This window comes from Serratia sp. Ag1 (genome assembly GCF_000743355.1).
Taxonomy (GTDB): domain Bacteria; phylum Pseudomonadota; class Gammaproteobacteria; order Enterobacterales; family Enterobacteriaceae; genus Chania.
Genome location: NZ_JQEI01000003.1, coordinates 115344 through 173014 on the forward strand (window position 1 = coordinate 115344; position 57671 = coordinate 173014).

Here is a 57671-nt window from a genome sequence, read left to right on the forward strand (position 1 = left end):
TAGGCTTAGGTTCACCCGCACTCCCCCAAAGAGTACGGATGAATAACCAAATGTTCAGACCACTATTTACTTAGAATTACTGCATTTATTGCATCAATTTTTCAGCCTGAGCCAAAATTTGTGCACCCGATCTCACCGTAGCATCATAATTGTAAATATCTGTACGGAACTGCGGTTTGCCATCATCGGCAACCCAAGCCGTCAGATAATAAAGCTGCACAGGGATATGCTGGCGGATATTCACATAGGTGGTATTGCCAGCTTTCAGCGTGGAGGAAACCCGAGCATTATTCCAACCCGCATCCTGCAACAGCATATTGGCCAGGTCAGAAGCTTTGTTCACGCGCACACAGCCCGAACTCAGCGCACGGATGTCTTTCTGGAACAACCCGTGGTTAGGGGTATCGTGCAGATAGATAGCATCTGAGCTTGGCATATTAAACTTGAAGCGCCCCAGTGAATTGCTGGCCCCCGGAGCCTGCTGAATGCGGTAAGGGAAGTTACGTGCTGAAGTCACGCTCCAATCAATCATTGAAGGATCAATGGCCTCGGATTCATTACTCCAACCAGAGAACACGCGATAACCGTGTTTCTGGAAGTAACCCGCATCATGCATTGCTTTAGGGACAATATCTTCACGTATCAGTTTAGTTGGCACGTTCCACGGTGGGTTGACCACCACATTGTTCAATGCACTGCTCATCAATGGGGTTTTACGGCTTGGACGGCCAACAATCACCCGCGATGAAAGCACTTCATTACCGTTGAGGTAATAGATCAGGGAATAATTCGGAATGTTGACCATAATTCCGGTATCAACATGGCTAGGTAAAATGCGTAAACGCTGGATATTTAACGCCAGCAAAGAGGCTCGCATTTGGGGTGACACGTTCAACCATTCACGCGTCCGGGCTCCGATAACCCCGTCTGGGGTCAATCCCTGCCATGCCTGAAAACGTTTAATACCTTCCACTAAATCGTCGGTGTAACGGTTATCCGTCACCGAGACAGGGCTGGCTTGTGGTTTTACCAACGGGGCTTCAGTCACGGGAACCAGATCTTTAATCGGTGCCGCCGCTGGACTGACTACCGCCCCAGCAGTATTACGATTTTTCTCTTCATCTACCGAAAGATCATCCTCAACTACCGGTGCCGTAGCGGCCGTCGGGGTGACTGCAAGCTCTTGCGAATGCGGCGTAGCTTCCGGCACCACCGTTAACATGCCAGTGCGCGTCAGGATTTCCCGTATTGCTGGCACATCATCGCTAAGCTGGCCTGGGCGCAAGCTCGCACCATTCGACACCAGTGGCCACGGGCGGCCATCCGCAAGCAGTTCACGCAGCGCCTGATGCATTTTTTCATACTGTGGATGCTGTGGTGCCAGTGAGTTGACATAAGCCAAGGTTTTGCCCTGCTGTAACGCCAACTGCCACTGATTAATCACCGTGTTCGCTGGCAGCACCAGCTTGTAAGGTACATTGCTATAGAGCCAATTGTTACCGTTTGCGCCAATTGACGAAACAAACTGCAGATAACCCAGCATCGCGTCCGATAGCACAATATCGCGCGCCATATCGGTGATTGCCGGATCGGTGAGCAATTTTACCCACTGTGTGAATTGCGGTTGCACACCTGAAATAGCCAGTTCAGCGAGCTGCTGCTGGAATTGCAACACCGCTTCCCGGTCCTGCCACATTGGCTGCATTTGCCTGGAAGCATACAGCTGAGCCAAAGTAGGGAGATAATTCGGGACCACGCCTTTAGGCAACGCCGTCAAGATTTCACTACGGCTTTGCGTAACGGACATGCCGGATGATGACACTGGTGGAAACGCTTGCACGGCTGCCCATGCGGGTACCGACGCGGCAAAACTACACGCAATTGTGCAACTCAATGCCAGACGCCGTACTGAGTTTCCTTTTTTAAGCAACATCCCTTGCCCCCTGTATGCTCACAAAAAATACAACAAAAATTGTTTATACCCGTAGCACTCCGAGCGCCACTTCCATGCAACTCGAATTATTCTGGGTAGATTAGTTTCATTATACAAACAGAACGGCCCATTTGCTCTCAGCGTCGCAGAATTACTGTTTGCTCTAATTAATCTTACTGATAAAAAAACCCGTCTATCATCCTCGCCAAACAAAAAAATAGCCACCCACAGGTGACTATTTTAAGGCTTTTAAAACAATCTAGTTCAAGACTGAGACGATTCTGCCAGCGTTGGAGCCAATGCAACCTGTTCTGCAGCAAAGCCGCGTAAGCCAACCACATGCACATGCTCATGATTTTGGAATACTTTACGCACTAATTTATAAGTAGTGCCTTTTTCCGGGCTGATATTTTCTGGGGCTGCAATAATCAACTGCATTTCCAGGCGATCGCACAGTTCAAACAGCGTAGCGATGGATTTGGCATCGAGACGCGCCGCTTCATCCAGGAACAGCAGGCGGCAAGGCGAGATATCTTTACCGCGCAGGCGGAGTGATTCCTCTTCCCAACTCTGCACCACCATCACCAGAATCGACATCCCCGTCCCGATCGCTTCCCCGGTAGACAAAGCACCACTTTCTGCACGTAACCAACCATCGGAACCACGGAATACTTCTACTTCAAGTTCCAGATAGTTACGGTAATCCAGCAGTTCTTCACCAATGGTCTGCGGCGTCCGCTGCCCCATATCAATCTGCGGATTCAGGCGCTGATACAGTTTCGCCAACGCCTCCGAGAAGGTCAGGCGGTTACTGTTGAACAGATCCTGATGTTGTTCCTGCTGCTCAGACAGCACGGTCAGCAAGGTGGCATGGGCTTCCCGCACGTTGACGTTCAGACGCACGCTCTTCACCTGGCCGAAGGATACCGCCTGCAGCCCCTGGTTAAGCATGCGAATACGGTTCTGTTCGCGCTGGATGGTTTTACGGATGATGTTCGCCACGCTCTTCGAGCTGATTGCCAGCTTCTGTTCACGGGCGGTCAGTTCTTCCGTCAGGCGACCCAATTCGATCTCCATCTGTTCGATGGCCTCAACCGGATCGTCAGTACGGATAATATCCTGCCGGATACGCTCGCGCAGATGCTGATAGACCGCAATGTAAAACTGGACCTTACGCTCGGGCCGTTTAGGATCTTCCGACAGGCGTAATACGTCGCGCAAGTGCTCGTTATCAGCCACCGCCAAACGCAACGCCCCCAGCGCTTTATCCGACATGGAGCGCAGTTCATCCGCATCCATATAAGCCAACTCACGGCGATGCAGACGGCGTTCAACCCCATTGTCTTTCACCAGGCGCATTACCGCACACCAGCCCGCTTTTGCGGTAACTACCTGCTCACGCAGTTGATAGTAATCACGCTCCAGCTTACGCAGTTTTTTCTGCAAGCCGTCCATTTCCGCTTCGCAGAAGGTCAGTTGTTTTTCCAACTGATTACGACGAGTACGATTAGTGCTCAAAGCCGCGTGCAGTTCGTCGCGGCGCTGACGTGCCCGAGCTTCAGCATTGGCATCCGCCTGTACGCCAATGTCCACCAACTCTTGGCTCAGCTCTTTCAGCATGTCGCGCTTGGCATCAAAGGAACTCTTTAGCGATGCCAACACTTGGCTGTACTGGGTAAACTGGGTCTGATACTGGCGCAACTGCTCACGGGCACGAGCCCGTTCCGCTTCCGCATGTTCCAAGCGCTGACGTAACTTATCGTTAAGATCATTGTTGGCATTCTGCATGCCCGCAGAGTCGGCATAGCTGAAATGCGCACGGCGCTGCACCACTTCCGTCAGCGCAAAGGCTTGCTGTTTGGCCTGGCGCTGCGTTGCCTGCGCCTGCGTGTAATCCAGTTGCAGTTGTTCATGCTGTTCAGGATCGCTTTGCAACACCGACAACAGCGGCTCCAGCTTGGTGAGCGAACCCCCATGCTGCTGAATATAACGCGCAGCATCTTGCGCTTCTTCCAACTCTTCACGGATCTCTTCGACACGATCCTGCAACGTATCGTCATTCAGCAGCGAAACCAGCGGCATCAGGCGGTTCAGCGCTGAGATGCCCTCTTTCGCCTGCTCGTATTGCTGACGCTGTTGCTGGTTCTGCGCTTCATGGTTGTTGAGCGCACGCTCAATCTCACCACGGCGGCTATTCATGATGCGGATTTCCGCTTCCGGATCGGCATCGAACGCCACCGCCAGATGGGAGCCAATAAAGCGGCTGAAAGCCTGGTGAGCACGTTGGGTTTTCTGCACGTCAAACGACAGCGTGGCGTAACGTTCAGCCAACGCATCGCGCTCGGCATGCAACACTTCCAGGCGGTTTTCACGCGCCGCACGGCCAAACAGCGGCACATCCGGGTAACGTGAATAACGCCATTGGCGATCGGCAATCTTCACCACCACCGCTTTTTCGTGTTCTTCAACGGCGAATACGCTGTCATCGAACGATTGCGGGTCCCCTTCGATCAGGTAGAGATCTTCCGGGCAATCGTCCAACCCTTGCAGCATGTCACGCACCAGCGACAGATCCGGCACTACGATCGCATGGCGTGACGGGCCATACAGCGCAGAGAAATACGGCGCATCGTCGATAGTGACATCATCATAAATCTCTGACAGCAGTACGCCGCCAAAGCGCTCGGCCAAGGTTACCAGCCGTTGATCTTCGGCACCGCTTGGCTGGCTGAGGCGTTCAATCTGCGTTTCAATCTCACGCTTACGCGCAGCCACTTCGTCGCGCTCAACGGTAGTTTCACGTTCGCGCTCCAGCAATTGCTGCATGTATTCGGTGACCTGCTGGCTATCCTCAAAGGTTTCACCACGTTGTTCACTGAGCTGGCTCAGCGCGTCCTGCGCGCCTAACCAAATTGGCGCACGCGCGGTCAACTCTTTGATGCGCTGTTGAATTTGCTCCAGCTCCTGGCGCATTTCCATCCGGCGTTCACCGGCTTCGCTAACGCTTTGTGACAACGATTCCAGGCGCTCTTCCAGCTCTTGCTGCAAGGTATCAAGTTCGTCCGGTTGATATTCCTGCCCATGGCGCTTACAGAATTCCTGCAACAAACGCTCGGCATCCTGCTGTGAACGCAGACGCTGTTCCAGCTCGCTCAAACGCATACGCAGCGGCTGCACGCGCTCGGCATGGTGCTGCTGTGAAGGCCAATCACGTAACAGTTCGCGAGCGGTTTGCCAGGCTTCACTGCGGCTCACTTCGCCAGCAATTTTACCCACCAGTTGATAGGCTTGTTCAAACTGGCTGTGAGCAGCATCCGCCACGCTCAATTTTTGCTCCAGCAGCAGCAGGGCTTCTGTGGCTTCCTGCTCACGTGCCTGGAATGTTTCTAACCACTCTTCCGCGTTCTCGGCGGTCAGTTCCGGCACCTGGCACAACGCACGGGCACGTTCAAGCGCCTGCAAAGCCTGTTGATATTGAATGGCACGGGTCTGCTGCACATCCAATGCCTGTTGATAATCGGCAAGCTGGCTTTTCAGTTCGTCCACTTCCAGTTCTGCAGCTTCGGCACGCGCTTCATTCTCCGCCTGCTGCTCACCCGCTTCGGCCACCACTTCATTCTGCTCTTCCAGACGGTAGGTCAGCTCTTCCAGATCGGCTTGATAGCGTTCGATCTTTTCCTGCTGGCGCATCGCCGTCTGTACCAGATTGAGGTGATCGCTGGCGGCTTGATAATCGGTTTCCAGATCCGATTCAGCGCCGCTTTGCTCGGCCAGCTCACGCGCCATTTCGACATGGCGGAACTGTTCGCTGGCCAGCTGTTTGCGGCTGCCCAACAAATCGCTGCGCAGCACCAACGCACCATCCAGATGGATGCGGCGCTCATTGGCATGGCGCATATAGTCAGCGGCAACATAGGAGGTCGCTTCGGAGATCAGATGTTTGAACAGGTCGCGGTCTGACTGAGTAACGCGGATCGCCTCCAACGTCATACGGTTCTCGCGCAACGCCGCTTCCATATCCTGGAACGCTTTGCGTACCCCGCTGTTTTCTGGCAACAGATAGTCGCGCAGCGAGCGGGTAATGGCGCTGGAGATCCCACCATACAGCGAAGCTTCGATCAGGCGGTAAAACTTGCTGCGATCGGCTGAAGAACGCAGGCGTTTCGGGATCACGCCAAGATCAAACATCAATGAGTGGTAATCGGTGATGGAGTTGAACTGCTTAAACTGTACCCCTTCCATCTCTTCGACGCGCTCTTTCAGCTCTTGCAATGAAAGCACGCGCGCCTGGCGTTCACCCACGGTCTGGGTCAGCAGTTCCGTCGGCTGCACCGCCGTTGGCAAACCTTGAATGGTAAAAGGCTTAATATCGACCTTACGATCGCGCCCCGCCACCTGCTGCAAGCGCACCCCCACCAGCACACGCTGATGGCGTGAGTTCACCACGTCCAGCGTGGCATAACAGACACCCGCGCGCAGCTTGCCGTGCAGACCTTTATCACGTGAACCGCTGGTGGCCCCAGCTTCAGTGGTGTTACGGAAGTGCAGCAACGTCAGATCGGGGATCAGCGCGGTAACGAACGCCGCCATGGTGGTGGATTTACCAGCCCCGTTGCCGCCGGACAGCGTAGTGACCAACTCATCCAGATCAAAAGTGCGAGCGAAGAAACCGTTCCAGTTGACCAGCGTCAGTGAGCGAAATTTACCGCGTTCAATCATTCCTGTTCATCCTCTGCACCGTCAATGGCGTTATCTGCCTGTGCATCTTCCGCCTCGCTCTCATCATTCAGCGACAGGCTGTTTTCAATCGGCATCGCTTCACCGTCACGGATCATCCGCAACTGGGCTTCACGCGGATCGTCACCGCTGCGCACATCGGCACCAAAGCGGAATACCGCTTCGGTGATGCGGAATTTGCTGCTGTCGTTGCCCATGAAGTACACCATACCCAAACGGCGCAGGCGGTTCAGCGAAGCACGCACTTTTTCATGCAGCTTTTGCCGATCCAGATCCGAACCGGTTGAACGCTGGTTAACAAACTTCAGCAGTTTGTTCTCATCCGCCAGGCTCAACAGTTCCTCATACAGCTCTTGCTGGCTGAAGATGCCTTCGTGCGCCAGGCGCTCAGGGCTAAGATAGAGATAACACAGGATCTTGCCGACCATCATGTCCAACTCGGAAAGCACCGAGCGCGGGATCAGCGTGGTGGAACGCGGGCGCAGGTAGAAGAATCCTTCTGGCGCGCGAATCAGCTCAACGCTATAACGGGCGTAAAACTGCTCCAGTTCATCCTGGAAATCCATTAAAAAGGCGTGGTTGTCCAGCTCATCGATACCGATGTGGCGCCCCGCACGCAGTTGGCTGTCGAGCGCCGGGAACAGCGTGTTCGACAGCGCTTTGGCCAGTTTGACTGGCATTACTTGTTCAATATTTGTCGATGACATGGGCCTGTACCTTGGCTCCGTAATCATTGATTGCCTGCCATTGTGCCGGCAACCCTGAAAAATCAGCTTCAGCCACACCAAGGCGCACTGCCTGGTCGACCACTATACGTGCTACGTCAAAGTGACGTGCACGCGGATATTGCGCCAGATAATCACGCATTACCGCCCCCAGATTGAGCGGCATTTTTTGTTCTTTATAGATCTGCAATGCTTCTTCGATCATCGCTGCCAGTTGCTCGCGAATTTCGCTGAACTCTTCATATTCCAGATCGGGCGGCAGTTCACCGGTCACTTCTTCACTGCGCAACGCCAATTCTTCATCACGCATATCGAACAGACGCTCGGCATTGGCATGCGTCAGCGTCCAAGGATTATCGAAGTAATTTTGCACCGACTGCCGCAAACGCTGGGCAAACACGCGGTTTTTATCCATATCGATCGCGGTGCGGATAAACTTGTGAACGTGGCGATCGTAACCAATCCACAGGTCGATCGCCTGCTGGCCCCAACTGATGATACGATCCAGTTTGTTTTGCAGATCCAATACCAGCTTGTCGACAAAGCCCAGTTCGCTCTCACCCAGCGTCGCATCCTGGATCCGCAGCAAATTGGCCTGCAGCTTATCCCCTGCGGCCTCTAGCGTGTCCTGCAGCTCACGCAAGGTTCCCGAGGTTTCCGACAGCAGCATCTCACAGCTGGAGATCGCCGCGCGCCAATCCTTGTTCAGCAGAGCGGCAATATCTTCTTTGACACTCTGCTGCTGCTCATCCATCAGGCGCTGGGTCAGGTCGATACTGTCAAAGATTTCAGCCACTGAATATTTCAACGGAGCAAAAACGTTACGATGCCAATGGAAATCATCGCCGCCTTCTTCAGCCGCGTCGGCGGCGCGCTTGAGCTCTTCCGCGACGATCGACAGTTGCATGGAAAGGCGCAGCGTCGAAAATTCGCGCTGGCGAATGTAATAGTCGGTTATCCCGATCCCCAGCGGCGTCAGGCGATAGATAGCATTACCATCCGCCAGTTCGCTGACAAAACGGTTTAGCAGGCGTTGGCGCACCATATCATTGATCGCATTGTTAGCCCGCATGGCGATGGTTTCATGTGTCTGTTCAAAACCTTTACTGACATGGCGAAATGCATCAACCAGCTCACCTTCACTCATCTCACCATCCAGCCGTTCACCATTTAACGTGGCGATAGCCAGCAAGAATGCAAGACGCTCGGTGGGGAGCGAAATAGAGAAATCATTTTTCCGTGCCCAGGCAACCAGTTCGGGTACTGTCTGGGAAAACTCACTCATAATTCGTCCTTCAGGTTTGGTTTATGCGCCATGACGTGAATATAGCGCCCCAAACTCACGTAAGGCTCCTGCCGGCAATAAAGCTGTTCAAGCGCCAGTAACTCTTCAAATTTCTGTGTCTGCAACTGTCTGCTTTGCAGATAATCATGGAAAACCCTCACGCCGGTTTTCCCTGAAATCTGCATCCCCAACTGTTCCAACCACGCGTATACCTGCGGTGGATTGTGCGGGTACTGTGGTGATAACGAACGCTTGCGGCGCCTGCGCACTTTAGGCTCCACCAATTGGAAGTTCCCCAGCACCACATTGCGCATCAACAGGCCGTTGGCATTAAAGAACATCAGCGATAGCGCGCCTCCCGGCAACAGGCAGTTGAACAACGCCGCCAATGCCGCCTGCGGTTCGGCGATCCATTCCAAAACAGCATGGAACAATATCAGATCAACCGGCTGTTCCAAATGTTGCCCGATGTCTTGCGCCGAACTTTGTATAAATTGCATGTTCTGGCTCACACCTTTCTGCTCTGCCAACAGAGCAGCGCGCTGGATCATCTCACCAGAAAGATCGCACAACAACACCTGATGTCCCAATTCGGCCAACTGGCAGGCCATATGGCCTTCGCCACCGCCGGCATCCAGAATGCGCAGTGGCCGCTGCGGCAATTGCGCCAGCAACCTGGTCAGATCCTGCCAAACCACCGCCTGGCGGATTTTCCCCTTGGTGGTGCCATAAATATTACGCGCAAACTTCTCCGCAATATCATCAAAATTGCGATCCTGCATGGGCAACGGCTCCGCTGATTTCATCTTGGTTTGAGGCAAAGCACCAACCCATTCAAATTTGCTATACCCTGCATAGTTCGAGTTGCAGGAAGGCCAACACGCATCTGCAACGTGGAAAATGACAGGTATATTTTGGCACAGACTGGCTTAGAATAAATCTTCTTGCGGCGTGATTGCGCCCAGATGTCGTTTTTTCACCCAAAAGGACCTGATTTTTGATGCTATTTAATCTGAAAAAACTCATCGGTAACCTGTTAATGCCGTTACCCGCCCTGCTTTTGCTGATGGGGCTGGCGTTACTGCTGCTGTGGTTTACCCACTGGCAAAAAAGCGGTAAGACAATTTTGAGCTTCAGTTGGCTATTTTTACTACTTTTAAGCCTGCAGCCAATCGCCGATCGTTTACTGCGGCCATTCGAATCCAACTATGCCACTTATCGTGGTGATGATCGGGTTGATTATATCGTGGTACTCGGCGGCGGTTACACCTTCAACCCTGACTGGGCACCGAGTTCCAACCTGATTGGTAACAGCCTGCCACGGGTCACAGAAGGGGTCAGGCTATACCTCTCTCACCCCGGTAGTAAGATGGTGTTTACCGGCGCACCAGGAGCCAATACCTTAAGCAATGCTGCGACGGCGGCGCACGTGGCTGAGAGCCTGGGAGTGCCGCGCAGCGATATTGTGATTTTGGATCGCCCGTTGGATACGGAAGAAGAAGCCGCGCAAGTAGCGGCACTGGTAGGGCAACAGCCTTTCCTGCTGGTCACTTCAGCCAATCATCTGCCGCGAGCGATGCGTTTCTTCGAAGCCCAAGGCTTGCACCCGATCCCAGCTCCCGCCAACCAAATGGCGATCAGTTCACCATTAAATATTTGGGATCGGGTTATGCCATCTTCAATGTTTCTAGGCCACAGTGAACGCGCGGTGTATGAAACCCTTGGCAGCCTGTGGCAAGGGTTGAAAGGGGAGCACGCGGCAACGCCAGCTGCCCAGTAATCAATCGGCAAGCCAGGGGAGCAACTGTTTGGCCGCCTGATCGAACAGCAAGCGATCCAGCTTGCCGGTATGAATCATTCGGCCAACCGCTTCCCACACCACATACAACCAACGGCGTACCAGAAACTGTTCCGCTACGGGTGCGCGTTGCAGATAGCGGAACAGTAATTGATCCGGCATCCCGGCCTCACATAGCCGGAACAACTCATACTCCCTTGGAGCCCACAGCATCATGCCGGGGTTGAGCATCGACAGAAGTTGATCGGTTTTAGCATCTTTCAACATGCTGCGCAGCGAAAGGTTGCCATGCACCAACACACAGGGATCGTCAAAATCGGCAAAGAAATGGGGCAATGCTTCCCGCGTCCGATAAAGCAGACGACGATCGGCCATGCTAAACAGTGATGAGTTGAGATTGCTAAGCGTTGACCACAGCACCTCGACACGCTGCTGATACCAGCAAAACCAGTCATTTTCTTGCGTACTGTCCACCGTACCAACACAGCCATGGCTGTCGATACGATGCCAGGCCAAAACACCCTCGATAATCTGGTCCATCAAGCTGCTCCAGCGATCGGGAGTACGCGTGGGGGCTTCAACCGAAACACCACGCAAACGCTCGATCAACAGAACTTCTTTGTAGGGGGATTGATGGCTGTAGACTATGCCATAAACCGTCGGCAGGCGAATATCCCCTTCACGTGCCAACATAGAGAGCTTATAGGCCTCTTGTTGCGCAATCCCTTCACAGACAAAGCTTTTCGCCATCAACGGAATCGCATGATTCTGCTGGTCATACAGCGAATACATATGTGCGTAAGGTTGCTCGCTAACACGCTCCAGGCGACTGATTGATTCACCCAGCACCACACTCAACTCAGCACGCAACTGCTCCATTGGGCAAAATCCTCCAGATTAAGGAAAGCGGCCTACATCATTGAACGCTGAACAGCGAAATTCCTCAACGCAGATCAATAAAATGGAGAGAAAGAAACAAGAAATGAAACGGCCAGAGTGATCTGGCCGACAAAATAATCAGTTTTTAATGCTGTCACGCACGCGCTGTAGATCTTCTGGCGTGTCCACCCCCACGCTCGGAACAGCCTTTGCTACCGCAACGTGAATTTTTTCGCCGTACCACAGCACGCGGAGCTGCTCCAGCAGTTCGATCTGCTCAAGCTGGCTCGGTTGCCAGCTCACATAACGGCGCACAAACCCGGCACGGTAGGCATAAATGCCAATGTGGCGCAGCAAGCTATCGCCGATGCTGGCTTTCGATTGGGCAAAACGCTCGCGATCCCATGGGATGGTCGCGCGCGAAAAATAGAGCGCGTAGCCCTGAGCATCCATCACCACTTTGACGGCGTTGGGGTTAAACGCCTCTTCGGCAGTTTCGATTGGCACCGCCAGCGTCGCCATTCCGGCCTCGCTGGCGGCCAGGTTTTCGGCTACCTGACGGACGATAACCGGTGGAATTAACGGCTCATCGCCCTGCACGTTGACAATGATTTGCTCATCAGTAAAACCACATTTCTCGATCACTTCCGCCAAACGCTCGGTCCCAGAATGGTGATCGGGGCTAGTCATACAGACCTCACCGCCCGCTGCTTCTACCGCTTTGGCAACTTCGGGATGATCGGTGGCAACAATCACACGGGCAGCCCCAGACTCACGGGCGCGCTCCATCACGTGCACCACCATCGGTTTACCATGAATATCAGCCAGCGGTTTACCCGGCAAACGGGTGGAGGCATAGCGAGCAGGAATAATTGCGATGAAACTCATGCGTGTTTCTCATCCAGTGACAGTGAACGCGCTTCGTTTTCCAGCAACACCGGAATACCATCACGCAATGGGTAGGCCAAGCCATCCACTTTGCAGACCAGTTCCTGATTTTCTTTATTGAAATAGAGCTTACCGTTGCAAACCGGGCAGGCAACGATTTCGAGTAAACGGTGATCCATGCTTCCTCCAAGGGATATAGGCATCAGGGAAATTGCGTGAGGATAGCATAACGCTATGCAGCAGGTTAATCACCGCCTGATTTACCGTTATTCCACCGGCCATCCAGCGCCCCACTCTGCAGCCAATTGCGCGGGTATATTCCCCAGACTCACCTGTTGCGCGCCATGCCACTGCGCCGTGCGGGTTATTGCCTGCCAGATATCCTGGCAACGCTGCGTGCTCAACCTGGTTTTTGGCTGCAGGTGCAAACTGATAATCTCAAAGATGCCCTGTTTGCGGTGCATTTTTGCATCAACCCGGCCAATCAGTTGCCCCCGTTGCAACAACGGTAACGTGAAATAACCATACTGGCGTTTTTCTTTCGGCGTGTAACATTCCAGCCGATAATCGAAGTTGAACAGTTCCAACGCCCGACGGCGATCCCACACCACCGGATCAAAAGGAGAAAGCAGGCTGGTCACGCTGGATTTGAGTTTCCCTTGCTCAGCCAATACCAGTTCGGCAGCCAACGACTGGTGCACATAAAACGTACCTTCCAGCTCGTTGATGGTCACTGGCAGAATCTCCCCTTGCTGCTTCAGCGTTTCCAGCAGTTTTTTAGGGGCCACGCGCTTTAAGCGATAGTAATCCGCCAGCCATTCGGCTTTGAAAATGCCCAGATAGCGGCAGCTACGGCGCAGCATTTCCTGTTGAGCCTCGGCCTGCGGCAATGCATGAATATTATCATCCCAATCAGGCAATAACCGTTGGGTAAGATCGTAGACGCGGTGGAAATTGCGGCGCTCAGCCACCATCAGTTTGCCGGTGGTGAACAGGATCTCAAGATGGCGCTTTTCTGGTTTCCAATCCCACCAGCCATTAGCGCCTCTCTTTTCAGCAGTAAAATCTGCCGATCGTACCGGGCCTTGAGTCTCAACGTGTCGCAACAGATCTTCGATGGCGGCATGGTGTTTGTTTACCCACTCTTGTGAGTGCTTCCACCCCATTCCCTGTGGATCCAGCATCCGGTGGCGCAGTAGTCCAAAATCATCAATGGGAAGGAAACAGGCCTCATGCGCCCAATATTCAAACAGTTGACGAGCAGCTAAGGCCTGCTCCAGCCATTCTGGCTGATAATCCCCCAATCGGCTGAACAGCACCAGATAAGGGCTACGCGCAACTATGCTGATCGTATCGATTTGCAGCAGCCCCATACGTTTGATGGCATTAATCACATCAGCAGGCCTGGCTTTGCGTTTAGTCGGGGACAGCAGCCCTTGAGCGGCAAGATGAAGCGCGCGGGCAGAAGAAAGCGAAATAACCGGGGTTGGCATTCTGATATCCCAAGTGATTGAACAATCGTCTGATAATAAGGGATATTGGGGAATTTTTCTTCGCCAGTGCATGGGGTGGCGGCACCGGCACTGGCGAGGAAGGGGTGGGTCAGAACGCGATAACGTCTGCCGCAGACAGCCCGTGAGAGCTACGATAGATCGAGAACTCGACGTTCTGACCTTCATTTAACGATTTATTTTTGGTATTGGCGATAGCACGGCGGCTAACATAAATTTCGTCACTACCATCGACCGGAGAAATAAAACCATAGCCTTCGCTCTGATTAAACCACTTAACTCGGCCCATTTTTAACATAGTATTCTTAAACATAATTTCATTCCTTTCACTTGAGCACCCTTAACAACATCATTGTTATTATTGTTTGGATGCTATCAGCCCATCCTAAAGTTTCTCGTATCAAACCTCTCGTGAGCAAAAAATAAAAAACCCGCACTCTGGCGGGCTTGGTGAACTTAATATCTTCCGCAATAACTCGGCATCAATGCGTCGTTATGGTTGTATCGAGTTCTCTAGACGTTATTCCCTGTATAATTACAGAGCAACAACGTTAGCGGCAGCCGGCCCACGCGGGCTGTCCTGAATGGTGTACTCAACACGCTGGCCTTCTGCCAGAGTCTTGAAACCATCGGTCATGATTGCGGAGAAGTGTACGAACACATCTTTACCGCCGTCTTGTTGTTCAATAAACCCAAAACCTTTGCTTTCGTTGAACCACTTAACCTGACCCATCTTCTTAGACATTACTATTAACCTTTTAAATATATTTACACAGCCTAACTTGAGGCAATCTGGCCGTTTTCAGAATCATTACTTATGGGAGGTACTTAGAAGGTTCGTCTTTGAAGCGGAATCAGATGATAACGTTTTGGGAGGAACTGCTTAACTCTAAACTCAAACATAAATAGCTCTGTATCACAGGCCGATGTGTATTTACTCATAAATCCCATACAAACACAAGCGTTTTATCACAACATTTTCCCCTCGGGAAGAAGATATTCTTGATATCCCTTTTCTTATCAACAAAACCAAATGAGAGCTAACGCATAAAATTCTAATATCATTCGCCAATCTATAACAAATCCTAAACGAGCTAGCTAAGCTTTAGTTGAAAGCGAGGTGGGTAACTTTGCTGGCCAGCATTATACCCCAGCAATTTTAAATATGCCGGGTATAGATTTTAATTAATCAAGGGAGCTATGTGCATGACTGCCCAGCAGTTTGTCTCACCGAATGAAATTCGTGCCCGGTTTTCCAAGGCGATGTCAGCCATGTATCAGAAGGAAGTACCGCTGTATGGCGCACTGGTCGAACTCGTGGCCCAGACCAATCGACAAGTTTTGAGTGAGAATGCCGAACTGGCCAACCAGTTACAAATTACTGGAGAAATTAGCCGGTTAAGCATGGAGCGCCATGGGGCCATCCGCGTAGGCACGGCAGAAGAATTGAACACATTGCGGCGTTTGTTTGATGTGATGGGGATGTCGCCCGTTGGCTACTATGATCTGGCCAGTGCCGGAGTGCCAGTGCACTCCACGGCATTCCGTGCCGTACATGAAAGCGCGCTGCAGCTAAGCCCGTTTCGGGTATTTACGTCTTTACTGCGGCTCGAACTAATCGAAAATACGCAGCTACGCGAGATGGCACAGCAACTGTTAGCTCGCCGCCGTATCTTTACTGAGCGAGCTCTGGAACTGATGACATTGCATGAAGCACAGGGCGGATTAGATGAAGGACAGGCTCAAGAATTTATCACGCAGGCACTGGAAACGTTCCGCTGGCACAGCCAGGCCACGGTGAGCGCCAGCGAATATCAGCAGTTGCACGATCAACACCGACTCATCGCTGATGTCGTGGCATTCAAAGGCCCACATATTAATCATCTGACGCCGCGCACGCTGGATATCGATCGGGTACAGCGGGCTATGCCGGGGTGCGGTATCACACCTAAAGCGGTGATTGAAGGCCCACCACCGCGTAATTGCCCGATCCTGTTGCGCCAGACCAGTTTCAAAGCTTTAGAAGAAGATGTCGCTTTTATTGAACATGATGGCAGCCAGATCGCCGGGCATCATACCGCACGATTCGGTGAGATAGAGCAGCGGGGAATTGCCCTGACGCACAAAGGGCGTGCGCTTTACGATCGCCTCTTGCAGGCCACCAACGATGCATTACAAGCTCCGGCCACGGAACAGAATGCTGAGCAATACAATCAGTTGCTGGTCGAACATTTTCAGGCGTTTCCAGATGATTACGCCACGCTGCGTGAGCAAGAGTTAGCCTGGTTCCGCTATTTTCCAACCGAATGTGGCCTGAACGCTAAAGAAGCCATGGATAAGCACAGTTCGCTGGAGCAGCTTATCGCTCTGGATTATGTGCGTTTCCAACCCTTGGTCTATGAGGATTTTCTACCGGTCAGCGCCGCTGGGATTTTTCAATCCAATCTCGGTGACAGCCGCCATGCACAATACGGTGCAGCGTCAAGCCGCCTCGCATTTGAACAGGCGCTAGGAGCCGAAGTGATTGATGAGCTGGAACTGTATCGACAAACGCAGCAGCGTTCGTTACAGGCCTGTGCGCAAGCCTTGGGGGTGAACACCCTGCAGGCCTGACTTATTTGATTAACTGCTCAATATCTTGTAACAAACGTTCAGCCTGATCGGCAGGGAGTACCGCATCAACCGGTAAATACCACCAGTCAGGCTGGGCAAAAGCGCGGCATTTCACCGCATCTTTTTCAGTCATTAACAGCATCTGACCCGGCTTGGTCAACGCGGCTAACTGTGCATGTTCGTAATTCTGGTGATCAGCAAACGGCACTTCACATTCCGCCTCAACCCCCAGTTTTTCCAAGGTCGCGAAAAAGCGCGGAGGATGGCCGATTCCTGCCATGGCAACAACATGTGGCAAATCGGTTGCAGAACGCCGCTCACCACTTATCAGATTCACCGCTTCCCGAGCCTGGAGCTTCATGGCGATCTCCCCCGGTTGCGCAACACCACCGTTAGCGACACGGGCATCCACCGTATTCAGGCGGGCGGCACGTTCACGCATTGGCCCAGCCGGTAACCACCAGCCATTGCCAAAACGGCGAACGCCGTCAATCACCACCAGCTCAAAATCACGCTGTAAAGCATAGTGTTGCAAGCCATCGTCGGTAATCACCAAGTCCAGCTCGCTATTTACCAACAAGGCCTGCACCGCTTCTATACGTTTAGGGGCGATGGCCACTGCTGCACCGGTACGCTGATAGATCAATACCGGTTCATCACCGGCCTGCTGCGTTGTAGTTTGGGCGTTCAATAACAGAGGATATACCGCTGATTTACCACCGTATCCTCTGGAAACCACACCCACACGGTAACCGCGCTGCTGAAGCTGCTCAACCAGCCAGATCACCATAGGTGTTTTGCCGTTACCGCCAGCCGTTAAATTCCCCACCACCACCACTGGCACAGGGGCTCGCCAACTTTTACGCAAACCTACACGATAACTGAACCGAATAAGGCCGCTCACCAAGCCATACAGCCAGGAAAACGGCAGCAACAGCAGATAAATCAGTGAGCTCCCAGACCAGATACGCTCTATCATTACTGACCAAACTGCATACGGTGAAGCTGTGCGTAAACACCGCGTTTATCAATCAGTTCAGCGTGCTGACCACGTTCAACGATCTGGCCATCCTCTACCACCAGGATTTCATCCGCTTTCTCAATGGTTGAGAGGCGGTGCGCAATAACCAACGAGGTGCGGTTTTTCTGCAACTCATCCAGTGCGGCCTGAATAGCGCGTTCAGATTCGGTATCCAGCGCTGAGGTGGCCTCATCGAGGATCAGAATCGGGCAATCACGCAGTAAGGCGCGCGCGATAGCGATACGCTGACGCTGCCCACCGGAAAGCATCACACCGTTTTCCCCGATAACCGTGTCGAGACCGTTCTCCATTTTGGCGATAAAGTCCATGGCATAGGCCATACGTGCCGCAGTCTCTATCTCTTCACGGCTATAACGTTCCTCACGGGCATAGGCAATATTGTTGGCAATGGTGTCATTGAACAAATGGACATTCTGCGATACCAACGCCACCTGATCGCGTAATGAGGCCAGGGTATACTCACGCAAGTCATGACCATCCATCAGGATTTCACCTTTCTGGACGTCATAAAAACGGGTCAACAGATTAGCAATGGTTGATTTGCCTGAACCAGAACGCCCAACCAACGCCACCGTTTTACCTTCAGCAATACTCAGGCTGATGTCACGCAGCGCCGGGATGTCACGCCCGGGATAGCAGAATGTCACGTTCCGGAATTTGATATTCCCTTTAGCACGTTCCACTTGGCGCGTACCGGTATCTTTTTCCTGCTCCATATCCAGAATCGAGAACAAAGTCTGGCAGGCCGCCATACCGCGCTGGAACTGCGCATTAACGTTAGTCAGTGATTTCAGCGGGCGCATCAAGGCGATCATCGAGGAGAACACTACGGTGATCGTACCGGCGGTCAGGGTCTCCATTACGCTAGGGAAACTGGCAGCAAACAGAACAAATGCCAATGCCAGCGAGGCGATCAACTGAATGATAGGATCAGAAATGGAAGAAGCAGAGACTAACTTCATACCCTGCTGACGCATGCGGTTACTCACGGAGTTAAAGCGCTCCGTCTCTACCTGCTGACCACCAAAAATCAGTACCTCTTTGTGCCCTTTCAGCATTTGCTCGGCACTGGTGGTCACCTGCCCCATCGTGTTTTGCATATTCTTGCTGATATTACGGAAGCGTTTAGACACCAACCGGATAGCAAAAGACACAATCGGTGCCAACACAATCAGAATGACCGAAAGCTGCCAACTGTAATAGAACATCATAATGAACAGGCCGATGATCGACGCCCCTTCACGCACAACGGTCACCAGCGCGCCAGAAGAGGAGGAAGCCACCTGCTCGGAATCATAGGTAATACGTGACAGCAAAGTCCCTGTTGATTGCTGATCAAAAAAGGACACTGGCATTCTCATCATATGGCCGAATAAGCGACGACGCATATGCATCACCACCATGCCGGACACCCAAGAAATGCAATAGCTGGAAATAAAGCTGGTCACACCGCGCATCAGCATCAGGCCGATCACCACTAGAGGCATCCAGACTAAAACACGGCTATCTGTTTTACCAAAACCATCGTCTAACAGCGGCTTGAGCAGGGATAACATGAGTGTATCCCCCGCCGCATTTAGCACCAACGCAATCGCGGCCACTGTCAGCCCGATTTTAAAAGGAGTGATCATCGGCCAGAGGCGACGGAACGTCTGCCACGTGGAGAGATCTTTATCATTCATCATGCAGATACCAGCATCGGAAGAAATAGCGGCCCATTCTACTCATTATCACCCTCAACGCCAAACCGCCGATGGTACCATCGGGGCATTAATTGTTCACGGAAGCCTTTAACCTGCCAGCTATTGTTGAAAAATAGCACACTCAGTTGCCCTGATTGTGCAGTATCTCGCCAGGTAATATTATTCTCACGGTAGCGTTTGATGATTTTTTCTGCGGGTAGCCGCCAAGTGTTGTACCGAGATGCCGATGCAACAGCCAGTTTTGGTGCCACTGCGCGCAAAAATGGTGGTGATGATGAGGTTTTGCTCCCATGATGCGGCACTTGTAAAAGGGTGGCAGACAATAGTGCACGCTGCTTGAGTAATTCCTGTTCCCCACGTTGTTCCAGATCGCCAGTCAGCAAAATACTGTGCCTGCCATCATCAACGCGAACAATACAGGAGTCGTTGTTATTGGCATGTTCTTTCTGCTGTGGCGGCCACAACACCTGAAAATGTAACCCGCTCCACTGCCAATGTTGCCCTTGAATACAGGAAAAATGGCCCTGATGGGTTAACGGAGAGCGGACACTCGCCTGCGGGAACAGCGCCTGTAATGCCGCTAACCCACCGATATGATCCCGATGACTATGGCTAATGATGATTTGCTCAACAACAACCTGCCGCCAGCGTAGATAAGGCATGATAAAGCGCTCTGCTGCGCTGCTTTTCTCCCAGGCATCCCCGCTGTCATAAATAACAGCTTTCCCTTTACGTTCAATAAGCACAGCCAAGCCATGGCCAACGTCAATCATATCTACCCGCCAGCGATAATCTTGCTGTCGTTCCCGCCACAGCAGGCAACAAAGTAATACAGCCAGGCAACCGACAGGGAAACTGTGCCACCAATAAAAACGCCAGCAAACCACCGCTAACCAGCCAAGAACACTGAATTGCATCACAGTAACGCCTACCTGTAGCCACCCGACCTCCAACCATGGCAAAGGCCAAAGTGCCCAAGCAACGGTGATATCAGCCAAGTACCATAAAAATGAACTCAGTACCGGGGCAAAGCTGAACATCAGCGCCAGTAAAATTAACGGCACCGAGAGTAACGAGATGATGGGCACAGCCCACAGGTTCGCCGGGAGTGACGTCCAGGTGATGCCATGGAACAGGCCGAACTGCAATGGCATCAGCAGCAGCGTCATACCCAATTGAATATGCAACCAGCGGAGTGGAGCCCAAAACCAGGATAGAGTGAACCGCTGGGGCAAAGGGACCCACTCGAACCAGAAAATCAACGCAGCAACCGCCAGTACAGAAAGCCAAAAACTGTCAGACAGTACGGCCAAAGGATCGCTTACCAGAATCAGGCACATGCACCACAGCAATATTTGCCACGAGGAGCAGGTGAACCCGCGCAAACGCAGCACTAACCACAAAGACAAAGCGATAGCGGTACGCAATGCCGGTGGTTGTGCGCCAGCTAGCCAGACATAGACCAACATGGCAAACCCACTGATCAATAGAGGTAAACGATGGCCGATATAACGGGCGGGCATCAAATACTGCATCAAACGCACCAATCCCCAAAGCAGAATGGCAGACATGGAAATATGCAGGCCCGAAATCGCCATCAAGTGCGCAATACCGGTTTTGATAAAAAGCTCACGTGTTTCATTGCTAATCAATGCTCGTTCGCCGAATGCCAAAGCCAGCAAAATATCGCGGTGAGGCAAAGTGCCAATTCGCTCATCTGCCCAACTGATAACCCATTGACGCCAGCCACAGCGCTTATCGATAAATTGTGCTGACTGAATATAGCCACTGAGCGGCTGCCGATTGGCAAAAGCCCAGCGTTGGCCATCAAAACCCCCCTCATTCAAGCTACTGTGTATTGGCCGAAATCGTACTTTCATTGCTAGCCGCTGGCCCGCACACAAAGCCTCTCCCCGCCAGTTGGCAGTAAAAAATATCGCAGGCAACAACCTATGCCCTTTAATCTGCTCAATGCGTAAAAGCGTTTTAGGTATCTCCAGGCCCTCGAGTTTTACACTGCTCACGGAGACAATAACCTCCGCATCATGACTACTCGCAAGCAGTGTCATTTGCTTTACCACATTGTTGGCACTTAGCACGGCAAAGACAAAGCTCATCAATAACCAAAAAAGCGGCTGACACCACTTCCGCCGCGTTTGCCGCCACAGCAGTAATGCCAAACCAACGAGCACAACCAGCAACAGCGGAGAAGGTAATTGCGCTAAAAAAAGCAGGGGCAGCATCCCTAACACCGTTGCCATTGCTGCAGTATCGATTGAAATTCTGATCGCCATGCCTGTCGCCCACCGTTTTGCTGGGCTCAAGATTAATTATCAGGAAAATAACTGCCAGTAGAGGATTTCAAAGCCTGGAGAAGGCACGCAAGTTATTACTGCTCTACCTGTGGTTTACGCCTTAATTGCGGGGCAGTTCGCATACGAACCGGTTATGCACCGGATTACTGAATAAAATAGAGCGGATCGCAAGAAGTAAACTGGAGAATGATCTGGCAAGAAGGGGGCGAATAACGCGACGGGTTTCCGCCGCGTTGAAGGTTAAATGCTTACTTCGAATCCCACTTCGGGAATTCCATTTCGCTGTACTTCACCACGCGGGTGCCGCGTGTCAGCTTGTAACCAAACCAAATGATCAGGAACAGCGGAATACCGATGTAAGTCGCGGTAACGCCGTACCAGTCAATTTTATCTTCCAAGAACGCCTGATAGTTCTGCCCTAACGTAATGATTAGACATAAAACGAAGGCAAATATCGGCCCCAACGGGAAGAACCCGGAGCGATAAGGCAGATCGTTCAGATCGCGCCCCTGCAGCATGTAGCCACGGCGGAACCGATAATGGCTGATGGCAATCCCCAGCCAGGCAATAAAGCCGGTCATACCGGAAGTATTCAGCAACCACAGATAAACCGACTGATTGCCAAACATTGAGGTGAGGAAACACAGCGCCGCCACTACGGTCGTGGCATACAACGCATTACGCGGCACACCGCCCTTTGACAGTTTGGCGAAAATACGCGGGGCTTTACCTTCCGAAGCCAACGTAAACAGCATACGCGTTGAAGCATACATCCCGGAGTTACCGGCAGACAGTACCGCCGTCAGGATCACCGCATTCATTACCGCCGCCGCAGACAACAGGCCAGCATGCTGGAATACCAAGGTAAACGGGCTGACGCTGATGTCTTTAACATCATTACGCAGCAGGCTTGGATCGGTATAAGGAATAATCAGGCTGATAATCAGAATCGCAAAGATATAGAACAACAGAATACGCCAGAATACCTGACGCACCGCACGCGGAATATTTTTGCCCGGATCTTCGGATTCACCCGCTGCGATACCAATCAGTTCGGTACCCTGGAAAGAGAAGCCGACAATCATTGCCACACCAATCATCGCCGAGAAGCCACCGGCAAATGGCGCATCGCCAATAGTCCAGTTTTGCCAGCCCGCATTCTCACCGCCCTTCAGGATACCGAAAATCATCAGTATGCCGAGGCCGATAAAGATAATCACCGTGGTGACTTTGATCAGAGAGAACCAGTATTCCGCTTCACCGAACCCTTTGACCGAAATATAGTTCAGCGTGAACATCAGGCCAAGGAACAGTGCGCTCCAGATCCAGCCCGGTGTGTCTGGGAACCAATAGTTCATCACCAGCTGCGATGCCACCAGATCGACCGCGATGGTGACCGCCCAGTTGTACCAGTAGTTCCACCCCAGCGCGAAGCCGAAACCTTCCTCAACGTATTTGGCACCGTAGGTCGAGAACGAGCCGGAAACCGGCATAAACGCCGCCAACTCGCCCAAGCTGGTCATTAGAAAGTAAACCATCAAGCCAATCAGTGCATAGGAAAGCAGTGCGCCGCCAGGGCCTGCCTGCGAAACGGTCGCACCAGAAGCGACAAACAGGCCAGTCCCAATAGAGCCGCCGATGGCGATCATGGTTAAATGTCGCGCTTTCAGTTCGCGACGCAGTCCGGGTGCTTGCTGCCCCGATGTTTTTATATCCTGGTGAGCCATTCTTACCCTATCTGCCCGTCAAAAAATGAGGCCGGATTGTAACAAATACCCGCCCACGCACTAGTGACATTGCGCTGATATAAGATAGCTTCATAATCCGGCGGTAATTATTAGCAACGGGCCTGATGGCGATGAAGACGCTCAAACCTCAACAGGCAGAGTGCAGTAGCTTAAAAAACGCTGTAGGGCATTGGAGATATGCTTTTGCCGATGGTGGATCAGATACAAAGTGCGGTTCAATGGCGGCAGCGGAGTTTTCAACGTTACCAGCACGCCGCTGGCTAGTTGCTCTTCCACGACACGCCGTGACAGGCAACTGATGCCGATGCCATGGCGCACCGCATGCTTGATCGCTTCAGAATTACCCAGCTCCATAACTAACTGGAAATTCGGCAAATGCGCCAACAACAGGTGATCCAGCACCTCTCGCGTCCCAGAACCACGCTCACGCAGGATCCACGGCGCACTCGCCAGCGCGGCCATCGTCAAAGGTTGCCGCGCCAAAGGGTTATCCGGTGCAGCAAACACCACCAGTTCGTCCTCCAGCCATGGTTGAGTAACCAATTCGGGCATATGACATGGCCCTTCAATCAGGCCGAGATCGACACGAAAATCCGCCACCGCACCGATCACATCCTGGCTATTTCCCACATTCAGTTCCAATGGCGTGGCCGGGAAATCTTTACGGTAGCGGGCGATCATCGCTGGCAGCATATAGTTGCCGATGGTGCTGCTGGCCGAGATGCGTAATGCACCGTTATCGCGCAGAAATAATTGCTCTATTTCTATGGCTTGTTCCAGGATCGCCAGCGCTTTCGGGTACAGCAAACGGCCATGTTCGTTAATAACCAATCGTTTGCCTACCCGATCAAATAACAACACATTCAGTTGCCCTTCCAGATCCGCCAATGCTGCGCTGACCGCCGATTGCGACAAGGCCAATACCACCGAAGCCTGCGTTGTTGAGCCACTTTTCAGCACTTCGGTAAAGACTTCCAGTTGACGCAAGGTGATATGCATAGCAGTCTCGGTATAAAAATGGGTCAGCCAAGTGTAATGCGCTGTTTAATGCTGACAATAATTGAAATTAAAAACAAAAATAATGCTTCATAATAGCAGAAACGACAGTCACGCTATTAAGATTATCACGTTTATAGAATTCGGCCTGCTTCCGGTGAGTTATTATCAGATTATATCGACCACTTATTTAGATAGGTTATAAACATATAATCAATTTCTCTTTTAGTTCGCGAAATTTTACCCTTGCGGTAAAGAATTAAGAAGAGGATTGAACAATGGCGAGCGATACCGCACATACCTACCCCGAGCAACGTTTCCCACTGCTAGGATTACCACGGCTGATACCGGGTTTACTGTTAACCGGCGCACTGACTGCATTGGCGATCTGGGCCAGCAATATCCCCTGGATTGCCGGGTTAGGATTAGGTGCGCTGACGCTGGCGATCCTATTCGGTATCGTCATCGGGAATACGCTTTATCCGTGGTTGCAGTCTCAATGCCACACTGGCGTACAGTTGGCCAAACAACGTCTGCTGCGCCTGGGGATTATTCTTTATGGCTTTCGTTTGACGTTTCAGCAAATCGCCGATGTGGGAGCCAGCGGTATCATCATCGATGCGCTCACCCTGACCAGCACCTTTCTGCTGGCTTGCTGGTTGGGTAAAAAAGTCTTCGGCCTCGACAGCCAAACCACCATGTTAATCGGTGCAGGCAGCAGTATCTGTGGCGCAGCCGCAGTAATGGCCACCGAACCGGTCCTGAAGGCAGACTCCAGCAAAGTGGCGGTAGCCGTCTCCACCGTGGTGGTATTCGGTACGCTGGCCATTTTCGCTTACCCCTGGTTGTATCACCTGAATGAACACTTCCAGTGGATGCCGTTTACCCAGGAAACTTTTGGTATTTATACCGGCTCGACGATCCACGAAGTCGCTCAAGTGGTCGCCGCAGGCCATGCCATCGGCCCAGATGCTGAGAATGCTGCGGTGATCGCCAAAATGATTCGCGTCATGATGTTGGCCCCCTTCCTACTGCTGTTATCCGGCTATATCAGCCGTGGTACCACGGCAAGTAAAAGTGAGAAGTCGGTCATTACCATCCCCTGGTTTGCCGTGCTGTTCATTGCCGTTGCCGGGCTGAATTCGTTCAACCTGCTCCCGGCGGCACTGGTGCAACATTTGATTACCGCCGACACCTGGATGCTGGCAATGGCCATGGCAGCGCTGGGCCTGACCACCCATATCAGCGCTGTGCGTCAGGCTGGGGTGAAACCAATTCTGCTGGCGACGCTGCTGTTTGTCTGGCTGGTTATCGGCGGTGCGGCGATAAACCAACTGGTTCAAGCCCTGTTGTAACCCCTCCCCTCGGGCCCCATCTTGCGGGCCCGCTTCTTTTGCCCTGCCATTCAATCCTGCCTGTATCAATGCCATAATGGCGGGGATAACACAGGAGAATGAAAATGAAGTTTGTCGGTGCTCATGTCAGTGCTTCAGGCGGCGTGGATCAGGCGGTGATCCGAGCGCACGAATTAGAGGCGACCGCATTCGCCCTGTTCACCAAAAATCAGCGTCAATGGAAAGCAGCTCCGCTGCCTGCCGACGTAATCGATAAGTTCAAACGTGCCTGCGCACAATATGCTTTCGGCCCAGGGCAGATCCTGCCACACGACAGTTATCTGATTAATCTTGGCCACCCCGTAGAAGATGCGCTGGAAAAATCCCGTGAAGCGTTTCTTGATGAAATGCAGCGCTGCGAACAATTAGGGTTAACGTTGTTGAACTTCCATCCAGGTAGCCATTTGCTGCAGATTGATGAGGATAAATGTCTGGCGCGGATCGCTGAATCCATCAATATCGTGCTGGATAAAACCCAGAGTGTGACTGCGGTGATTGAAAATACCGCCGGTCAGGGCAGCAATCTGGGGTTCAAGTTTGAACATCTGGCCGCCATCATCGACGGTGTGGAAGACAAAAGCCGCGTCGGGGTATGCATTGATACCTGTCACGCCTTTGCCGCCGGTTATGACTTGCGCACGGAAGAGGATTGCGAAAAAACCTTCCAGGAGTTGGAAGATGTGGTGGGCTTCAACTATCTGCGCGGTATGCACCTCAACGATGCCAAAAGCACGTTTAACAGCCGCGTTGATCGCCACCACAGCCTGGGTGAGGGTAATATCGGCAAGACGGTGTTCAGCTACATTATGCGCGACGCGCGTTTTGACAATATTCCACTGATTCTGGAAACGGTGAACCCGGATATCTGGGCAGAAGAAATTGCCTGGCTGAAGGCTCAGCAGTGAGCTTTCAACCAACACTTTCTCCATAATGCAAAAACCGGCACCTGAGCGCCGGTTTTTTATTGCTTACAACAGGTTAGGCCAGGTTAGTCGCCGTAGCATCGCTGCGTTTCAGCACCGCATAACCCACACCCGCCAGCAGCGTACCGGCAATGATCGCGACCAGATACAGCAACACCGGGGAGATAGCACCTGGGATCAGCAGCACGAACAGGCCACCGTGCGGAGCCATCAGTTTGGCGCCGAAAGCCATCGACAGCGCACCGGTCAATGCACCACCGGCAATACAACACGGTAATACACGCATCGGATCGCGGGCCGCAAACGGGATCGCCCCTTCGCTGATAAAGCACAACCCCAGCACCAATGCTGCTTTGCCGCCTTCCTGTTCGGATTTCTCGAACTTATTGCGCGCAATGATCGTCGCTAAGCCCATCGCCAACGGTGGCACCATCCCTGCCGCCATAATCGCCGCCATCGGGGCATATACCGAGGAACTCAGCAACGCCACGCCAAAGGCATAGGCCGCTTTATTCACCGGGCCCCCCATATCGGTACACATCATCGCACCAAGGATCGCGCCCAACAGCACCGCGTTAGCTGTCCCCATCGATTGCAGCCAGTGGGTCAAGCCCTCCATGATTTTCGCAACCGGCGTACCCACCACGTAAATCATGATCAGGCCGGTAGCCAAGCTCGCGAGCAACGGGATAATCAGGATCGGTTTCAGCGCCTCCATACTCTTCGGCAAATGCAGCTTATTGCTGATCGCTTTGGCGATATAACCGGCCAGAAAACCGGCGATAATCCCGCCGAGGAACCCTGCTCCTGTGCTCACCGCCAACATACCGCCGATTAAACCCGGCGTCAGGCCTGGGCGATCGGCAATCGAGAACGCGATATAACCCGCCAGAACCGGTACCATCAGCGCAAAGGCTGAACCCCCACCGATCTGCATCAATGCTGCGGCCAGAGTGCCTTTTTCTTTAAACGCTTCAATACCGAACACAAACGACAGCGCAATACACAACCCACCCGCCACCACCATCGGCAACATGTAGGAAACCCCGGTCAACAGGTGACGATACGGCCCGGCGCTCTCTTTTTTCTTACCTGCCGTTGGCGCACTGCTGGTTTTCTGCGGCTGGAAGATTTCAGCCTCAACCTGCGCCTTATCCAGCTCCTGCACGGTTTTCTTCAGGGCCAATCCGGTAGACGTGCGATACATCGGCTTACCGGCAAACTTGTCCAGATCCACTTCAATATCCGCCGCCACAATCACCAGATCGGCCAACGCAACCTCTTCGGGGGTGATTTCATTCCCCGCCCCTACGGAACCACGGGTTTCAACTTTTACCCACCAGCCACGTTTTTTGGCCTCGCTCTCAATGGCTTCGGCTGCCATAAAAGTATGCGCTACACCGGTCGGGCAAGCGGTAACCGCCACGATGCGTTTCTGCCCCGTGGCTTTCACTGGCGCAGTTTCTGCTACCTGATAAGGCTTGGCTTCGGCTTTTGCCTGTACCAAAAAGCCCTCGGGATCACGCACCGCGTGTTCCACATCACCTATATAAACCACTTTGCCGTTCAACTTGGCATCGGCAGGCACAGTTTGCCCTGCTACGATCACCACTTCGGCTTCATCCAACGACCCTACCAGCACCAAGCCAGCATTGGCCGCAGCGCCTTCAAGCATACGTTTCGCCAGGTGACCACGAGCCTGCCCGAGCGAACCGTCTATCATCAGCAGCGTTTTCATTCTGCCTCCTACTGTCAGTTAAAAGGTTTCAGATCGACACGCGCCATCATCGCGGCCAACTGCGGGCGATCGGTCACGCCAACGTTGCTCTGGCTGACGGCCAGGGCAGCCACGGCGGTGGCCAAACGTAAGGTATGCTCGCTGGATTCACGCATCAGCAAGCCGTAGATCAAACCGCCAACCATCGAATCACCGGCTCCCACCGTGCTAACCACCTCACAAGCTGGAGGTTTGGCGATCCAGGCTCCAGAAGCGTTTACCCACAGCGCACCTTCTGCGCCCAGTGAGATCACTACGTGCGCAATTCCCTGATCGCGCAGCGCGTGAGCCGCGTCAACCACCTCATCCAAAGTCGGTAATGGGCGACCAGCCCAGATCTCCAATTCACGTCGATTCGGTTTCACCAGCCAAGGTGCGGCTTTCAACCCCGCCACCAGTGCCTCTCGGCTGCTGTCGAAAATAATGCACGGGCACTGCGCACGTAGGCGGATCATCCACTCGGTGAAGGCTTCTGGTGGTACACCTTCCGGCAAGCTGCCGCTCACCGCCACCATGTCGAACTGGCCGAGCCAACTCAGAGAGTCGTTCACAAAGCGTTCCCAATCCGGCGGCGTGACTTCAAACCCAGAGAAGTTGAAATCGGTCACTTCGCCGTCTTTTTCCGTCAGTTTCACGTTGATACGGGTACGCCCCGACACCACTTGAAAACGGTTGGCAATACCCAGATCGCTGAACAGCAGTTGGAAACCATCCTGATTATCTTTCCCCAGGAAACCGCCGACGGTGACATCAATCCCTAAATCTTTCAGTACCTTGGCAACGTTAATGCCTTTACCGGCGGCGTGCAGCCCGGCAGTTTTTACCAAGTTAACCTCACCCCGTTCGATCTCCGGGCAGAAGCCCACCAGATCGTAAGCCGGGTTAAGGGTAATGGTTGCGACTCTTCTGCTCATGCCGCACCCTCGCCAAGACCTGTACTGATGGCTTCGCCGATGGCTTTCAGCGCCGCTTCAGCATCATCACCGCTGGCGGTAAAACGCAACTGATGACCTTTCTTCACTCCCAGCGCGACCACCTTCATCAGGCTGCGGCCATTAGCCGGTTTACCACTGCCGTTGAGGTTAGTGACGGTAATTTCACTGGAGAATTGCTTGATCACGTTGACCAGTGCCGTGCCTGGGCGGGCATGCAGGCCGTGTTCGTTACGAATGGTATATTCTGCGCTCAGCACCGTACTCTCTTCAGCCACATCGCTGGTGAGCAGTGCCAACAGGGTAGCAGCATCGGCGTTCAGCAAGCGTTCAGCTTGATTGCCTAACAGCAAATCGCTGAGATGGTTCAGCACCGTCAGCGGTTGCTGATCGGCAATGGCCACAGTCAGCAACAGCGCAACCTGCTCGCCTGCTTCGTCAAAAGCCTGTGCAGGGCGGCTGAGGGTAACCGCGCTAAGCAGATTGCCTTCAGCGCTGTCACTCAGCCAGATGCCCTGCCCCAGATTCAGCGGCTTGCGGGTGATCACATCGCTGACAAACCGGGCGTCAACTGCACCGATCTTTTGCAGGCGGCCCGCATTCAGGGCCTGCAACGTCATCAGAGAATCAGCCGCCACGTCCAGCGCGATCAGTGACACATCAAACTGCAACTCAGCCGTTTGCTTCTCGCCCATCAGCAAGCTGCGCAACTCTTCTGCTGAAGTGGTCGTTGCCAATTGTGTCGCTACGCTGTCATCGCTCAGCACGTGCGTCAGCTGACGCAGCAGCGCCAGGTGTTCATCTGAACGGGCAGCAATACCGATCACCACATAGGCAGTTTGCCCTTCTCCCCATTCAATCCCCTGTGGAAACTGGAAAACCTGCACCCCGGTGTTCAGCACCAGATCGCGGGTATCGGTAGTGCCGTGTGGAATGGCGATCCCGTTTCCCAGATAAGTCGAGGTTTGCAGCTCACGCTGCAGCATGCCGTCAACATAGGCGGCGCTGACGCACCCGGCGGAGGTGAGCGCAGCCGCGACCTGCCGGATAGCCTCCTGTTTACCGCTGGCGGCGGCTCCCAGGTGAATGTCTTGCTGTGACAATTGGAACATGATTCTCCTCTCTTGCTGAATTGAATCGTTTCAGCTCTATAGGGAAAAAGGAGCGTTACCAGAGTCGGATCAGTCCGTCCGATAACGCTGAAACGTTTCAATCAGTGTGGAATCAGGTATTATCGAAAGCAAGTTTTCTTCATACTGATATGATGTTTTTTTGACACTGCGCACATTTAGCCCATAGATAGCCGCAAAATGGCCTACTATGCTGAAGCACTGCTGAAGGAGAAAAGTATGATGGTAGCCACTGGCGTTGGCGTGATTATCGTAAACCCACAGGGCCACATTTTGCTGGGGAAACGCTGTGGTTCTCACGCTCCTTTCTGGTCGATTCCCGGTGGCCACCTGGATGCTGGAGAAACCTTTGAACAATGCGCCCAGCGCGAAGTTGCTGAAGAAACCGGGCTACTGATTGCTCCTCCGCAATTGATTGGTATCAGCAATAATTTGCAAACCTGGCGAGCGGAAGGCAAACATACCGTCTCCATCTGTATGCTGGTTCAGCACCCAGGTGGCAACCCAGAACTGAAAGAACCAGAAAAATGTGCCGAATGGCGTTGGTGCTCCCCCACCGCCCTGCCGGAACCGCATTTTGAAGCCAGCCGCACCGCGATCGCCTTATGGCTGAGTGGTAAAACCTATACCCCCACAATCTGCAGCGTATTTTCCGCAGAAAAGACTTTTTACCCCAATCCTGATTGAAACCGTTTTTTGTTTTTTTTAAAAACGCGTACTCTACGCGCGACTTTTTCTTTATTGGCTATTTGCTCACCACTATGCGTACTTCAACTGCGATAACTCGACGTTTGCCCGATCTCACTTCGCTGGCATTTATTGTTGTGGCTTTCCTCACTGGCATTGCTGGTGCCTTGCAAACCCCCACGTTAAGCCTGTTTCTTTCTACCGAAGTGAACGTCCGCCCAAGCATGGTCGGCTTATTCTTTACCGGCAGCGCCGTGATCGGCATTTTGGTCAGCCAGTTTCTTGCCCGCCGTTCAGACAGAAAAGGCGATCGCAAATCGCTGATTTTTCTCTGTTGCATGCTGGGTGCCTTGGCCTGCGCGCTATTCGCCTGGAACCGCAACTATTATCTGCTGCTGTTTGTCGGTGTGCTGCTGAGCAGCTTCGGTTCCACCGCCAACCCGCAGATGTTTGCGCTGGCACGTGAACACGCCGAACGCACTGGGCGGGAAGCGGTCATGTTCAGTTCGATCCTGCGCGCACAGGTGTCACTGGCCTGGGTGATTGGCCCGCCGATCGCCTTTGCTCTGGCATTAGGGTTTGGCTTTCAGGTGATGTATCTGGCCGCGGCGGCTACTTTTATCATCTGTGGTGCCCTGGTGTGGAAAACGCTGCCCTCGATGCCAAAAACCCCGGCAACCAAGGGCACCACGCTGGAAGCCCCGCGCCAAAACCGCCGCGATGCGCTACTGTTATTCGCCGCTTGCACTCTGATGTGGACTGCCAACGGTATGTACCTGATCAATATGCCGCTGTATGTGGTGCAAGAACTGCGCTTGCCAGAAAAACTGGCTGGGATCCTGATGGGCACCGCAGCCGGGCTGGAGATCCCAACCATGTTGTTAGCCGGAATGGTGGCCAAACGTTTCGGTAAACGCTGCCTGATGCGCAGCGCGGTGATCGCTGGCGTGCTGTTTTACACCGGGCTGTTGTTCATTACCGGAGCTTGGCAGTTGGTTGCCCTGCAATTGCTGAACGCGCTGTTTATTGGCGTGTTGGCAGGCATCGGCATGCTCTACTTTCAGGATCTGATGCCAGGTCAGGCTGGCGCGGCTACCACACTATTTACCAATACCACTCGCGTTGGCTGGATTATTGCTGGCTCGATTGCCGGTTCGGTTGCCGAAATCTGGAACTACCATGCGGTATTTTATTCCGCGCTGGCGATGGTGGTAGGTGCAGTGCTGTGTCTGTGGCGGCTCAAAAACGCCTAAGAGCCTAGGGCGCAGTATCAACCTCTAGCTTTGCCAGATAGATTAACGCTTCGTCACGGCGATCGTGGCACATCTCATGGCTGGCCTGTAGGCTGCCGCAAACGCGGGGCCGCAGGGGTGAATGAAACAGGCCACAACGCAGTTGCTGATCCAGGTGAATGCAGCGGGTGTTCGCCGGTTTACCATTGGGCATGCCGGGGATTGGGCTGGAAATTGACGGTGCTATACAGCAAGCGCCACAGTCGGGACGGCAATCCATCGGTGCATCTCCTGGTGGCTGGCGAATTGAAGCCGGACAATAGCAGCACACGGTGATTGCCGCCAGCACAATCCGGCTCACACCAGGATTTTCCTTCCCTTGAGTTTTGCTGCAACACATCCACAGATCTGCTCTCGCGTAGAAACAGCAAAAAACCCCTATTTACACACTTAATTAGCACATATTTCCCTTTACATGCACATATTGCGCAATGTACTATTAAGCTAGTACAAGAGAACTCAAACATCATCAGGTTATTCAGGAGCCACAATGTCCACGGACACCCCCCAGAAGCTTTCCCGCCCTTCCATTCTCGGTGGCGCAATGATTATTGCGGGTACCGCAGTCGGGGCCGGTATGTTCTCCATTCCGATTGTCACCTCTGGCGTGTGGTTTGGCGGCTCGATTGCATTGCTGATTTATACCTGGGCCTGCATGCTGATTTCTGGCCTGATGATCCTTGAAGCAACGCTCAACTACCCGACCGGTGCCAGCTTCCATACCATTGTCAAAGACCTGCTGGGTAAAGGCTGGAATACCCTCAACGGCCTGTCCATCACCTTTGTACTGTACATTCTGACCTATGCCTATATCTCGGCGGGGGGATCGATCATCGCCCATACGCTGGAAGGTATTGTGGGCACCAATCAGGCTGTTGCCGGATTGGTCTTTGCCGTTTTGGTGGCGTTTATCGTCTGGCTGTCAACCCGGGCGGTGGATCGCCTGAGCACCATTCTGATTGGCGGTATGGTGATCACTTTCGTGATGTCGGTTGGCGACATGTTTACCCACGTCCAACCTGCGGTGCTGTTCAACCGTGGCGACACCAGCGCCAGCTATCTGCCCTATGCCTTGGCGGCCCTGCCTTATCTGTTAACCTCATTCGGTTACCACGGCAACGTGCCGGGGTTGGTAAAGTATTATCACCAAGACAGCCGCGCCGTGGTGCGCAGCCTGGTTTATGGCACCCTGCTGGCGCTGGGGATTTACATCCTGTGGCAGTATGTGATTCAGGGCAATATCCCACGCGATGCGTTCAAACAGGTGATCGCCGAGGGCGGCAACATCGGCAGCCTGCTCAAGCAGATGGGGAGCGTTTCCAGCAGCCAGATGGTTGGCCAATTGCTCAGCGCCTTCTCTTATATGGCACTGGCCAGCTCTTTCCTTGGGGTTTCACTGGGATTGTTCGACTATCTGGCTGATTTCTTCAAGTTCAGTGATAACACCGCTGGCCGCACCCAATCGGCGCTGGTGACGTTTGTGCCCCCAACCCTGGCAGCCCTGCTGTTCCCGAACGGTTTCCTGTACGCCATCGGTTTTGCTGGCCTGGCAGCCACCATCTGGGCGGTGATCGTTCCTGCTATGATGGCCCGTGCCAGCCGCCGCCGCTTTCCGCAGGCAGCGTATCGTGCCCCCGGTGGCCATGGCATGATCCTGTTTATCATTCTGTTTGGCGCGATCAACGCCGTTGCTCACCTGCTCACGCTGCTGAATATGCTGCCAGTATTTAAATAAAAACCACTTACCGAGGGTGACGTTCGTCGCCCTCTGCGTTCTCTGTATTCCCCACTCTTTTTGCGCGCGGCTCTTGCCTGCAAAGCGTGGTACGAGTAACTTGTCGCAACATCTCAACACTCCTTATCGACAGGTTATTCCAATGGCAAGAGCTAACGAAATCAAGCGTGGCATGGCGATCAACTACAACGGCAAACTGCTGTTGGTGAAAGACATTGATGTCCAAAGCCCAACCGCACGTGGGGCCAACACCCTTTACAAAATGCGTTTCTCCGACGTGCGTACCGGACTCAAGGTGGAAGAACGTTTTAAAGGTGACGATATTCTGGACACCATTACCCTGTCGCGTCGCAAGGTGAATTTCTCCTACATCGATGGCGAAGAATATGTGTTTATGGATGACGAAGACTACACACCGTATATCTTCAAAAAAGATCAGATCGAAGACGAACTGCTGTTTATCCCTGAAGCAGGCTTGCCGGGCATGCAAGTATTAACGCTGGATGGCCAGGTGCTGGCGCTGGAACTGCCGCAAACCGTGGATATGGAAATTGTCGAAACCGCGCCGGGTATCAAAGGGGCTTCTGCCAGCGCCCGTAACAAACCGGCCACTATGACCACTGGCTTGACCATTCTGGTACCGGAATACCTCAGCCCTGGTGACAAAATCCGCATTCATATTGCCGAGCGCCGTTATATGGGCCGCGCTGACTAATTGTGCTTCAGGGCGCAGCGGTGCGCCCTGCCTTCACAACCTTACAAGAGTTCTGGGAAGAAACGCCGCTTCAGCGCCAGCTCCACGCCACGGATTTCCGCTAACCCCTTCAAACGACCAATCGCCGAATAGCCCGGGTTGGTTTTCTTTTTCAGATCGTCCAGCATCTGGTGACCATGATCGGGCCGCATCGGGATTGGCCGACGATCGCCAGCCTGCAAGCGGCGCTGCTCTTCGGCCAGAATGGCCTCGATCACTGACACCATATCCACATCCCCTTGCAGATGCGCACCTTCATGGAAGGTTTTCGGGTTCTGTTCGCGGCAGGTGGCACGCAGATGGGTAAAGTGAATACGATCGCCGAAGGTTTCAATCATCCGCACCAGATCGTTATCCGCACGCACGCCGTAGGAGCCAGTGCACATGGTGAAACCATTGTGAATGCTGTCAACGGTCTCTTTCAGCCACTGCATGTCTTCAATGGTGGAAACAATGCGCGGCAGACCGAGGATTGGGCGTGGCGGATCGTCTGGATGCACCGCTAGGCGTATACCCACTTCTTCTGCCACCGGCACAATCGCACGCAAAAACAGCGCCATGTTCTCACGCAGTTGGGCTTTATCGATATGATCATATTCGGCCAAGCGCGCGCGGAACTGTTCAAGCGTATAGCCCTCTTCCGCCCCCGGCAAACCTGCGATAATGTTACTGGTCAGCTTGGCAATCTCTGCCACACTCATCGCGTTGAAGTAAGCCTGCGCCTCGGTTTTTTCTTCAGCGGTATAGTCTTTTTCAGCCCCCGAACGCTGCAGGATATGCAGATCAAAAGCGGCAAAAGCAATTTGATCAAAACGCAGTGCTTTGGAACCATCCGGCAATAAATACTCCAGATCGGTGCGCGTCCAGTCGAGGATCGGCATAAAGTTGTAGCACACGGTATCAATGCCACAGGCCGCCAGATTACGCAGTGACTGCTGATAATTGGCGATATGACGCTGATAGTTGCCGCTGTGGGTTTTGATCTCCTCGTGTACCGGGATGCTTTCCACTACCGACCACACCAATCCTTTCTCCGCCAGCAAAGCCTGACGCGCTTTTATTTCCTCAACCGGCCACACTTCGCCGTTAGGAATATGATGCAACGCCGTGACCACACCCGTAGCCCCGGCCTGACGTACATCATCCAGCGAAACCGGATCGTTTGGCCCGTACCAACGCCATGTTTGTTCCATAGATTTATCCTTGTAAGAGTCGCTGAGTTATCTGCAATTTTGCCCCCGTAGTGAAGCCAATCGCAAAATCAGATCAATCTTGTTATACCACATTGAGATAGATATCATTTATCTTTAACCTTACTCTTTAGCCACATGCTGTCAAAGTAGAAACCTTGGTGGGTTGATCCAACTCACGCTTCTGGCTTATTTTGGCACAAGTCATTTTATTCACCCCGCTATCGCCCTAGAGTAGCGGCAGATGATAACACGTAGAAACCGGCGCATCGGCGACAGACTGCGCACGGCAAACTGGTCTGATAACTTTGTGCAAGCTACCGGCCAGGACTTTCTCTTGCAATGGAGCCATTCATGAAGACTATCGCCAACTCATCGCTGCCTGCCGAAGTGCAACAACCGCAGTACGATCGCCGCCTGCTGCGTAGCCGTATTGTGCATTTGGGCTTCGGGGCCTTTCATCGTGCTCATCAGGCGCTGCTGACGGATCGTGTGCTCAATCGCCAAGGTGGTGACTGGGGGATCTGTGAAATCAGCCTGTTCGGCGGCGATAAGCTGTTTCAAACCCTGCGTGCTCAGGAGCATCTTTACACTGTGCTGGAGAAAGGAGCGGCGGGTAATCAGGCGATCGTTATCGGTGCTGTTCACGAGAGTGTGCACCGTAAACTGGAAGGCATTGATGCCGTTTTGGAAAAGCTGGCCGAACCGCAGGTGGCGATCGTTTCAATGACTATTACGGAAAAGGGTTACTGTATCGAACCTGGCAGCGGTCAGTTAGACCTGCAGCACGATGGCATCAGGGCCGATCTGGCCGATCCAGCCCACCCCATCACGGTGCCGGGGATTCTGGTTGAAGCGCTGTATCGGCGGCGACAGCGTAATCTGCCTGCTTTTAGCGTTCTCTCTTGCGACAATATTCCAGAAAACGGCCACGTGGTGCGCAATGCAGTTATCGGTTTGGCACAGGCCCGCGATCGGCAACTGGCAGAATGGATCACCAACCACGTCACTTTCCCCAGCACCATGGTCGATCGTATCGTTCCCGCCAGCACGCCGGAAACGCTGGGTGAAATTGCCACCGCATTGGGCGGGGTGCGCGATGAATGCGCCATCGCCTGCGAGCCTTTTATCCAATGGGTAGTCGAGGATAACTTCGTGGCTGGCCGCCCAGAGTGGGAAGCCGCAGGCGTGCAACTGGTGGATGACGTCTTGCCGTTCGAGCAGATGAAATTGCGCATGCTGAACGGTAGCCACTCGTTTCTGGCTTATCTCGGCTATCTGGGGGGGTATCAGCACATCAATGACTGCATGGCGGACGAATATTACCGCCGCGCCGCTTACCACCTGATGCTGCACGAACAGGCCCCGACACTGCAAGTGAGCGGTATTGATCTGGCCGCCTATGCCGATCGGCTGATCGCACGTTACAGCAACCCGGCGCTGCAACACCGCACCTGGCAGATCGCGATGGACGGCACGCAGAAGCTGCCACAGCGTATGCTGGATTCCATCCGCTGGCATCTGCAGCATGGCGGCAGCTATGCCGGGCTGGCTCTGGGAGTGGCGGGCTGGATGCGCTACGTTGGCGGTATTGACGATGCCGGGCAGCCGATTGATATCCGCGATCCGATGCTGGCAACGCTGCAGCAAGTGGTCAGTGGTTCACCGGACGGTGAACAGCGCGTTGCTGCGTTGCTGGCGATCAAAGGCGTTTTCGGCGAACAATTACCTGCAGATGAGAAGTTTGTTGCAACCGTAACGAAAGCTTATCTTTCATTGCGCGATCGCGGTGCGCGTCAGACGGTGAAGGAATGGATTACGGCTCAAGTTTCCTGATTTTTAGGAGGTCATGCCGGGCAAAAGCCCGGCATGACACAAGCGACTTAACGATATGCCACAGTCATAATCGCAAGTTTCTGTTGCTCGTCCACCCACCGGATTGCTGTAGTACCTAAATTCAGTGGGAGCTCTTTACCACTAGCATTAAGACTTGCCAGAGCTTGCGTGCCTGTGTAGTTTTGCCCATTGCGGAAGCATTGGGTTTGTGCTGATGAGTTGACAACGTTAACGAGACAAGGGCCTTCAACGATCGAACCTACAAATCTGATGACCCCACCAGAAGTACCAGGGGTACTCGCATAACCTGCTGCCATCCATGAAAGTAATGCTCCAGCGATCAAAAATAACCGTAAGCTATTCATGGCAACCTCACTTTTTGTTAAGTCACTTTAAAGCATAGAGGTATTTTTTAGGAATAATCACAAGGTTACCGCGTGTTTTTGGCAGCTATTCGAGGTATTAGCGGCTTAATAACGCTTAATTGTGACAACGCCACTTTCTATAATTCCACGTTTTTTAATGAGATTTTTCTTAACCAAGAAGAGCTTTAATGGCTTAAAAAACGCATAAATCCAGATATAAAATTTGTGACGCCACACAGATAAAATTTTCAAATGGCATGCAATATGCATAAACTAAAAATTATTGTTTAAGTAAAATTATCAAAATCAGGAATGAGAAAATGACCAAAACCAACCTGATCACCGGTTTCCTGGGCAGCGGTAAAACCACCACGATTCGTCATCTACTCGCCAGCAAACCGCAAAACCAGCGTTGGGCCGTTCTGGTCAACGAGTTTGGTGAAATTGGCATTGATGGCGCTCTGCTGGCAAACAGTGGTGCAGTGCTTAAGGAGATCCCAGGGGGGTGTATGTGCTGCGTCAACGGCCTGCCCATGCAGGTCGGGCTGAATATGTTACTACAACAGGAAAAACCTGACCGGCTCCTGATCGAACCCACTGGCCTTGGGCACCCCAAGCAAATTCTGGAGTTGCTGACGCAGGAAACCTACGCAGGCTGGATCGATCTATTGGCCACGGTTTGCCTGCTGGATGCCCGCCAACTCAGCCAACCCCAGTATCGCGACAATGAAAACTTCCGCGATCAGTTGGCGGCAGCAGATATTATCCTCGCCAATAAAATGGATACCTGGCAGCCACAGGATAACTTGGCCCTGGAAGCCTGGCAGGCGCAATACGGCCTGCAACGGCCAGTTCACCACATCGAACAAGGGCGTATGGACGTTGCACTCCTTGATCTGCCGCGAACTAATCACACTGAACTGCCTGATGCGCATCATCATCACGCACAGGCCAAAACACAGGGGTTGGCGGCCTTGCGCCTGCCAGAGAATGCACGCTGGCGTCGAGCGCTGAATCAGGGCCAGGACTATACCAGCTGTGGTTGGATTTTTGATGGCGAAACCCTGTTCGACACCGTCGGTATGATGGAATGGATCAGGTTGGCACCGGTTGAACGGGCTAAAGCGGTAGTGCGCATTCCCGAAGGGAGCTTGCTGATTAACCGCCAAGGGCAAGATCTGAATATCGAAACACGCCCAGTAGCTCCACTGGACAGCCGCATTGAACTGATCCACAGCAGCGAAGCCGACTGGAATGCCTTGCAGACAGCCTTATTCAAAATTCGTTTAGGTTAAAGCAGGTTACTTTTCCTGGCGACTTGTGAACCAGCCGCCTACATGCAACACGAATTATTTAGAGTATACTCTGCGGATTCTGAATAACACATTGTACAAAAAATGGCTAAGATTGGATTTTTATCGTTAGGCTGCCCGAAGAACCTGGTCGATTCTGAACGGATCCTGACTGAACTGCGTAATGAAGGCTATCAGGTAGTACCACGTTATGACGACGCTGAACTGGTGATCGTCAACACCTGCGGCTTTATCGACAGCGCAGTACAAGAATCACTGGAAGCAATCGGTGAAGCACTAAACGAAAACGGCAAGGTGATAGTAACCGGTTGTCTGGGTGCAAAAGAAAACCAGATCCGTGAAGTACACCCGAAGGTGCTGGAAATTACCGGGCCGCACAGCTACGAGCAGGTGTTGAACCATGTTCACCATTATGTGCCAAAGCCGGAACATAACCCGTTTACCAGCCTGATCCCAGCACAGGGCGTCAAGCTGACGCCGAAACACTACGCTTACCTGAAGATTTCTGAAGGTTGTAACCACCGCTGTACTTTCTGCATCATCCCGTCAATGCGTGGCGATCTCGACAGCCGCCCGATCGGTTCAGTGCTGGATGAAGCCAAGCGCTTGGTGGAATCCGGGGTCAAAGAGCTGCTGGTGATCTCGCAGGATACGTCGGCTTACGGCGTTGACGTCAAACACCGTACCGGCTTCTGGAATGGCCAACCGGTGAAAACCAGCATGGTCAGCCTGTGCGAGCAACTCTCCAGCCTGGGTGCTTGGGTGCGCTTACACTACGTTTATCCTTATCCGCATGTGGACGATGTGATCCCACTGATGGCCGAAGGTAAGATCCTGCCGTATCTGGATATTCCACTCCAGCACGCCAGCCCGAAAATCCTCAAGCTGATGAAACGCCCTGGCGCAGTAGAACGCACGCTGGAGCGCATCAAACGCTGGCGGGAAATCTGCCCGGATCTGACGCTGCGTTCCACTTTCATCGTTGGTTTCCCAGGCGAAACCGAAGAAGACTTCCAGATGCTGCTCAACTTCCTGCAGGAAGCCAAGCTGGATCGCGTTGGTTGCTTCAAATACAGCCCGGTAGAAGGGGCTGCCGCCAACGAATTGGCGGATCAGGTACCAGAAGAGGTGAAAGAAGAACGTTATCACCGCTTTATGCAACTGCAGCAACAGATCTCTGCCCAGCGTTTGCAGGACAAGATTGGCCGCGAATTGCTGGTGCTGATCGACGAAGTGGACGAAGAAGGCGCAATTGGCCGCAGCATGGCCGATGCACCAGAGATCGACGGTGCGGTCTACCTGAACGGTGAAACCGGGGTGAAAGTGGGTGAGATCGTCAAAGTGAAGATCGAAAACGCCGACGAATATGACCTCTGGGGTTCACGGGTTTAATTGAGCCCATGACGGGAGAGCTGATGCTTTCCCGTCACCGCCACCAAGCCAGTTAAGCGGTTGCGACCATCCGTTGCTCAGGCGTGAGTAAACTGCCAACGATAAAAGCCAGCGCCCCTACCAGTAAACCGCTGTAGATCGGGCTGTTAGCCTGGATCCCGTGATAAAACATAAAACCCAACACGCACAAACTGCCCATCACCATGCTGGCTATCGCCCCCGTGCTGGTGGCTCGCTGCCAAAAAATCGCCCCTACCAACGGGATCAGCATCCCACCCACCAGCAGATTGTAAGCCAGCGTTAAAGCCGACAGCACGTCCCGCACCAGGAATGCCAGCCCCAGCATGATCGCCCCCATCACCAGCGTGGTTAAACGCCCGGCGGCCAAACCGCCCGATGGCCGCCGACGGATGGCAGGCAGCACATCCTCCAAAGCAATGGTTGAAGAGGCCAACAGACAGGCGCTAGCCGTTGACATCAGCGCCGCCAGTGCCGCTGCGGCCACCAATCCGCTGACCCCTGCGGGTAACACCGCCTGAGCGATGGCGGCAAATGCACCGTCGCTGCTTTCCAGCAACGGCAGCACAATTTTGCCCGCCATGCCGATCATCGCGCCGGTAACACCGTAAAGCACACAATAGATACCCGCCCCCAAACCGGCGTAACGCGCCACCGGCACGCTGCGTGCGGTGAATACCCGCTGCCAGATATCCTGCCCAATCAGGATGCCAAAGAAGTAAATCAGGAAGAACAGAATGATGGTATCGAAACCAATCGAGGAGAGTTGGTAGTAACTCGCCGGTAATTGGTGGGTAAAGATCGCCCAACCGCCCGCTTTGACAATGCTCATCGGCATCAACACCAGCATCATCCCTACCGTCATAATGATAAACTGGATGATGTCCGTCAGCGTCAGCGACCACATGCCCCCCAACGTTGAATAGAGCACCACCATCCCACCGCCAATCAGTATGGAAGTGGCAAACGGCAGCGCAAACATCACCTGCATTACGCTGCCGATGGCAATAATCGAAGTCACCGCCACCATCAGATCGTAAGCCAGCATGATGACACCACTGGTCACCCTGGCCGCCGGATGATAACGCTGTGCCAATACCTGGCTCACGGTATAGAGCTTTAACTTGAGCAAGGGTTTGGCCAGCACGGTACTCAACACCACAATGCCCATACCCAGCGCGAAACATAGCCACAGCCCGGATATGCCATAGGTATAACCCAATTTCACGCTGCCAATCGTTGAAGCCCCGCCGAGCACCACCGCTGACAACGTGCCTAAATACAACCCCGGCCCCAGATTACGGCCAGCAACCAGATAATTCTCCTTGGTAGTGGCCTTATGGACACCGAGCCAGCCTACTGCACCGATCACCAGGAAATACAGCACGACGACAAACAGATCGAGTTGCATAGAACACCTCCTATCATGTTGTTATTGCTACCGGTCAAGCCCGCTTACCCGGCAGCACACACAGCATTTCGAACAGCAGATTGGCCGCCAACAAGGCGGTATTGCCGGTACTGTCATAAGCCGGGGAAACCTCTACCAGATCCGCACCCACCAGGTTTAGCCCCTGGCACCCCCTGACGATCTCCAGCCCTTGCCAGACGGATAAGCCCCCCACTTCCGGGGTACCGGTGCCAGGGGCGAACGCCGGATCCAGCCCATCAATATCAAAGCTGAGATACACTGCACCTGCCCCCATTTGCTCACGCACTTCCGCCATCAGCGGAGCAAGCGAGCGATACCAGCAGGCTTCTGCCGGTACCACGCGAAACCCTTGTTGCCTCGACCAGTCAAAATCCTGCGCGGCATAACCACTACCGCGCAGGCCAATCTGCACCACCCGCTGCGGGGCCAAAAGACCTTCTTCATGAGCCCGACGGAAGGTTGTTCCGTGCGCCAGTTGTTCACCGAACATGTCGTCGTTGGTATCAGAATGGGCATCAATGTGAATCAGCCCGACCGGGCCATGCTGGCGGGCAACCGCACGCAGAATCGGCAGCGTCAAGGTATGATCGCCCCCGAGCGTGAGCGGGATACAGCCATGGCGCAGGATCGGGTCATACGCCAACTCAATACGCTGAACGCTGTCGGCCAGGTTATAGGGGTTGGTGGCAATATCGCCCAAGTCGGCAACCTGCAATCGCTCAAACGGTGCCGCGCCAGTTCCCATGTTGTAAGGGCGGAGCATCACCGACTCCTGGCGGATTTGCCGTGGCCCAAAACGCGTGCCGCTGCGATTGGAGGTGCCGATATCCAGCGGGATCCCCACGAAGGCGGCATCTAACCCCTGCGCACTCTCGGCAGCGGGTAAACGCATCATGGTCGGCAAGCCAGCAAAACGCGGCATTTGATTACCGCTTTGAGGTTGATTCAGCATAGATTTTCCTTGTCAGACGAATATTTTATTTCAACATTTTCATAACAATTACAGCCTATGCCCTAACCAACCCGCGTTACTATTCCTGGTTTTAAATGTAAACATTGAAAAAACCAATGTGTCATAACGTATTGACCTGTTGAATTTTATTTCATTCACAGACATAAAAGAGGGAGGATTCGCCAAGCGCTAGCGCCTATATCAGACATGTTGTCACAACGTTAAATAGTGATAATTCAGGGAGAGCGAAGATGATCACCAATCTCAGCGATGTCGATTTCAAACTGCTGCGGGTCTTTGTGGCAGTCGCGGAGGCTCAGGGAGTCAGCGCGGCGCAGGATGCTCTGATGATGAATCAATCCACCATCAGCACCCACTTGGGCACGCTGGAAACCCGGTTGGGGTTCAGGTTGTGCCAGCGTGGCCGCTCCGGCTTTCAGTTGACGCCTAAAGGGGAAAGAATGCTGAGCGCCTGCCGCACGCTGTTTAATGCAACGCGCGACTTTACGCGGGTCAGCCAGTCACTCAATGGCATGCTGAGCGGCGATCTGATAATCGGCCTGGTGGATAATCTGGTCTCTTTGCCGGGGATCCCTTTCAGCCAGGCCATCAGGCAATTTCGCCGCCGCCGTCAGGACGTGCAGTTTCAATGCCGTATCTGTTCACCTGCTGAAATTGAGCAGGGATTACTGAATCAGCAGTTGGATTTGGGGATTGGCTATTTCGGCCAACAATTGAACGAACTGGTTTATCACCCTTGGTGCCAAGAATCGCAGGCGATTTACTGCAGCAGCGAACATCCGCTATTTGCCGTTGAAACCCCAAGCCGTGAACAAATCGAAAATGCCCGCTGGGTAAAACGCGGTTACTTACTGGCACAACAGCTTTGCCCTGTGGCACCGCTGGAGTTGGGTGCCATGGCTTACCATATGGAAAGCGTGGCCCATCTGATCCTCAGCGGCGAATACCTGGGCTATCTGCCGACCCATTTTGCCAGCCGTTGGGTCGAACAGGGATTAATGAAGCAGTTAGGAGGGCAACCACTGACCTATCAGGCGCAGTTAAGCCTGGTTATCCGCCCCGGCCAGCCGAAAAAGCCGCTGGCGGCGCTGTTAGCCGATCTGACCAACAGCGTGCCACGTTAGAGAAAAAGTCGATTCAACTGATCGGCATCCGTACCGGATCGGGATATTGATATTCAAACCCCAGTTCTTTGCAGATCCGGCTGCCATCTACCAGCCGCCCTGCCTGTTCCGGTTCTTCGGCAAACTGCGGGGGTTGCAACTGCAACTGCGCCGCCAGTGCCGGATAGAATTCACGCTTGGTGGGATGACCTGGTGCACACAGGTTATAAACGCGCCCCCCAGTTGGCAATTGCAGCAGCAGTTGGATAGCGGCGATCACGTCATCCTGGTGGACCAGATTGACCCCGTGTGAACCGCCCTTAACGTCAACCTTGCCAGCCAGAAAACGGCCTGGATGACGATCGGCCCCCACCAGCCCAGCCAGGCGCAGAATATCTACCGAGGTGTTTGGCAATTCATGCAACCAGCGCTCCAGCTCTGCCAGCACTTTCCCTGACGGAGTCACCGGTTGCAGCGGCGAATCTTCCTCTACTGTGCCCGTAGTATCGCCATACACCGATGTCGAACTGGTAAAAATAATATGCGGCACGCCGAAGGCTATCGCGCTATCCACCAGCATCCGCACAGCACGAAAGTAACCTTCACTGCCCTCTACGGTACGCCGGGCTGGTAGCGTGACCACCAACGCGTCGGCGTACAGCAGTTGTTCCAGATCATGCGCCTCACAAATCAGTTCAGGCGTCAGTTCAAGCTGATAACATTCAATACCGCTCATCCGTGCGGCTTCTACGCCGTCTGGCGTGGTTTTACTGCCAACCACTTCAAACCCACGGCTCATCAACGATAACGCCAATGGCATGCCCAACCAGCCCAGGCCAATGATGGCAACTTTTTTCATTAACTTCTTCTCCTGAAGATGGTAGCGCTCGGTGATTAATAGCTAATTTTAATAGGCCTAATGGGGTAATAATTCAACCTGTTTCAATGAATTAAATTTATAATGGCAAAAAACAGTTGCGCGAGGCCATACGGATAGTTTAGGTTAATCAGCAACTCAGCATTGGCTGATTTAATTTAAAGAGAAAACACATGACTCGCGTTCAGTTCAACCACCATCATCACCATCACCCTGACTAGTCTTTCGGGCGATGTGTGCTGGAAGACAGTTTGAATCTTCCAGTGGCGCGTAGAACCTGACAAACGCAAGAAAAAGCCCTCGGAAGATACCTTCCGAGGGCTTTTTTTTGGTTCCGGACAGACAGAAAGATAATTTTTTATAATAAATTCATTAAATTACAGATTAATCAGAGGTTACCATGCTGGATAAAACACGTTTACGGATAGCAATGCAGAAATCAGGCCGCCTGAGTGAAGATTCTCAGGAACTGCTGGCCCGCTGCGGGATCAAAATCAACCTGCAACAGCAACGCCTGATTGCCTTCGCCGAGAATATGCCGATTGATATCCTGCGCGTGCGTGATGACGATATCCCGGGGCTGGTGATGGACGGCGTGGTCGATCTGGGCATTATCGGTGAAAACGTGCTGGAAGAAGAGCTGCTCAACCGCCGGGCGCAAGGCGAAGATCCGCGTTACATCACGCTGCGCCGCCTGGATTTTGGCTCCTGCCGCCTGTCGCTGGCTACCGCGCTGGACAGCCAATATACCGGCCCGCAAAGCCTGCAAGACTCCCGCATCGCCACCTCTTACCCACACCTGCTGAAGCAATACCTCGACAAACAGGGCGTTCGTTTTAAATCCTGCCTGCTGAACGGTTCGGTCGAAGTGGCACCGCGTGCTGGTTTGGCCGATGCCATCTGCGATCTGGTTTCCACCGGCGCAACGCTCGAGGCCAACGGCCTGCGCGAAGTCGAGGTGATCTACCGCTCCAAAGCCTGCCTGATCCAGCGCGACGGTGAAATGCCAGCGGCTAAGCAGCAGTTAATCGACCGCCTGATGACCCGTATTCAGGGGGTGATTCAGGCGCGTGAATCCAAATACATCATGCTGCACGCGCCAAGCGAGCGCCTGGAAGAGATTATCGCCCTGCTGCCGGGTGCCGAACGCCCAACCATCCTGCCGTTAGCCGGTGCGCAAAACCGCGTTGCGATGCACATGGTGAGCAGCGAAACCCTGTTCTGGGAAACCATGGAAAAGCTGAAAGCCCTGGGTGCCAGTTCTATTCTGGTGCTGCCGATTGAGAAGATGATGGAGTAACGCCATGTCGAACTTCAATACCGTCGTCAACTGGGCTACATGCAGCACGCAGCAACGTGCAGAACTGCTGATGCGCCCGGCGATCTCCGCATCAGACAGCATTACCCGCACGGTGCGTGAGATCCTCGACAACGTGAAGGCCAACGGTGACAGCGCGCTACGTGAATACAGCGCCAAGTTTGATAAAACCGCAGTGAGCGCGTTGCGTGTTACCGCCGAACAGATCGAACACGCCAGCGCCCGCTTGGGGGACGAAATCAAACAGGCGATGGCGATCGCCGTCACCAACGTGGAAACCTTCCACAATGCACAAAAACTGCCGCCGGTAGATATTGAAACCCAGCCTGGCGTGCGCTGCCAGCAGGTAACCCGCCCGATCGACTCGGTCGGCCTGTACATTCCCGGCGGTTCCGCACCGCTATTTTCTACGGTATTGATGCTGGCGACTCCGGCACGTATCGCCGGTTGCCGCCGCGTGGTGTTGTGCTCACCACCACCGATTGCCGATGAAATCCTCTATGCCGCCAAGCTGTGCGGCGTACAGGAAGTGTTTCAGGTCGGCGGAGCGCAGGCCATTGCTGCCATGGCGTTCGGCACCGATTCCGTGCCACAAGTGGATAAAATATTCGGGCCAGGCAACGCCTTTGTCACCGAAGCCAAGCGCCAGATCAGCCAGCGTTTGGACGGTGCGGCAATTGATATGCCCGCAGGCCCTTCCGAAGTGCTGGTGATTGCCGACAGCGGCGCGACCCCGGCGTTTGTCGCTTCCGATCTGTTGTCGCAAGCCGAGCACGGCCCTGATTCACAGGTGATCCTGCTGACGCCGGATGCTGCCATGGCGCAAGCAGTGGCACAAGCGGTTGAGCAGCAGTTGGCCGCCTTACCGCGCGCAGAAACCGCCCGCCAGGCGCTGGCCAGCAGCCGGTTGATCGTGGCACAGGATCTAGCCGAATGTATTGCCATCAGCAATCAGTACGGCCCGGAACATTTGATTATTCAAACCCGCAACGCGCGCGATCTGGTAGACAGCATTACCAGCGCCGGTTCGGTGTTCCTCGGTGACTGGTCACCGGAATCTGCCGGGGATTACGCTTCCGGCACCAACCATGTGTTGCCCACCTACGGCTATACCGCCACCTGTTCCAGCCTGGGGTTAGCGGACTTCCAAAAGCGCATGACGGTGCAGGAACTGACACCGCAGGGCTTTATGAATCTGGCTGCCACTATTGAAACGCTGGCGGCAGCCGAGCAGTTGATCGCCCACAAAAACGCCGTGACCTTACGCGTCGCCGCCTTGAAGGAGCAAGCATGAGCATTGAACAATTAGCACGTAAAAACGTGCGCGAGCTGACGCCTTATCAGTCGGCACGCCGTTTGGGCGGCAACGGTGACGTCTGGCTGAACGCCAACGAATACCCGGTCGCACCAGAGTTCCAGCTGACCGCACAAACTTTCAACCGCTACCCGGAATGCCAGCCGGCACTGGTGATCGAACGCTACGCCGCTTACGCCGGGGTGAATCAGGATCAGGTACTGGTTAGCCGTGGCGCTGATGAAGGTATCGAACTGCTGATCCGCGCCTTCTGCGAGCCGGGCAAAGACGCCATTCTGTTCTGCCCACCAACCTACGGCATGTACGCCGTCAGCGCCGAGACTTTCGGTGTCGAACGCCGCACTGTGGCCGCCAAAGCCGACTGGCAGCTCGATCTGCCCGCCATTGCTGCCAGCCTGGATAACGTCAAGCTGATCTACGCCTGCAGCCCGAACAACCCGACGGGTAACCTGCTGGATCCGAACGACCTGCGTGCACTGCTGGAGATGGCTGCTGGCAAAGCGATCGTCGCCATTGACGAAGCCTATATCGAATTCTGCCCACAGGCTTCAGTGGCTGGCTGGCTAAGCGATTATCCTAACCTGGTGATTCTTCGCACGCTGTCAAAAGCCTTCGCACTGGCTGGCCTGCGCTGCGGTTTCACCCTGGCTAATGCCGACGTCATCGCCCTGCTGCTGAAAGTGATCGCGCCCTACCCGCTCTCTACTCCGGTAGCCGATATCGCCGCACAGGCCTTGAGCACCGAAGGGTTGCGCCAGATGCGTCAGCGGGTGGCAGAAATCAGCGCCAACCGCAGTTGGCTGCAACAGGCGCTGCAAGAGTGCGCCTGCGTCGAACAGGTATTCACCAGCGACAGCAACTACCTGCTGTTGCGCTGCACGGCTGCCAGTAATGTATTTAAAACGCTGTGGGATCAGGGCATTATCTTACGAGATCAACATAAACAGCCTGGTCTTGCCAACTGCGTGCGCATCACCATCGGCACGCGTGAAGAATGCCAGCGCGTCATTGACGCCCTCAAACCCCTGCTTGGCGCAAAGGAGCCTATGTGAGCCAGAAATTCCTCTTTATCGATCGCGACGGCACGCTGATTGCTGAACCCCCGGAAGATTTCCAGGTTGACCGTTTGGATAAGCTGGCGCTGGAGCCAGACGTAATCCCTTCCCTGTTGGCATTGCAACAGGCGGGCTTTACGCTGGTGATGATCACCAATCAGGACGGCCTCGGCACCGCCAGTTTCCCACAGGAAACCTTCGATCCGCCGCACAACCTGATGATGCAGATCCTCAGTTCGCAGGGCGTGAAGTTCGACGATATCCTGATTTGCCCGCACAAACCGGAAGACAACTGCGAGTGCCGCAAGCCGAAAATTGCCATGGTGAAAGGTTACCTGCAGCCGGGCGTGATGGATATAGCCAACAGCTACGTGATCGGCGATCGCCAGACCGATGTCCAGTTGGCTAACAATATGGGCATTCAGGGGCTGTTGTACCAACGTGAAACCCTGGGCTGGAAAGCCATCACCCGCCAGTTGACCCAACGCGATCGTCATGGGCACGTTAACCGCGTCACTAAAGAGACGCAGATTGACGTGAACGTCTGGCTGGATCGCGAAGGCGGCAGCAAGATTAAGACCGGTGTTGGCTTCTTCGACCATATGCTGGATCAGATCGCTACCCACGGCGGCTTCCGCATGGATATTCAGGTGAATGGCGATCTGTACATCGACGATCACCACACGGTAGAAGACACCGCGCTGGCGCTGGGTGAAGCGCTGAACAAAGCGCTGGGCGACAAGCGCGGCATTGCACGCTTCGGCTTTGTGCTGCCAATGGATGAATGCCTGGCACGCTGTGCCATCGATCTCTCTGGCCGCCCTCACCTGGAATACCGCGCCGAGTTCAACTACCAGCGCGTGGGCGATCTCAGCACCGAGATGGTCGAGCACTTCTTCCGTTCGCTGTCTTACACCATGGCCTGCACCCTGCACCTGAAAACCAAGGGCAGAAACGATCATCATCGTGTCGAAAGCCTGTTCAAAGTGTTTGGCCGCACGCTGCGCCAGGCGATCCGCGTTGAGGGCAACACCCTGCCAAGTTCAAAAGGGGTACTGTGATGAACGTGGTGATTCTGGATACCGGTTGCGCCAACCTCTCTTCCGTTAACTACGCGGTACAGCGGTTGGGTTATCAACCTGAGGTCAGCCGCGATCCTGAGATCGTGCTGCGCGCTGATAAGCTGTTTCTACCGGGCGTCGGCACTGCGCAGGCGGCGATGGAGCAGTTGGTGCAGCGCGACCTGATCGCGCTGATCAAAGCCTGTACCCAGCCAGTGTTGGGTATTTGCCTCGGTATGCAATTGCTGGCAGCAAGCAGCGAAGAGAACGGTGGTATCAAAACGCTGGGGATTATCGATGCTCCAGTGAAACAGATGAACGATCTCGGCCTGCCGTTGCCGCACATGGGTTGGAATCAGGTGACATCTCAAGCAGGCAACCACCTGTTCCGTGGCATCGAGGACGGTGCTTACTTCTATTTTGTTCACAGTTATGCGATGCCGATATGCTCAAGCACCATCGCTCAGGCGAACTACGGCGAGGCGTTCACCGCCGCCGTACAAAAAGACAACTTCTTTGGCGTGCAGTTTCATCCCGAGCGGTCTGGCGCAGCTGGAGCTCAACTGTTGAAAAATTTTCTGGAGATGTAAGCAGCATGATTATTCCTGCTTTGGATTTGATCGACGGCAATGTAGTGCGCCTGCATCAGGGCGATTACGGCCAGCAGCGCGACTACGGCAACGATCCGCTGTTGCGCTTACAGGATTACCAGCGCCAGGGGGCGCAAGTGCTGCATCTGGTGGATCTGACTGGCGCTAAAGACCCGGCAGCCCGCCAGATCCCGCTGCTGCGCAAGCTGCTGGCTGGCGTCAACGTGCCGGTACAGGTCGGCGGCGGCATTCGCAATGAGCAAGATGTCGCCGCTTTATTGGAGGCTGGCGCAACACGCGTAGTGATTGGTTCCACCGCCGTGAAACAGCCGGAGATGGTGCAAGGTTGGTTTGAGCGCTACGGCGCTGACGCCATGGTGCTGGCGCTGGACGTGCGCATTGATGCCGCAGGCACCAAACGCGTGGCGATCAGCGGTTGGCAAGAAAACTCAGACGCTACGCTGGAGCAGGTCGTGGAACAATACCTGCCGTTCGGCCTGAAACACGTGCTGTGCACCGATATTTCACGTGACGGTACGTTGAAAGGTTCTAACGTGGCGTTGTATCAGGAAGTGTGCGAGCGCTATCCGCAGATCGCCTTCCAGGCTTCTGGCGGGATCGGCAATCTGGATGATATCGCCCAGTTGCGCGGCAGTGGTGTTGAAGGGGTGATCGTTGGGCGTGCCCTGCTGGAAGGTAAATTCAACGTCGAGGAGGCAATCGCATGCTGGCAAAACGGATAATCCCCTGCCTGGATGTTAAAGACGGGCAAGTGGTAAAAGGCGTGCAGTTCCGTAACCACGAAATCATTGGCGATATCGTGCCGCTGGCCCAACGCTATGCGCAGGAAGGGGCTGACGAACTGGTGTTTTATGATATTACCGCTTCCAGCGATGGCCGCGTGGTAGACAAAAGCTGGGTATCACGGGTGGCGGAAGTGATCGATATTCCGTTCTGCGTAGCCGGCGGCATTAAAAGCGCCGAAGACGCCAGCCAAATACTGTCGTTTGGTGCGGACAAGATCTCCATCAATTCACCGGCCTTGGCCGATCCAAGCCTGATCAGCCGCCTGGCAGATCGCTTTGGCGTGCAGTGCATTGTGGTCGGTATCGACACCTGGTATGAAGCCGCAACCGGCAAATATCACGTCAATCAATATACCGGCGACGAAAGCCGTACCCGGGTCACCGAATGGCAAACTCTCGATTGGGTGCAAGAAGTACAAAAACGCGGTGCTGGGGAGATCGTGCTTAACATGATGAACCAGGACGGCGTGCGCAATGGTTATGATTTGGAACAGTTGAAGAAAGTGCGTGAAGTGTGCAAAGTGCCGCTGATCGCCTCTGGCGGTGCGGGCACCATGGAGCACTTTCTGGCGGCCTTCTGCGATGCCAATGTCGACGGGGCGCTGGCCGCTTCGGTATTCCATAAGCAGATTATTAATATCGGCGAACTGAAAAAGTTCCTGGCGGAACGTGGCGTGGAGATGCGTTTGTGTTAACAGAACAACAAAGAAATCAGCTGGATTGGGTAAAAACCGACAACTTGCTGCCGGTGATCGTTCAACACGCCGTCTCCGGTGAAGTATTGATGCTGGGTTATATGAATCAGGAAGCGCTGGCGGTAACCGAGCAGAGCGGCAAAGTCACGTTCTTCTCGCGCACCAAACAGCGGCTGTGGACCAAAGGCGAAAGCTCTGGCCACTTCCTCAACGTGGTCAGCATGACGCCAGACTGCGATAACGATACCCTGCTGATCCTGGCAAACCCGATTGGCCCGACCTGCCATTTAGGCCACAATAGCTGCTTCCACCCGGCAACCAGCGATTGGGGATTCCTCTATCAGCTTGAACAATTGCTGGCCGAACGCAAAACCGCCAGCCCAGAAAGCTCGTATACCGCCAAGCTGTACGCCAGCGGCACCAAGCGTATCGCGCAGAAAGTCGGTGAGGAAGGAGTAGAAACCGCTCTGGCTGCCACGGTGAACGACCGTGAAGAGCTGACCAACGAGGCTTCGGACCTGATTTATCACCTGCTGGTGTTGCTGCAGGATCAGGATCTGGATTTGAGCAAGGTGATTGGCCGCTTACGGGAACGGCATCAGAAATAGTTTTTTCCTTGTAAGAGTCTATTTTCCGATAGGCTCTTACAACATATCACCGTGCTTGTTTCACCAAGAGAATGATAGGTTATTGGCATATAATAATATATGATTAAACTTCTTTTAAGCAGGTATGAAAAAGGAGTTATCAATGCTAGTTCGGCCCTTATCATTTTTATCATTACTTTTTCTCATTACATCAAGCCAAGCATATGCTTTTTCTGCAGATGACCTAGGGGAAAAAATCAATGCCGAAGTAATGGCTGCCGATGGTAAACAAATCACTATCAAAGTCTCTGAGCCAGGTGAAATAAAGTCAACGATAAAATTGGGTGCAGGACAAGTTCTTGAGTTCTCCCCAGGTATTTGGACCTGCACTGCATCTCCCTGTATTATAATTGATAACGCCTCTCAGGTTATTGGCTCTGGAATTTATAGAACTCAACTGAGGTTAACGGGAGATTCCGCGGGACCAGTTATCCAAAGTGCCGACTATGAAAAATTATCAAAGTTAAGTGAAAAAGAAGCTCTAAAACTCAATTCAAGCCTAGATGGCGACCGTAAAAGCCTTCCTGGCGTGAAATATATTAAAATCAAAGATGTCACAATAGATGGTGGTGATGGTAAAAAACCAGGAGTTAATGGCATTGAAATATATGGCCTGTGGTTTTGGTTAGAGGACGTATCAGTAGAACGATTCTCTGGTGACGCGTTAGTTACTCAATTTATTCCCAGCGGCTCTGTGCATCCTGATGAAAATGATGCGATGGAATCTTATTTTACCAGAGTCAAACTTATTAGTAATAAAGGTAATGGCTGGACCATGCGCGGCCCACATGACTCAATTGTTTCCGGAATGATTGTTGCAAACAATGATGGCTGGGGAATAGATGTATTGCATAAAGAAGACTACTATAGCGGTGGAGGATTAATGTTAACTAACACACATCTATACGCGAATGGTAACGGAATGAGGACAGAATCGGGAGCAAATATTCTTGCTTATGGCATTGAGAGTGAAGCAAATAAAGGAGTTGGCTTACTGCTACGCTCAAATGACTCCATTATACAGGGCACATTCTACGCTAACAAAACCTATGGTATACAAATAGGTGATGAAAGCTTTTTCTCTGGTGCTAATAATTTGAATGTGCAATTACATAATAATAAAATCGCTCAACTTAAATGGGGTAACAGTGCTGGTTACAACATGGTTAATGCTGTTATATTTCCAAATGATCCAAGCCAAGCATTCTTTGAGAATAAACCATCCAACTCTGATTACGTTGCAACTTCGGGCCCAAATGCCATACAACAATTCCCAGGTGGGATTCTGATGGACAGCAGCAGAAATCTCTATGGTGTTAATAATACATCGAAGTAAACCAAGTACAGTACTGAATCACATCTCAGCATTATAACCATAGAAAAAAGCCGCCAGGCGTTAACCTCGGCGGCTTTTTTATCGTCCAATATCCGGAATTATTCCATCCATTCGGTATGGAACACGCCTTCTTTGTCGGTACGTTTGTAAGTGTGAGCACCGAAGTAGTCACGCTGTGCCTGAATCAGATTGGCAGGCAGCACCGCTGAGCGATAGCTGTCGTAGTAGGCGATCGCCGCAGAGAAGGTTGGCGTCGGAATACCATTCTGCACCGCGTAGGAAACCACATCACGCAACGCCTGCTGATATTCGTCAGCAATCTGCTTGAAGTAAGGAGCCAGCAGCAGGTTAGCGATGTCGGCATTTTCCGCATACGCATCGGTGATCTTCTGCAGGAACTGGGCGCGGATGATACAGCCAGCGCGGAAGATCTTGGCGATTTCGCCGTAGTTCAGATCCCAGTTATTTTCTTTGGAAGCGGCTTTGAGCTGCGAGAAACCCTGTGCATAGGAAACGATTTTGCCCAGATACAGTGCGCGACGCACTTTTTCCACGAACTCGGCTTTATCACCGCTGAACGCAGCCACTTTAGGGCCGGTCAGCACTTTGGAGGCTGCAACGCGCTGGTCTTTCAGCGAGGACAGGTAACGCGCAAACACGGACTCGGTGATCAGCGACAGCGGTTCACCCAGATCCAGTGAACTCTGGCTGGTCCACTTGCCAGTGCCTTTGTTAGCGGCCTCGTCCAGGATCACATCAACCAGGTATTTACCTTCTTCGTCTTTCTTGGTGAAGATGTCTTTGGTGATGTCGATCAGGTAGCTGTTCAGTTCGCCTTTGTTCCAGTCGGCAAAGGTTTCAGCCAGTTGTTCGTTGCTCAGATTCAGCGCCTGCTTCAGCAAAGAGTAGGCTTCGGCAATCAGTTGCATATCGCCATATTCGATGCCGTTATGCACCATTTTCACATAGTGACCGGCACCATCAGCACCGATATAGGCCACACAAGGTTCACCTTCGGCTACCGCAGCGATTTTCTTCAGGATCGGCGCTACCAGTTCGTAAGCTTCTTTTTGGCCACCCGGCATGATAGAAGGCCCTTTCAGCGCGCCCTCTTCACCACCAGAAACACCAGTGCCGATAAAGTTGAAGCCTTGTGCCGACAGTTCACGGTTGCGACGAATGGTATCCTGATAATAGGTGTTACCGCCATCGATCAGGATATCGCCTTTTTCCAGATGTGGCGTCAGAGAGGCAATGGTTTTGTCCGTTGCTTCGCCCGCTTTTACCATCAGCAGAATGCGGCGCGGCTTTTCCAGCGATGCGACAAACTCTTCGACGGTATAGTAAGGGGCCAGGTTTTTACCCGGATTCTCAGCAATAACTTCGTCAGTTTTGTCACCTGAACGGTTAAAGATAGAAACGGTGTAACCACGGCTTTCGATGTTCAATGCCAGATTGCGGCCCATCACCGCCATGCCGACAACGCCGATTTGCTGTTTGGACATTAGGAACTCCTGTCTGAAGATGACACCTGTATCACGGCTCGCGGCCAACAGGTTTTTTTGATGTGGCGCACATGTTAACTCAGGATTGAGGGCGGTGGGTAGTGATTGGTGTGATAGGTCACAGAATTGACGACTCGCTCAATAGTGCCAAAGCAACCAAAGCACCGAAGTGCCTTGGTTGTAAAGCTAGTGCTTCAAGATCAGATTACACAACCTGGGCAGCTTTTGACGCTTTAAAAGCGTCGACTTTTTCCTGCAATAAACGCTCACTTTCACTGATCATATCCAAGTACTGCGTATTCACAAACCCCCAGAGCGTAGAGGTTTGGTCTTCTGCATGCCCCACCAAGAAAGGCAATGTAGTCACTACAACCAGATTTGGCACTGACTCCAAATAACGATCTATGGTGTTGGTTTGAGCATCAACATTACGTTCATCCCAATGGCTAACAGCGTCTATTCCACGGCGCGAATAAATATTCATAACCGTACTTGTCATACGGTTGATGTAGATATATTCAATACCATCAACCTCCTCAACGGCCAGAATCTCTGTGTCCTCATTAAGATGTGCAATAATGCCAGAGAATATATGCCAATCCCAACCACTGTGCTCAAGATAGCTCACGATCTTTTCTAACTTAAGCTCGAAATCTTCTGGGAAAAGAGCATCATCCTCACATATCATGGCAATTTCAGCATTCCGATCGGCCAGCACAGACAGCATATATTTATAACTCATACCACAGCCAATCCAGCCAATTCGATGACGAACACCTTCAATAACCTGGAAACCATGCGTTGGCTTACTGAGGAAGTCCTGCTTGCGCGTTGGTGTTTCAGTCAATGACAAACACAGTTTAGGAATATCAGCGTCGACTCTAGGAATAAAATCGACACTCTGCTTGTAAACATCGAAACCAATTAAGTCATTTGCCAGTAAGTAGCGTTTAAAGTAAGCATCAAACATGACGTTACTACGCGTAAAATTAGCGATATCCTGCTTGCGAATTGTGTAGTAATCACTCTCATTCAGCAAACGCTCAATTTTCTCCGCCATAGCATCAATATCACCAATAGGTGCGAAATCTATTAAATCAAAGAGATGTGAGTGTTCGCTAATGTCTACACTTTCTTCACTAACAATAGGCGTTCCTAACGAAAGCACTTCATAAATACGGGTCGTCTCAAGTAGTGCATTTTCATAGTAATGCAGATTGATAACCAACTTTGCACTCTTTACCAGACACGTCAGTTCATCACCAAAGACACCTGATGCCACATGAATCCTGAAACGCTTACCTAATTGTTCCAAATAACCACGGCGGCGCTCGCAATTTGTATCGCCGTAGAACAACACATCCACCGATGTCTCGTTACTCGTTAACTGATGCCCCTTAGCGATGAGTTGCTCTTCATAACCGGCATACGGGCCTATCGGCAGATAAAAGAGTTTCTGATAAGGAATCCCTTTCTCCAACAGATATGAAATATTGGTCAATGAATAATCAAAAATCGCCATCGCACGTTCCAGAATTGCAAAATACTCTGGTGTGAACCAACGAGGATTAATAGATTGTTCCATTTGGAAAGCAACGAAGTTTTGCGGCAGTTCAGAGAAAATCTGCGGGCAAATAACGATATGTAATTGCCCATTATCAGCAGCCGCTGAATAAGCCTCAATGATCGTCACGCCACGCCCAACTTCACTCAACGTTTTCTCCAGTAGATGAGCAACAAAGAGTGTATGACGAGTTGTCAAAATAACAACGTGATCGGTATCAATACTCGTTAATGGCATAGGTGTATTGGTGGTATTCTTGGCGACACGCAACAAGCTCTGCCTAAACTCACCGAAGCGCCCAGTTAACAAAAGCTTTCCTGCCGCTTTAGATTTCTGTAACAATACACGGTACGGATGAGGATGCGCACGAAATGCTTGCCAGCTTTTGCCTATCAACGAATGCGATTTTGACGCAGCACGTTGTCTTAAATAGCTTCTAAAGATGTCTCTAATCACGGTAAACTCGCCACGAACTAATCTACC

The 57671-nt window shown here is 53.0% G+C and carries 48 protein-coding genes and 1 other annotated feature (1 of these 49 only partly in view); of the genes, 22 read left to right on the plus strand and 26 right to left on the minus strand.

Features of this window, described 5'->3' with window-relative positions:
- Nucleotides 1-85: 85 nt before the first annotated feature.
- From ldtD to cmoM, 5 genes are all read right to left on the minus strand, one after another.
- Nucleotides 86-1933 (minus strand): L,D-transpeptidase, encoded by a 1848-nt coding sequence (ldtD, locus tag IV04_RS01855; RefSeq protein ID WP_072010808.1) that lies wholly within the window; start codon nt 1931-1933, stop codon nt 86-88.
- Nucleotides 1934-2197: 264 nt separating this feature from the next.
- On the minus strand, nt 2198-6652 hold the full coding sequence (mukB, locus tag IV04_RS01860) for a chromosome partition protein MukB (RefSeq protein WP_037393978.1): 4455 nt from the start codon (nt 6650-6652) through the stop codon (nt 2198-2200).
- The gene (gene mukE, locus IV04_RS01865) at nt 6649-7377 is read right to left on the minus strand and encodes a chromosome partition protein MukE (protein WP_037393981.1); all 729 of its coding nucleotides are present in this window, start codon (nt 7375-7377) and stop codon (nt 6649-6651) included. Before mukE ends, mukB begins: the two co-directional genes overlap by 4 nt.
- Nucleotides 7358-8680, minus strand: a complete 1323-nt coding sequence (gene mukF / locus IV04_RS01870) for a chromosome partition protein MukF (RefSeq protein WP_037393985.1) — start codon at nt 8678-8680, stop codon at nt 7358-7360. The genes mukE and mukF overlap by 20 nt, the downstream gene beginning before the upstream one ends.
- Entirely contained in the window at nt 8677-9462 is a 786-nt protein-coding gene (cmoM, locus tag IV04_RS01875; RefSeq protein WP_037393986.1) for a tRNA uridine 5-oxyacetic acid(34) methyltransferase CmoM, read from the minus strand. The genes mukF and cmoM overlap by 4 nt, the downstream gene beginning before the upstream one ends.
- A 218-nt stretch (nt 9463-9680) precedes the next feature.
- Between cmoM and elyC the strand changes: the two genes are divergently transcribed.
- Complete coding sequence (gene elyC / locus IV04_RS01880) at nt 9681-10460, plus strand: envelope biogenesis factor ElyC (RefSeq protein WP_037393987.1); 780 nt, start codon at nt 9681-9683, stop codon at nt 10458-10460.
- On the opposite strand, the gene IV04_RS01885 is transcribed toward elyC, so the two are convergent.
- From IV04_RS01885 to IV04_RS01910, 6 genes are all read right to left on the minus strand, one after another.
- The gene (locus IV04_RS01885) at nt 10461-11357 is read right to left on the minus strand and encodes a YcbJ family phosphotransferase (protein ID WP_037393988.1); all 897 of its coding nucleotides are present in this window, start codon (nt 11355-11357) and stop codon (nt 10461-10463) included. It lies immediately after the preceding gene.
- A gap of 138 nt (nt 11358-11495) precedes the next feature.
- Nucleotides 11496-12245, minus strand: coding sequence for a 3-deoxy-manno-octulosonate cytidylyltransferase (gene kdsB / locus IV04_RS01890; RefSeq protein ID WP_037393989.1), 750 nt, complete (start codon nt 12243-12245; stop codon nt 11496-11498).
- Complete coding sequence (locus tag IV04_RS01895; protein ID WP_004942667.1) at nt 12242-12424, minus strand: Trm112 family protein; 183 nt, start codon at nt 12422-12424, stop codon at nt 12242-12244. Before IV04_RS01895 ends, kdsB begins: the two co-directional genes overlap by 4 nt.
- Before the next feature lie 87 nt (nt 12425-12511).
- Nucleotides 12512-13738, minus strand: coding sequence for a winged helix-turn-helix domain-containing protein (locus tag IV04_RS01900; RefSeq protein WP_037393991.1), 1227 nt, complete (start codon nt 13736-13738; stop codon nt 12512-12514).
- 109 nt (nt 13739-13847) lie between these two features.
- On the minus strand, nt 13848-14069 hold the full coding sequence (locus tag IV04_RS01905) for a cold-shock protein (RefSeq protein WP_037393994.1): 222 nt from the start codon (nt 14067-14069) through the stop codon (nt 13848-13850).
- Between the two features lie 222 nt (nt 14070-14291).
- Nucleotides 14292-14501, minus strand: coding sequence for a cold shock domain-containing protein (locus tag IV04_RS01910; RefSeq protein WP_037393997.1), 210 nt, complete (start codon nt 14499-14501; stop codon nt 14292-14294).
- A gap of 461 nt (nt 14502-14962) precedes the next feature.
- Here IV04_RS01910 and IV04_RS01915 point away from each other — a divergent pair, with 461 nt between their 5' ends.
- Nucleotides 14963-16369, plus strand: a complete 1407-nt coding sequence (locus IV04_RS01915; protein ID WP_037393999.1) for a VOC family protein — start codon at nt 14963-14965, stop codon at nt 16367-16369.
- Nucleotide 16370: 1 nt separating this feature from the next.
- On the opposite strand, the gene lpxK is transcribed toward IV04_RS01915, so the two are convergent.
- The 5 genes from lpxK to yieE all read right to left on the minus strand — a co-directional run bounded on the left by lpxK (nt 16371) and on the right by yieE (nt 24176).
- Nucleotides 16371-17348, minus strand: coding sequence for a tetraacyldisaccharide 4'-kinase (gene lpxK / locus IV04_RS01920; RefSeq protein ID WP_037394003.1), 978 nt, complete (start codon nt 17346-17348; stop codon nt 16371-16373).
- A complete protein-coding gene (gene msbA / locus IV04_RS01925) occupies nt 17348-19096 on the minus strand; it encodes a lipid A ABC transporter ATP-binding protein/permease MsbA (RefSeq protein ID WP_037394005.1) in 1749 nt (582 codons plus the stop codon). Before msbA ends, lpxK begins: the two co-directional genes overlap by 1 nt.
- Before the next feature lie 35 nt (nt 19097-19131).
- The gene (locus IV04_RS01930) at nt 19132-21408 is read right to left on the minus strand and encodes a ComEC family protein (RefSeq protein WP_051916586.1); all 2277 of its coding nucleotides are present in this window, start codon (nt 21406-21408) and stop codon (nt 19132-19134) included.
- 269 nt (nt 21409-21677) lie between these two features.
- Nucleotides 21678-23156 carry an amino acid permease gene (locus tag IV04_RS01935; RefSeq protein ID WP_037394010.1) on the minus strand — a complete coding sequence of 493 codons (1479 nt, stop codon included), beginning with the start codon at nt 23154-23156 and terminating at the stop codon, nt 21678-21680.
- 141 nt (nt 23157-23297) lie between these two features.
- Nucleotides 23298-24176: a DNA-binding transcriptional regulator YeiE gene (gene yieE / locus IV04_RS01940; protein WP_037394012.1), complete on the minus strand. Its 879-nt coding sequence runs from the start codon at nt 24174-24176 to the stop codon at nt 23298-23300.
- Between the two features lie 275 nt (nt 24177-24451).
- Between yieE and IV04_RS01945 the strand changes: the two genes are divergently transcribed.
- The gene (locus IV04_RS01945; RefSeq protein WP_037394015.1) at nt 24452-25528 is read left to right on the plus strand and encodes a YeiH family putative sulfate export transporter; all 1077 of its coding nucleotides are present in this window, start codon (nt 24452-24454) and stop codon (nt 25526-25528) included.
- A gap of 104 nt (nt 25529-25632) precedes the next feature.
- Complete coding sequence (gene nfo / locus IV04_RS01950; protein WP_037394018.1) at nt 25633-26472, plus strand: deoxyribonuclease IV; 840 nt, start codon at nt 25633-25635, stop codon at nt 26470-26472.
- A gap of 73 nt (nt 26473-26545) precedes the next feature.
- On the opposite strand, the gene fruA is transcribed toward nfo, so the two are convergent.
- From fruA to fruB, 3 genes are read right to left on the minus strand one after another with little or no spacing between them, the layout of a single operon-like run.
- Nucleotides 26546-28228, minus strand: coding sequence for a PTS fructose transporter subunit IIBC (gene fruA, locus IV04_RS01955; RefSeq protein WP_037394021.1), 1683 nt, complete (start codon nt 28226-28228; stop codon nt 26546-26548).
- A gap of 14 nt (nt 28229-28242) precedes the next feature.
- Entirely contained in the window at nt 28243-29181 is a 939-nt protein-coding gene (gene fruK / locus IV04_RS01960; RefSeq protein WP_037394024.1) for a 1-phosphofructokinase, read from the minus strand.
- Entirely contained in the window at nt 29178-30311 is a 1134-nt protein-coding gene (fruB, locus tag IV04_RS01965; RefSeq protein ID WP_037394028.1) for a fused PTS fructose transporter subunit IIA/HPr protein, read from the minus strand. Before fruB ends, fruK begins: the two co-directional genes overlap by 4 nt.
- A gap of 237 nt (nt 30312-30548) precedes the next feature.
- On the opposite strand from fruB, the gene IV04_RS01970 reads away from it, so the two are divergent.
- Both IV04_RS01970 and IV04_RS01975 read left to right on the plus strand, forming a co-directional pair.
- Entirely contained in the window at nt 30549-31016 is a 468-nt protein-coding gene (locus tag IV04_RS01970; RefSeq protein WP_051916628.1) for an NUDIX hydrolase, read from the plus strand.
- Nucleotides 31017-31090: 74 nt separating this feature from the next.
- Complete coding sequence (locus IV04_RS01975; RefSeq protein ID WP_037394324.1) at nt 31091-32269, plus strand: sugar efflux transporter; 1179 nt, start codon at nt 31091-31093, stop codon at nt 32267-32269.
- Nucleotides 32270-32273: 4 nt separating this feature from the next.
- Here IV04_RS01975 and IV04_RS01980 read toward each other — a convergent pair whose 3' ends face one another.
- Nucleotides 32274-32528, minus strand: coding sequence for a YkgJ family cysteine cluster protein (locus IV04_RS01980; RefSeq protein ID WP_037394031.1), 255 nt, complete (start codon nt 32526-32528; stop codon nt 32274-32276).
- Nucleotides 32529-32798: 270 nt separating this feature from the next.
- On the opposite strand from IV04_RS01980, the gene mtr reads away from it, so the two are divergent.
- Nucleotides 32799-34043 (plus strand): tryptophan permease, encoded by a 1245-nt coding sequence (mtr, locus tag IV04_RS01985; RefSeq protein WP_037394034.1) that lies wholly within the window; start codon nt 32799-32801, stop codon nt 34041-34043.
- A gap of 142 nt (nt 34044-34185) precedes the next feature.
- Nucleotides 34186-34758 carry an elongation factor P-like protein YeiP gene (gene yeiP, locus IV04_RS01990; RefSeq protein WP_037394037.1) on the plus strand — a complete coding sequence of 191 codons (573 nt, stop codon included), beginning with the start codon at nt 34186-34188 and terminating at the stop codon, nt 34756-34758.
- Nucleotides 34759-34799: 41 nt separating this feature from the next.
- On the opposite strand, the gene uxuA is transcribed toward yeiP, so the two are convergent.
- The gene (gene uxuA / locus IV04_RS01995) at nt 34800-35990 is read right to left on the minus strand and encodes a mannonate dehydratase (RefSeq protein ID WP_037394040.1); all 1191 of its coding nucleotides are present in this window, start codon (nt 35988-35990) and stop codon (nt 34800-34802) included.
- 351 nt (nt 35991-36341) lie between these two features.
- On the opposite strand from uxuA, the gene IV04_RS02000 reads away from it, so the two are divergent.
- From IV04_RS02000 to rimO, 3 genes are all read left to right on the plus strand, one after another.
- The gene (locus IV04_RS02000) at nt 36342-37823 is read left to right on the plus strand and encodes a mannitol dehydrogenase family protein (RefSeq protein WP_037394043.1); all 1482 of its coding nucleotides are present in this window, start codon (nt 36342-36344) and stop codon (nt 37821-37823) included.
- Nucleotides 37824-38508: 685 nt separating this feature from the next.
- On the plus strand, nt 38509-39483 hold the full coding sequence (locus IV04_RS02005; RefSeq protein WP_037394046.1) for a GTP-binding protein: 975 nt from the start codon (nt 38509-38511) through the stop codon (nt 39481-39483).
- 102 nt (nt 39484-39585) lie between these two features.
- On the plus strand, nt 39586-40893 hold the full coding sequence (gene rimO / locus IV04_RS02010) for a 30S ribosomal protein S12 methylthiotransferase RimO (protein ID WP_037394051.1): 1308 nt from the start codon (nt 39586-39588) through the stop codon (nt 40891-40893).
- Nucleotides 40894-40945: 52 nt separating this feature from the next.
- On the opposite strand, the gene IV04_RS02015 is transcribed toward rimO, so the two are convergent.
- Together IV04_RS02015 and speB are read right to left on the minus strand one after the other, a co-directional pair.
- Nucleotides 40946-42322, minus strand: coding sequence for a sodium:solute symporter (locus IV04_RS02015; protein WP_037394054.1), 1377 nt, complete (start codon nt 42320-42322; stop codon nt 40946-40948).
- A 34-nt stretch (nt 42323-42356) separates the two neighbouring features.
- Nucleotides 42357-43295, minus strand: a complete 939-nt coding sequence (speB, locus tag IV04_RS02020) for an agmatinase (RefSeq protein ID WP_037394057.1) — start codon at nt 43293-43295, stop codon at nt 42357-42359.
- Between the two features lie 251 nt (nt 43296-43546).
- Between speB and IV04_RS02025 the strand changes: the two genes are divergently transcribed.
- Nucleotides 43547-44440 carry a LysR family transcriptional regulator gene (locus IV04_RS02025; protein ID WP_037394060.1) on the plus strand — a complete coding sequence of 298 codons (894 nt, stop codon included), beginning with the start codon at nt 43547-43549 and terminating at the stop codon, nt 44438-44440.
- Between the two features lie 13 nt (nt 44441-44453).
- Here the strand turns inward: IV04_RS02025 and IV04_RS02030 are convergent, their stop codons facing one another.
- On the minus strand, nt 44454-45278 hold the full coding sequence (locus IV04_RS02030; RefSeq protein WP_037394064.1) for an SDR family oxidoreductase: 825 nt from the start codon (nt 45276-45278) through the stop codon (nt 44454-44456).
- Nucleotides 45279-45469: 191 nt separating this feature from the next.
- Here IV04_RS02030 and hisL point away from each other — a divergent pair, with 191 nt between their 5' ends.
- From hisL to IV04_RS02075, 10 genes are all read left to right on the plus strand, one after another.
- Entirely contained in the window at nt 45470-45517 is a 48-nt protein-coding gene (gene hisL, locus IV04_RS25970) for a his operon leader peptide (protein ID WP_100396937.1), read from the plus strand.
- Nucleotides 45493-45626: a sequence feature (His leader region), on the plus strand. (Overlaps the previous gene by 25 nt.)
- A 70-nt stretch (nt 45627-45696) precedes the next feature.
- Nucleotides 45697-46596, plus strand: coding sequence for an ATP phosphoribosyltransferase (gene hisG / locus IV04_RS02035; RefSeq protein WP_037394068.1), 900 nt, complete (start codon nt 45697-45699; stop codon nt 46594-46596).
- Between the two features lie 4 nt (nt 46597-46600).
- Nucleotides 46601-47908: a histidinol dehydrogenase gene (gene hisD, locus IV04_RS02040; protein ID WP_037394073.1), complete on the plus strand. Its 1308-nt coding sequence runs from the start codon at nt 46601-46603 to the stop codon at nt 47906-47908.
- A complete protein-coding gene (gene hisC / locus IV04_RS02045) occupies nt 47905-48981 on the plus strand; it encodes a histidinol-phosphate transaminase (protein ID WP_037394076.1) in 1077 nt (358 codons plus the stop codon). Before hisD ends, hisC begins: the two co-directional genes overlap by 4 nt.
- Nucleotides 48978-50045: a bifunctional histidinol-phosphatase/imidazoleglycerol-phosphate dehydratase HisB gene (hisB, locus tag IV04_RS02050; protein ID WP_037394079.1), complete on the plus strand. Its 1068-nt coding sequence runs from the start codon at nt 48978-48980 to the stop codon at nt 50043-50045. The genes hisC and hisB overlap by 4 nt, the downstream gene beginning before the upstream one ends.
- Nucleotides 50045-50635, plus strand: coding sequence for an imidazole glycerol phosphate synthase subunit HisH (hisH, locus tag IV04_RS02055; protein WP_037394083.1), 591 nt, complete (start codon nt 50045-50047; stop codon nt 50633-50635). Before hisB ends, hisH begins: the two co-directional genes overlap by 1 nt.
- A 5-nt stretch (nt 50636-50640) precedes the next feature.
- The gene (hisA, locus tag IV04_RS02060) at nt 50641-51378 is read left to right on the plus strand and encodes a 1-(5-phosphoribosyl)-5-[(5-phosphoribosylamino)methylideneamino]imidazole-4-carboxamide isomerase (protein ID WP_037394086.1); all 738 of its coding nucleotides are present in this window, start codon (nt 50641-50643) and stop codon (nt 51376-51378) included.
- Nucleotides 51360-52136 carry an imidazole glycerol phosphate synthase subunit HisF gene (gene hisF, locus IV04_RS02065; RefSeq protein ID WP_037394090.1) on the plus strand — a complete coding sequence of 259 codons (777 nt, stop codon included), beginning with the start codon at nt 51360-51362 and terminating at the stop codon, nt 52134-52136. The genes hisA and hisF overlap by 19 nt, the downstream gene beginning before the upstream one ends.
- A complete protein-coding gene (gene hisIE, locus IV04_RS02070; protein WP_037394094.1) occupies nt 52130-52744 on the plus strand; it encodes a bifunctional phosphoribosyl-AMP cyclohydrolase/phosphoribosyl-ATP diphosphatase HisIE in 615 nt (204 codons plus the stop codon). Before hisF ends, hisIE begins: the two co-directional genes overlap by 7 nt.
- 142 nt (nt 52745-52886) lie before the next feature.
- A complete protein-coding gene (locus IV04_RS02075; RefSeq protein WP_037394097.1) occupies nt 52887-54119 on the plus strand; it encodes a right-handed parallel beta-helix repeat-containing protein in 1233 nt (410 codons plus the stop codon).
- A 98-nt stretch (nt 54120-54217) separates the two neighbouring features.
- Here IV04_RS02075 and gndA read toward each other — a convergent pair whose 3' ends face one another.
- Together gndA and IV04_RS02085 are read right to left on the minus strand one after the other, a co-directional pair.
- Nucleotides 54218-55624: an NADP-dependent phosphogluconate dehydrogenase gene (gene gndA / locus IV04_RS02080; protein WP_037394100.1), complete on the minus strand. Its 1407-nt coding sequence runs from the start codon at nt 55622-55624 to the stop codon at nt 54218-54220.
- 205 nt (nt 55625-55829) lie between these two features.
- A protein-coding gene (locus IV04_RS02085) for a hypothetical protein (protein ID WP_037394103.1) crosses the window boundary here: on the minus strand, nt 55830-57671 show its 3' portion. The gene runs 1569 nt beyond the window's last position; the window shows 1842 of its 3411 coding nt (coding positions 1570-3411); its start codon lies beyond the right edge, outside the window; its stop codon occupies nt 55830-55832.

Coding starts and splice junctions, on each gene's coding strand:
- ldtD (WP_072010808.1), bottom strand. CDS start 1,933: ATGTTGCTTAAAAAAGGAAACTCAGTACGGCGTCTGGCATTGAGTTGC.
- mukB (WP_037393978.1), bottom strand. CDS start 6,652: ATGATTGAACGCGGTAAATTTCGCTCACTGACGCTGGTCAACTGGAAC.
- mukE (WP_037393981.1), bottom strand. CDS start 7,377: ATGTCATCGACAAATATTGAACAAGTAATGCCAGTCAAACTGGCCAAA.
- mukF (WP_037393985.1), bottom strand. CDS start 8,680: ATGAGTGAGTTTTCCCAGACAGTACCCGAACTGGTTGCCTGGGCACGG.
- cmoM (WP_037393986.1), bottom strand. CDS start 9,462: ATGCAGGATCGCAATTTTGATGATATTGCGGAGAAGTTTGCGCGTAAT.
- elyC (WP_037393987.1), top strand. CDS start 9,681: ATGCTATTTAATCTGAAAAAACTCATCGGTAACCTGTTAATGCCGTTA.
- IV04_RS01885 (WP_037393988.1), bottom strand. CDS start 11,357: ATGGAGCAGTTGCGTGCTGAGTTGAGTGTGGTGCTGGGTGAATCAATC.
- kdsB (WP_037393989.1), bottom strand. CDS start 12,245: ATGAGTTTCATCGCAATTATTCCTGCTCGCTATGCCTCCACCCGTTTG.
- IV04_RS01895 (WP_004942667.1), bottom strand. CDS start 12,424: ATGGATCACCGTTTACTCGAAATCGTTGCCTGCCCGGTTTGCAACGGT.
- IV04_RS01900 (WP_037393991.1), bottom strand. CDS start 13,738: ATGCCAACCCCGGTTATTTCGCTTTCTTCTGCCCGCGCGCTTCATCTT.
- IV04_RS01905 (WP_037393994.1), bottom strand. CDS start 14,069: ATGTTTAAGAATACTATGTTAAAAATGGGCCGAGTTAAGTGGTTTAAT.
- IV04_RS01910 (WP_037393997.1), bottom strand. CDS start 14,501: ATGTCTAAGAAGATGGGTCAGGTTAAGTGGTTCAACGAAAGCAAAGGT.
- IV04_RS01915 (WP_037393999.1), top strand. CDS start 14,963: ATGACTGCCCAGCAGTTTGTCTCACCGAATGAAATTCGTGCCCGGTTT.
- lpxK (WP_037394003.1), bottom strand. CDS start 17,348: ATGATAGAGCGTATCTGGTCTGGGAGCTCACTGATTTATCTGCTGTTG.
- msbA (WP_037394005.1), bottom strand. CDS start 19,096: ATGATGAATGATAAAGATCTCTCCACGTGGCAGACGTTCCGTCGCCTC.
- IV04_RS01930 (WP_051916586.1), bottom strand. CDS start 21,408: ATGGCGATCAGAATTTCAATCGATACTGCAGCAATGGCAACGGTGTTA.
- IV04_RS01935 (WP_037394010.1), bottom strand. CDS start 23,156: ATGGCTCACCAGGATATAAAAACATCGGGGCAGCAAGCACCCGGACTG.
- yieE (WP_037394012.1), bottom strand. CDS start 24,176: ATGCATATCACCTTGCGTCAACTGGAAGTCTTTACCGAAGTGCTGAAA.
- IV04_RS01945 (WP_037394015.1), top strand. CDS start 24,452: ATGGCGAGCGATACCGCACATACCTACCCCGAGCAACGTTTCCCACTG.
- nfo (WP_037394018.1), top strand. CDS start 25,633: ATGAAGTTTGTCGGTGCTCATGTCAGTGCTTCAGGCGGCGTGGATCAG.
- fruA (WP_037394021.1), bottom strand. CDS start 28,228: ATGAAAACGCTGCTGATGATAGACGGTTCGCTCGGGCAGGCTCGTGGT.
- fruK (WP_037394024.1), bottom strand. CDS start 29,181: ATGAGCAGAAGAGTCGCAACCATTACCCTTAACCCGGCTTACGATCTG.
- fruB (WP_037394028.1), bottom strand. CDS start 30,311: ATGTTCCAATTGTCACAGCAAGACATTCACCTGGGAGCCGCCGCCAGC.
- IV04_RS01970 (WP_051916628.1), top strand. CDS start 30,549: ATGATGGTAGCCACTGGCGTTGGCGTGATTATCGTAAACCCACAGGGC.
- IV04_RS01975 (WP_037394324.1), top strand. CDS start 31,091: ATGCGTACTTCAACTGCGATAACTCGACGTTTGCCCGATCTCACTTCG.
- IV04_RS01980 (WP_037394031.1), bottom strand. CDS start 32,528: ATGGATTGCCGTCCCGACTGTGGCGCTTGCTGTATAGCACCGTCAATT.
- mtr (WP_037394034.1), top strand. CDS start 32,799: ATGTCCACGGACACCCCCCAGAAGCTTTCCCGCCCTTCCATTCTCGGT.
- yeiP (WP_037394037.1), top strand. CDS start 34,186: ATGGCAAGAGCTAACGAAATCAAGCGTGGCATGGCGATCAACTACAAC.
- uxuA (WP_037394040.1), bottom strand. CDS start 35,990: ATGGAACAAACATGGCGTTGGTACGGGCCAAACGATCCGGTTTCGCTG.
- IV04_RS02000 (WP_037394043.1), top strand. CDS start 36,342: ATGAAGACTATCGCCAACTCATCGCTGCCTGCCGAAGTGCAACAACCG.
- IV04_RS02005 (WP_037394046.1), top strand. CDS start 38,509: ATGACCAAAACCAACCTGATCACCGGTTTCCTGGGCAGCGGTAAAACC.
- rimO (WP_037394051.1), top strand. CDS start 39,586: ATGGCTAAGATTGGATTTTTATCGTTAGGCTGCCCGAAGAACCTGGTC.
- IV04_RS02015 (WP_037394054.1), bottom strand. CDS start 42,322: ATGCAACTCGATCTGTTTGTCGTCGTGCTGTATTTCCTGGTGATCGGT.
- speB (WP_037394057.1), bottom strand. CDS start 43,295: ATGCTGAATCAACCTCAAAGCGGTAATCAAATGCCGCGTTTTGCTGGC.
- IV04_RS02025 (WP_037394060.1), top strand. CDS start 43,547: ATGATCACCAATCTCAGCGATGTCGATTTCAAACTGCTGCGGGTCTTT.
- IV04_RS02030 (WP_037394064.1), bottom strand. CDS start 45,278: ATGAAAAAAGTTGCCATCATTGGCCTGGGCTGGTTGGGCATGCCATTG.
- hisG (WP_037394068.1), top strand. CDS start 45,697: ATGCTGGATAAAACACGTTTACGGATAGCAATGCAGAAATCAGGCCGC.
- hisD (WP_037394073.1), top strand. CDS start 46,601: ATGTCGAACTTCAATACCGTCGTCAACTGGGCTACATGCAGCACGCAG.
- hisC (WP_037394076.1), top strand. CDS start 47,905: ATGAGCATTGAACAATTAGCACGTAAAAACGTGCGCGAGCTGACGCCT.
- hisH (WP_037394083.1), top strand. CDS start 50,045: ATGAACGTGGTGATTCTGGATACCGGTTGCGCCAACCTCTCTTCCGTT.
- hisA (WP_037394086.1), top strand. CDS start 50,641: ATGATTATTCCTGCTTTGGATTTGATCGACGGCAATGTAGTGCGCCTG.
- hisF (WP_037394090.1), top strand. CDS start 51,360: ATGCTGGCAAAACGGATAATCCCCTGCCTGGATGTTAAAGACGGGCAA.
- IV04_RS02075 (WP_037394097.1), top strand. CDS start 52,887: ATGCTAGTTCGGCCCTTATCATTTTTATCATTACTTTTTCTCATTACA.
- gndA (WP_037394100.1), bottom strand. CDS start 55,624: ATGTCCAAACAGCAAATCGGCGTTGTCGGCATGGCGGTGATGGGCCGC.